Here is a 55,193-nt window from a genome sequence, read left to right as displayed (position 1 = left end):
TGCAGGGCGCTGCCGACGACGACGCCGGCGGCCTTGGTAATGACACGGCCCGAGGCGTCAACTTCGACCTGGGCACCGGCCGCGATAGCGCCGCCGGCTTCGACCACGGCCGTGCCGAGGACGTCGACGGCAATCTGGTCGCCGATCGCCGCGTCGGTACGTGTGACACCGAGGCAGCGGGCGGCCGCAGCCGGCACGGCGCCGGCATGGGTGATGAAGCGGTTCTTAACGAGAACGGCGGTGGCCGCGATGCTCAACACCAAAACGGAAAGGGCTTGTTTGCTCATCGATCAGATCCTTGTGTACGTCGCCTTAGTCGGGCGCGGGTGGGCGGGTGTGTTGCTGGTCGCGGTCGCCGACCCATCTCGCAATGGATCGAAGACCGCGACCCTCCCCACACGAACGGTTAGGCGACGACGCGGAGCGCCGCCTCGTAACTGACGTTCGGGTTCTTGGCCATGTGCGCGCGCACCTTGTTGTGGAGGGCGATGCGCTCGGGATCCATGGTGGTACCGGGCTGGGTCGGAATGCCGACAGCAATCTTGTCTTTGCCTTCGCCGGCGGCGGCGAGTGTTGCCTGCACGGTGCCGGGGTCGACCACGACGGGCGCGCTCTCGGCCCATTTGTTGAATGCCGCCAGGTCGCGCTTGGCTTCGGCAGTCCAGTAGTCTTTCTGCGCCGGCGTCACCTTGCCGGCGCGCATCTGGGTTTCGACGGCAGCGATCGCATCGGCTTCCTTGACCTTCGTCTGGAGCGAAGCGAGATCGGTAACGACCTTGTCGTGGTCCGCTTTCGGCACGAAGGCGGCGGTGTCGAGGCGCGCAAGGGCACCGACCGCTGCGGTCGCGATCTCGACGCTGGTCTTGCCCGAGAGGTCGAGGGTCTTGCCGAGGGTGTCGAGCTGGACGCGGAGATTCTGCGCGGCGGTGACGATCGCGCTGGCGTCGCTGTCCGTGGCAATGGCGAGCGCAGCGCAAAGCGCCGCCGACTGAGAGGCGTTCATGGTGGCTTCCTTTTCTTTGGCGGGAGGATCGGTCGGCAGGCCGCCGGATTGAGACGCCAGGGCCTGCATGACGAAGTTCGGTTTGTTGACCAGGCCGGCGCCGGTGAGCCGGAGGATCTCGCCGGAATCCTTCAAGACGGCGAAAGCCGGGGAGATGAACCGGTATTCCTTGTCGGCAATCGACGCCGATGCGCGGCTGGTCCACTCGACCTCGCCCCACAATCCGTCAGCGTCCGATTCCAGCTTGGTGATCCAGCCGGCGGCCGGCTTCTCGACGCCGGCGCCCTGCGGCAGATCCGAGAGGTGGTCGTAGTCAATGCTGAGCGGGAGCTGGCTGGCGGCGATCATCTTCGCGATGTCGCCGACGCTATACGGGCCTCGGCCGTCCTGCCCGCGCCAGGCGGCGCCGGTGACGGCTTCCTTGGGCAGCAACTGGATGCGGGCCGGAGCTTTGCCGGCCAGGTCCTGGGCTGCGACGATGACGTTCGTGGGGGTCTTCATACCCCCGGAAGCTAGTCGTCGGGAGCACCGCCTCGGCACCCCGAACATGCTCGGCGGGGCCGGGGCAAGGGGGTCACGCGGTCAGGACCGCGAATTCGGGGTGAGTATGGGGATTTGGCACCGGGCTGGCAATTGCCCCTGTCGAAAATTGCCGGATGGCCTCCGGGTGCCCGCCAGGGCCTTCAAAATGCCCTTCAAATGGGAATAGGGTATGGTCGGGGCTGCGACGGGGCCGGTGCATGTCTGCGAGCCGCTTTCGGTAGAGTTAGAATCCAAGGGGCAATCGTCATGGAGAGCGACCGAAAAGTTGAGCAGTTCTTTGCTTCTATCTCGGGGGGCGAGTCGGCATATAGCGACGGGCTCTTTACATATCTTGCTGTCAGGCAGGAAGCGGCACTGTTGCTGGTCTCCGGAAGCTTAACCTACCAATTTCGGCCAGCGCCGACCGTGATGCCTGTCTTCAATTCGCCCTCGATCCAGGTTGGGCAAGTCCGATTCAGCGACCTAAAAATGACTGGAAGACAAATTGTCGCGGCGTTGGAGGCCGGAGAAATCGAGATTCCAGGGGGTAGATTACTTTTCAGCTCCCCGCCCCACGGGCTGCGCGAATCTGGTTTTACCCCTTTCAGTCCAGGAGGAATTACAACGCAGCGACGCATCGCTTCATTGTTGTTGGCCGGCCAAGCTACCGATGGCTGGTTGTACGAGCCCCATATCGATTGGGAACTACGAGCAAGTAATCCCCCCTATCACAGCCTGCGAGATCTTCAGCATGCCTATGGCCTAAATGCTGGCATTCCGCCGCATGCTTACATTGAATTCACGGCCATCACTATTGCCGAGATCGATGCGGGGGAGTCCACGGTCGACGGTACGAAAGCAAGAGTTGGAATCTTTTTTTCACCTCACCTGCCCACCGACAAAGTGTCGCTCGGATTGATCGTCCAAGGAATCGACCAAGTCCATGAGCGGCGGTATTTTTCTAGCAATGACCTCACATGGACCACCCGTGAGCTTAGTCAATACGGCCTTTTGGAGGTGACCGTGCCCGAAGGCGCTATCGTGAATTGTATTGTCTCCTATGACGGCCTAGCACAACACTACTTCTGGATCGGCGACCCCAAGGTTACTAGAAATCCTCGTCGCGCCGCTCTGGAGGCCGCCGACGGTGAACTGAAGCACATGGTCGAATTCCTGAGCGCCAAAAAGAAGCAGCCTCAAGACGATTTCGAGCTGGCCGTGGCTTGGCTTTTTTGGCTGCTAGGATTTAGCGCCGCACATTTGGGAACAGTCAGCACAAAGCTGATGGACTGGTCCGACATGATCGTTGCAACACCTCGCGGAAACCTCGCCATCGTTGAGTGCACGGTGGGCAATCTAAAAGCCGATACGAAATTGCAGAAATTAGTCACGAGGGTGGCCGAGGTTCGGAAGCGCCTAGATGCTGGCAACAACAAAAATATCCAGCTTCTGCCAGTAATGGTATCCGCAAAGGATCAAGCGGAACTTGATGCGGAGATCGAAGAGGCGCAACGCTATGGCGTGTATGTGATGACGCGGGAGTCGATTGATAGTGCATTGGCCCGGACGGCATTCATCAATAACGCAGACCGCACATTTGACGAAGCACTGGCAGAGACGGAAGAGGCCAGACTCCGGCTAAACAAGGCTAAAACGGATGTTGAAACCTTGGCCTAGCCGGCCTATCTTTGGGTACGAAGGAGCTGCGGTGGGGATGCTGCCCCCGATACCCAGGTCCCGGTGCCGGCGGCGCGCATGCCGCTAGGCTCCATCCTCTCACCGCCCAAAGAGCAGTTTTCCCCGGCGCTGGCTTTGCAGATAGCCGAGCTGCGACGAGGGAAAGAAGGTCCAGGCCTCCAGCCGACCGCGCACCACTTGAGCGGCCATGACCAGGCCGCGCTTTCGCGTGCCATCGTCCAGCACCTTGATCAAGCGCTTCCGCAATTCGACCTTGCCCGTGCCCTGGTGGCGCTCGAAAGACAGCCAGATCTCGAAGGGATCGGTGAGCAGCTCGGGCAGGAACGGCACGAAGGGCGCCCGCTCGATCGGCATATGTGTCGCCAGGCTCTCCGCATTGACCGCGACGACACTGCCGTCTGGTAGATCGAAGGTACGTTCACGGCCACCGATCGCATGGCTGATCGCCGACGCCATATTGTCGACGGACGATGCCTTGGCGCCCACAGTGGCGACCGCTTTGTCGATCGGCACGGCGGCCGGGCGGCCAAGATCCCGCCAATCGCCCGGCGTCAACGTCTCCCAGCTCTCGCTGCCGGCGCGGCGCCAGGCGTCCATCACATCGTCGGAGAGCTTGCGGCCATGGGCAGCGAGGCCAGGGCTATAGCCGAAGCCCGGATCGATGCCCTGCGGCACCTTCATCAGCACCTGGCCACCCGGCATGTTGACCGGCCGGTCGATGAGGTCGATCGGCGGTGCCGCATCGCTCACCTTCAGGCCGAAGCGTTTGAGGTCGATTTCCGAGATTGACTGGATCGTGCAGCGGCAATTCCATCCATTGGGCGGGCAATGCGTATCCCAGAATGGATCATCGACGGCCAAGATGGTGCCATGCCAGGCGCGATGCTCCGGCCGGGTCTTCGTGTCGAGGATGGCGACGTAGCGAAGATAGGGCCGCAATGCCTTCACGCGCTGAGCCTGAGCCCATTTGCCGGTCGAGTAGGCCATGCGGAGGTTGGTGTTGTAGATTATGGCCGAGCGCCAGCCCCGGCCGCCGTTGTAGCTCCAGCCATGCGTTGCGACGATGCGGTCGAAGTCGGCGCGGAACTCGGCAAGTGTGGTGCCCTGGTCTAAGGCCTTTTGAATGGCCCCCTGGAAGTCCTTCAACAGCGCATCCTTGGTTGCGCCGGCGACGACGAAGGCGCGCGCATGCATGCCCTGCCACAGATCCGTCCAGGTCGCGGTCGGCAGGCGCACCTTGTCGCGAAAGAAGTCGGCCGCCTCGGTGAATGGGACCGCGCCCGGAGCCGGGTTAGGCGCCATCAGGCCGCTCCGATCTCGTCAGCGCCCTTGACATGCGCGAGCAACATCGCATCGGCGAGCAGATCGCCTAGCTTGGTGAGGTCGAGCGAGGGATAGAGATCGAGCAGCCGATCGGCAAGCTGCTGCAGGCTGGTAATCGTCGGATCTTGCACGAGAGTACGGATCTGATCGACGGCGCCTTGCATCACCGCCTGCGTCTGCTGATCGAGGGCGTCCTCCAGATCGTCGACATAATCGCGCGGGCCACTGATGCCAGGGTGGCGCGACGCCACATGCTTGTCGGTTGGTTTCGTCTCATCGTCCGCCACGTCATCCTTGGCCGGCAGCGTCTGGCTTTCCCGAGACGGGCCGAGCAGCTCCTCATCGTCGGCCGGGTCGGGAATACCGAGCTTGTCGCGGATGCTGGACATGCCGACCTTCAAGCCCCGGTCGATCAACGCCGGCAGCGTCTTGCCTAGCATCTCGTGATCCATCGCCTCACGATTGCCGATGCGCAGCGTCGGATAGGCCTTCTGCGGCCCATAGTTCAGATCAACCATCGGCCGCACGAGCATGCGGTTGATGGCAGCGGCGAGCTGCTTGGCGTCCGACCGCTTGATGTCTTCGCGGACCTCATTGTGGACCTTGCCGACCGCATAGCCGCCGGCGATCGCGTCCGTGGTGCCGGTCTGCCCGACCACCACCTTGGAGACCTGCTGGTCGAGATAATTGGCAAGGCTGCTGAAGAGCTCGACCGATTTGGGCGCGTCGACCTGGAGCTGCTCGATCACCATCGAGGTCGGGATAATGGCGGCAAAGTCTGTCGAAATGTTCATCACGGCATCGAGCAGCGTTGCCTTGTCCTCGGGCGAGGCGCCGGGACCATACTTGCCGACGCGCACCGGGTGGCCATAGGCCTCGGCAAAGATCACCCAATCCTTGAGGGTGAAGTTCTTGAAGAGCCAGCACCAGGCGACAGCACGCGCCAGGCCACCTTTCACGGTGAGGCCTGACTTGGCTGCAATACGGGTGGTGATAAACTTGTAGGCGGTGAGCGGCCTGTAGTTTTGCCCGTCGATTAGAAGGAGGTTCTGCCCCATCTCGTCAAAGCGGAACCATTTCTGATCGCACCACTCCAGGCGCGCCGGCATGTATTGCTTCTCCGATACCTCCCACACGATCTCGGTGACACTGTAGCCTTTGCCGGCAGCATCCATCATGTGGAAGAGTTCGTCCTCCAGCTCGGTGCGGCTGACGAAGCCACGGATGAAATCGGCGATCTCGACGTCGCGCGGAGCATCGGTCGCTGAGTCCACTGTGATTTCAAGCTGGGCCACGGCGCGCTTCCGGGTGCCGAGGACGCCGAGATAATGGAGGTCCTTTTCCTCCATGTCCTCGGCCAGCTCCAGATAGGCCGTGGGATCTATCGTCTCCGCCATGCGCAGGATGGCGCCGAGGCGCAACGGGTCGAGTCCAATGGAGGGATGCAGGCTGGTGATGTTCCGGCGTGCCAGCACATTTGGCGTCGCCTGCTGTTGGGTCAGCATCTGGCGATTGATCGGCAGGCCATCGGGGCCGAGAAGCCGTGGGGTGGACATGTTGATGATTCCTTCTACCAGGCCCTGGGGCCGCGGCTGAGACCTGTGCGGGTGAAGCCGGCCGGGTGGCGCGCGGCCTGATAGCCGATGTCGTCACCAATGGTGCGGCTGGCGTAATGGCAGAGCGCGCCAGCGATGCCTGAATCGCCGTGACGCTTAACGCCACCCTGCGACTGCGTCCGCACCGGCCGGAGCTGGGCGATGCCCTTGTCGAGAATGAATTGCTCGTGATCGGTCAGGATTGCGGCGTCTTTCGGCAGAATGATCGCCGCCTCTTCAAAGGCCGCCTTGTACGGGGGCATGTTGACCCGGTACCAGTCTTGACTGAGCTTGATCTCCTCGATCCGCTCCTCGCCGAATTCGCGCCGTGCGGCCTCGGCCAGGGCAGCACCGTTCCCGGTCGCGTCGAAGGCGCCCTTCTGGAATCGGCGCAAGGCCCGGAGCACGAAGAAGCAAATCCTCTCCTGTTCGGCGAAGGGTACATTGGATAGCTCGATCACCAGGTCGGTGCGTCGCACGAGGGTGCCGAGCAGTGACATGACCCACATGACGGAGAGATCGCTCGACCTGGCGAAGTCCTGGCCGAAGTAATTGAACAGCTCGGGCGGGATTGCCTGGAGTGCTGGCGCGATCTCCCGGTCGATGAACTCCTGGATCTGTTGCGCACGCCAGGCGTCGCTCTTTTGCGGCGACAGGAAATCATCTTCCAGGCGGAGGCGCGCGATCGGGATGCCGGCTTCCATGCGGGCTTCGATCAGCGGGCGCGGCAACCATTGGCCACCGGAAGCACGCGGGACGCAGAACAGCTCCTCGTCGGCGGCGTCGCCGTAATAGTCGACCACGTCCTGGCGCCATTTGGCTTCCGCCTCGGCCGTCCAGGCTTCGCCCTTGCGCTGACAGATCCGCTTGAAGAGACCGTCCGCGAGCGCGTCGTCGAGTGTCACGCGGATCGCGGCACCCTTGCGTCGCTTTGACCGGATATCTTCCAGCAGCCGGTTAAACGGATTTGAAGCGCCGTTATGAGTGGAGATGACGACGACGCGGCCGCCCCACATCAGGAGCGCCAGGGCGGCTTTCAGCAGCTCATCAAGATCGTCATGGAAGGCTGCCTCGTCGATGATGACCAGGCCCTGGCGGCCGCGCAGGCCACGCGGGCTCGATGACAGGGCAACGATCTCGAAGCCGGACGCGAAGATGATGCGGAAGGCGAGAATACCGTCGTCATCCTTGCCGTCTTTCCACAAGGTCTCTTCGACGTCGGAGGCCGCCATGTTGAAGTGCTTGGCCCAGGTGGCGCAGGTGTCGATGAACTCCCGCGTCATTTCCTTTTCGTAGGCGATATAGAAGACGTCCATGCCGCCGGCGGCGCGTTGCGCGGCCGCCACGGTGACCGAATGCGCCGCCATGCCCCAGGTGTAACCGATGCGGCGGGATTTCTCCGCGACGGTCAGCGCCTCGACCGAGACGGTTTCCAGCAGCAGTCGTTGATAACGGAGAAGGATCTCGGATGGTCCGAGATCCTTGAGGGCCGCCAGCTCGTCTTCCTGGGAGGCGGCCGCTGCGGCCATTGGATCGAGTTTCACGTTGCCAGCCCCAAAATCTCCGCCCGGATATCCTCGACGGTCTTCTTGGAGATGCCACCGGCCTTGGCGACTTTCTCGACGGCCTTGCTGGCGGCGATCGCCATCTCCTTCTTGATCCGCGCCACCATGTCGGCGTCGATCTTGTTGGCCGACGATAGGTGCTGCAGCGCCTTCGCCAGGAACATGATCTCGCCCGGATCGAGGGCCGAGGCATCGCCGCTGGTGACGGTCTTCAACACGATCGAATGCATCAGCTCGATGTTGAGCCGGGACGTCCGGGTGTCGGTCTCATCGCCGAAGCGGGAAACGAGTGCCTCGGCCACGGTGCGGGACTCCCGGATCTTCGCCGAGATCTCCTCGATCTTCTGGACATGCTCGCCAAGGCCGGTGCGCGACACGTCGAGGTCCGGCTTCAGCTCGCGGAGCTTCGCCAGGATCTCGTCGATCGTGGCGCCATCCTTACGCAGGGTGCCGATTAGCTCTTTCAGCTCGGATGGCAGGCGGTCAATCTTTGAGGGACGGCCCATAGGTCACCGCGCGACCGGTCGGGGCGGGGCGATACCGTCGATGCGGCCGCCCCGGCCTTCGGCAGAGTCGAGGCCGCGCTCGGTCAGCTTGCCCACCATCACCGGCCCGTACATCTCCGCCTTGGCAAGGTCATGTTCGTGGAGGAACCGCAGATCTTCACGGACATTGTCCCGCGTGGTCAGCGGAAAGCCGAGATTGACGGCGCCGGTGTGCAAGACGCTGTCGTTGCACTCCCCGCCATTCTCCCTCAGCAAATGCAGTAAGGTGAGGCGGCGCTTTTCGGTGACGTGTTGCTGGAAACTCATCCTTTGACCTTCGCGTTCAAGAGGTGCTCAGAGATCAACTGGACGCTGCCCTTCACGCCGTCCATCGAATCCTTCATGCCTTCCATTGTCGCGCTCAGGGCTTTGTGATCGCCATGGATCTCCGCGAGCTGCACCTGCAGCTTCGCGATGTCGCCGCCGCTCGGGACGCCTTCAAGCTGCTTCGCCAGCAGCTCCTGCTTGGTGCGCAAGGTGGCGACTTCCTCTTTCGACGCAAACGCTTTGCGCAGAGACCAGAGGAACCAGGCGATCGGGAGGTTCAGCAAGCCGACGACAATGGCGGCGATCTGCAAATATTGTTCCACTCACTTCCCCTGTTCAAAGTCGTCCTGGCACGATCGGCAGCGCCTGGCGTTAGGTTGCGCCCGTCGACGCGCGGCCGGAATCGTCTCTCCACAATCCCGGCAGTCCTTCCGGCCGGGCTCGGCAGCATCAACTCTGACGCGCCGTTGCTGGGCCTCCAAAGCTCGGTCGCGGTGAAACTCATTCAACCGCTGCACCTGGTCCATCTCGTCAGCCATGGGCGGTCTTGCGCGCCTTGGCTTGGTCAATCAGCAATAGAATGCCGTCCGCCCCGGCGTCGCGGCCCTTTACACACTTCTTGCAGAGGTCCAGCTCACCGCACTGCCAACCGTGGAGGCCCAGGAGCCGGCGGGCTTCGGCGTCGTCGAGCGCCGGCACCTCCAGCTCCGTACCGCAGGCGTCGCAACCTGCCGTGAAGCCTCTGGCCCGGAGAGACATCTACTTCACGCCCTTGAGAAGATGTGGGCACCAATCCGACGCGTGACGGTGGCGCCTTTGATCCAGGCAGGCTTGATGGCGTGATGGTGATAGTGGGTGGCACCGATGGTCGGATCGGCGACGGCATTGCGCAGCACGTCGTCTGCGACCAGTAGGCATTGACGGAAGACCGGATGGTCAATTGTCACCGCCTGGATGATGCGCGCGTTCCGATCGGATTTAAGCCAGCATGAAAACTGGCCGGGCTTCTTGCAAACGCCCTGGATGCCTTCGCCCCACCAATCCGGCTTGCCATCATTGCCGAGATCCATCTCGACCCGATTCCGGATAACCCAGGCGACGGCAGTCTGGCCCTCGCGCTTTTCGCCGCGTGCCTCACCGAAGACGGTGCGCGCCAGGGTGTCGGCATCTGCCGCTGTGTGCTTCATTTGCCGCTCTCCAACTTAAGACCATTCTTGGGCTGGTAGGCGTTGACGAAATAATGGCTTCCGCCGAACGCGTTGACCGCCGTGTAAACCTCGGCCGTGTCGGCGAAGTCGGCGCCACCAGAACGCATGAGAGACGCGAGTAGCGCGTCGGCGTGCGATCGTCCGCCCTTGCTGTCGTCGGTATCGAAGCAGCGAGTCCAGTAGGCGTAGTCGTGGCAGATCGACGCCTCGAACAGCGCTCCCCAGAATGGCACGATGCCGTGGAGCGCCGGCGGAACCGAAGGCGCCGCCTTGAAGCCGGCGGGCACGGTCAACGACCATCGGCTATTCCTCCAGTCGAACGAAACGCGGTAAGGCGCCAGCAGGATCGCCTCGACCCGCGCGCCATCACGGCGCACCGCCTCGATCGCCCGCTCGATGCGGAGCGGCGTTTCGAAGGCGACGTTTCTAAAGGCGGAAGATGGAAGGAACATCAGGGTGAGCCGACGCCAATCATGGCCTGAACGCGATCCTGGTTGAGATCCAGCCTGGCGCGGCAGGCGTACATCGACTCCCTCGGATTGGCGGTGTTGTTGTTCAGAGCGATGACGCGCTCCTTGATGTCCTGGATACCGGCGGCGAGCAGCGTACCCTGGCCGGCGGCGATCGCCGCCCGGTCGAGCAGGCCGAGGACGTTGACGCCGCCCGCGAAATTCGAGAGCAGCTTCGGAATGCGGTCCTTGGCGGATTCGACCATGATCGACGTCATGGTAAGCGTGATCTGGGCAATCTCGGTGTTGAGCCACATACTGTCGGCATGCTCGAATCGATCGACGACAGCCTCCAGGGCGGCAATCTGGCCGTATCCCATCATGGCCTGCTCGGGTTCTTTCGTCATCCGATACTGGACCAGTTCGCTAGCGACGGCAGCGATCATACACATGCGGACCGCACGATGATCCATGCCGGACACCTCGCCCAGCAGGCTGTCGGCCATCCGCTTTGCCAGTGTGCCATCTTCGGCGGCGGCATCCTGCACGGCGTCGAGGGCGCGGTTGGTGGTGCAGCCGCCGAGGCTCAGCACCACGAGGGCAACGATCAGGAAGGCGGTGAACGGCGTGAACCACCGGCCGAGGATTTCCCAAACCCTGCGCATGGTCAGCTTCCCCGTGCTGCGTTCAAGCGAGACATGCCGAGGCTGAAGAGACCGACCGCCACCATGGCGATTCCAGTCCAACCCGTCGTGATCACGCTGGCGGCGGCATCGGCGACGGCCGGTGGCAAGGTGTCGAGGTGAAAGCGATACATGGTTAGCGCCGTGAGGTTCGGCGCCAGAGACAAGTAGGCGGTCCCACCGGCAACCACCGTGCTTTGCGCGGTCGGTGACAACATCTGCAGCATGGTGCTCTCCCAACAAGCAGTGATGCCCGACGCGGGCTGAAACTGTGTTGCGAGATTAGCGGCGTGACCTTGGGGAGGGGGCCGCCGAATACTTTCGGTGGGGCGGCGGGGAAGCGATGATTGGGAGGCTACAGGGGGATTAGATCAGCTTCAACTGCGCAGTGTCGGCTTCGTTGCGCAGCTTGGCGCGGGCATTCTCGACGGTGCGAATATGGCAGCGGGCGAGTTTTGCCACCTTGCCGTTGCTGAGGCCGTCCATCAAGAGGGTACGGATAAGTGCGCGTTGCGCCTGGAAGCTGCCGGTTGGCCCCATGGGCACCGTGATCTCGGTGCGGCCGCCATACCGATCGACCAGGAAGGCCAACAGCTCGACGCCGAACTTCTGCGCAATGCCGTGGACGGCCGTCGCTTGCTCGGGAATGTAGAGTCGCTGCCCGCCATAGGCATCGGCAAAATCGATCGCGAGCTGCCAGTCGAAGCGCTCACGGATCTCCGTCAGCACCGCCGGCAGAAATGGGCGTTGCACCTTGTCGGTCATTTCGCCGGAGCCGCTTTCACCCGGATCACCGTGCCGAGGCGCGCGATCAAGCGGTCAAGGTCGGTATCGTCGGCGAGCGTCAGGATCATAGGGAAGCCATGCGCGGCGCACCACGCCTCGATCGACGCGTGCGTGACCAGATCGCGCTTCACGCAGATCTGATATTGCGCGCGGATGACGGCGGCGCGGGGATTGTCCTTCCATTCAACGTCGGCCTCCCGCGCCAGTATCGCCTTCAATGCCTCGATCGCCTTGCTGGCATCGGCCGCCGTCAGCCACTGGAGCGCGTCGACGCCACGGTCGCGGCCGCCGGTCACCCGCTTCACGAATGCCGCCAAGGCGCCTTCAGCCGGTTCCCGGATGACGCCAAGATGATAGCCGGAGAGCCAGAGGGCGCGGAGCTTCAAGGCCAGGTCACCATCGGCCAGTGGCCGCTTGCCGGCGCGGCGCGGTCCGACGCGCACGGGTTTCCAGCCCATGCGTTCGAATTCACGGCGGAGTTCCTCGAGCTGGCCGAATGAGCATTCCTTGCTGCTGGCTTTGCCGGTGACGCGCTCCAGAACGGCGCGATAGGTGGCATCGTCCAGGCCGAGCTGGCTCTTCGCCACGTGGATCTTGCCAATGAGCCCTTTGCGGGCGCCATCGGAATAGCGGTCGTACTTTGGCGCGGCCGTCATGGGTTCACCGCCTCGTTGCCCCAGAAGGTCCAGCCCTCGGGCGCTTCGCCCCGTCCAAACAATTCGATCTTCGGCAGGCCGGGGAAATACCGGCCGATGATCTCGCGAAAGATTGCAGGCTTGACGGAATGGCCGGCGGTGTCGGCGTCGATGACGCTTTCAACGGCCTCGCCCAGTGGAGGCGGCGGCATCTCGCCTTTAATGCAGATCAGCAGCAGCTCGTGGCGATCGCGGAGCCAGCGGCCAAGGCCGAGGGTGTTCTTGCGCCAGGCCGCATTTGAAACGACCTTGAAACCCCAATGCCGGGCGAGGTCGACCGCATCGGCCAGATGTTCCTTCGTCGCCCACACCCCGAGAAAGGCGTCGTCATAGGCGATCGAGGGCACGTCGAGCGCCATGATATCCTCGATCGACATGACCGGATAATGTGCCTCGGCCGCCTTCTCTTTGCCGGCGTCGCCCCAGATCTCGTGCGCCCAAGGCGGGTCCGCGTAGAAGACTGCGAAGCGCCCGCGTGGCCACTCGAAACCGGTCTGCGCGCATCTGGCATTGATGACGGCCAGTCGCTCCTTGTGCCTGATCTTCGACCTCGCGGTGCGGATCACGCGGGCACGCTTCAGAATTTCGTCATCGTTCATCGAACCGGCTCCTCGGCATATAAGGCCATCTCGACGGCGGCGAAGGTCCGGCCTGGGTTCTGCCTTGCGCGGTTGCTGGCCTCTTCGCGGGCCGCGTCTTCCATGCGCATTGCCTCGAACTCGCCGGCCATAACTTCCCCGAAGCGAATGTCGCGAGCGCCGTTGGGGCGACGGCCGAAGGCGACTTCGATGACGATCCAATGTCCTGTGCCGATCGGCATGTCAGGCGCTCCTGATCGCTTTGCGGCGGACCCAAGCCAGGGAAGGAAGGAAGGTGACGATCGCCCAAAGCGCGATGCTGAAGACCGCGTAGACGGTTAGGCCGGGCCGCAATGGGATGGCGAAGGCGACAGCGAAGCCGGCAAGGTCAGCCGCCCACTCAAATTCACCGGCGACCAGGCGGCGCTCCAGCGCGATCTGCTCACCCTCATTCATCGCGACGCCGTGGCGTTCCCAGAGGCGACGACGGGCATGCAGCCTGGCGCAGGTGAGATGGTCACGGCCCTGCCACTTCGTCATGGCGTTCATGGCCCGGCCTCAATGCGTCGATGGTTGAATGGCCGTCCGCAGCCCGGCGCTGTCGTTGAACCAGGTCACGATGTCGGCATTCGTGAGACCGGTCTCCACGATGGCCTTGCAGAGGGCTTCAAACGCCATGCGGGCGGTCTCCTCGTCGATCGTGTCGACCTTCGGCAAATCGTGGCCATTGAGCGCCGCTAGGGCGCGCAGGCCATAAAGCCGGAGATCCTCGCGTTCGTTCGGCGAGAGAAGCGGCCGGCGGCACTGCAGGCGCTGCATCAAGCAGGCAAGATCGAGTGCTGCCGTCGTCTGAGAGCGGTTAGGCATCGTTCACCTCCACAAAGACACCCTCGGTGTCGTCGAGCGGCCGGAAATGATCGTTAAGTTCACGGGCAAGGGCGGCCACGCGGACGTCACTGTCCTGGATCGCCGCCTCGGCGATCTGCTCATTGGTTTGGCCGGTGACGCGGAGGCGCAGCTCGTAGCAGACGTTGATGCCGGTGCGGTCGGAGATGTACCGGCAGGCGACGTTGACGTAGCGGGTCAACATTTGCCACCCGCCTCGGCGATCGCCGCGTTGACCGCCCCCCGGTACTGGATCAGCGCTGGCCGCCGATCGTCGCCCCTCGCGTGCTGAAAGGCGTCCCAGGTGGACCAGACGGAGCGCTGGGCCTTGCGGGTGACGCGGCGCCAATGTGTGAGGCACGGGAGCCTCCCGTGCTTGCGGAGTTCCTTGCAGCCAATCACTGGGCAGGGAGAGGATTTTCCAGCCATGCATCACGCTGCCGCCAGGTCGATCGGCACGGCCTGCCAGGGCGCATCCTGAGCCGGCCGGATGTAGAAGCGGCAATAGGCCTTAGACCCGATCACCCGAATGCTGTCGCGGATGGCGGTCTGGCCGGCCTTCCAGCGCGGATCCTCATACGACAACCGCAGCAGGCGGAAGACGGCGTCGCGACTGATGTTGCCCTCCTTGTCGCCTTCGAAGGCCTCGTCGACCAAGCTGCGCAGCTCGGCGCGGGCGCCGGCGCTCCAATCTTCAATGCATTCGGAGAAGATGGCGCGCGCGGCCTGCAGCTCCGGGCCGAAAGCGAGATGGTCAGCGACCTGGATCTGCATGCGCATCAAGCCGTCGATGGTCATGAAGGTGAGGTTGCCCTTGCCGCGCGCGCCGCGCTTCTTGACGCCATACTCCTGCGCCAGCAACGCCTGGAAGTTCTCGGAGTCCGCAAAGACGTGGTTTCGGAAGCGGCGAAGCTGGTTGGCGAGATCGCAGGCGAAGGCCATCACCTTGCGCACCATCTCGTCTTCGATCAGCTCTTGCGGCTTGATCGCTGCCACGTGCACCATGCGGCCCTTACCGTCCATGCGATAGCCCTCCGGTACCGCCACCGGTGGCACGGGCAACTGATAGAGATTGAGGTCGGTCGCGTTCATTGAAGGCTCCTAGAAAATGGCCCGAAGCAATCGGGCGATGAAGGCGCGGAAGCCGCGCCGGCGGCGTGGCCGGTACGACATGACCGAGCCACTGAGGAAGATGCGGGTGTGGGGGAATTGCCGGGTCATTGGCGGCACTCCTGGTTGGCCAGGCGGAGATTTTCGGCATCGACCGTGATGATGCGGAACTCGCCTAGCTTGACGTTGCAGATCTGGCGCCCTTCGCGCAGGCGGAAGGTCGCCACGACGCCTGGCCTGATGCCGTCCGGGGTCGGGGCAAGCACTTCGTCGCCCGCAGCGAAGGGCCAGGTGGTCATCCGGCGGCGACCTGGTCGTTGGCCGGCGCTTCTGCCGGCATGCGCCAATCGGGAAACCGGATCTCGAACGGCGCCAGGCCCTCGGCCTCCTTGGCGAGGTGGTAGGTCGCCATTGCACTCGTGCGCAGCTTGTGCCGAGCGTCAGCATCAAGAGAGATGCCGTCCGCTTCGTGGGCCGCGTGGAAGAAATCAGCGAGGCCCTGAATGCAGAAGGCGATTGGTTTGCATTTATCGCCCACGGTCTCTTCGACCGTTTCCGCCCATTTGATCAGGTGGTCGAGAAAGCCGGCGGTACCTTCGCACTGCTCGCCGGTCAGCTCGAACGCTTCATTGGGTTCGATCGAGGCGGCCAGGAAGAGCAGCTCGGCGGAAAGCGTGGTACCCTTCAGGCTGATTTCAGTCATGGCTTCACCTCTTCGATAACGCGCGTGATGGCCGTGCCCATGACGGCTGGGGCGAGGGAGAGTGCGCGCGCCTCCAGCGGGATCACGCGGGCATTGGGCAGCACGGTGATTGCCTCCAGGCTCTCGACCCCGAGGGCGAGGATGCGGAGCTTCTTGGCGACGGCGGCGGTGTCGACCGGCCGGCCGGACTTCAGCCGTTCGGCGTCTTCCATCTGGCGGGCGAGGTTGTTGAGTTCGGACGAAAGCATGTGGGGTTAGCTCCCCTTTCCGGCGTTGCGAGGGCAGAGAGCGCAGGCGTCGCGCATCTTGCGGTGATGGCCGCTGAGTGGTTTGAAGTCGGCGCAGCGGCGGCGCCATTCGATGCAGGAGGCGAGTGACATTTCGCCGACCTCCGGGCAGATCACGGTGCTGGCCATCAAGGTGGCGCGCACCCGTTCTTCAACGGCGGCCATGTCGCCGTCATAGCGGCGGCGAATGACGTAGCTGATGGTGGCGGCCGAATAACCGACCAGGACGCGGCAACGTGAGAGGCTGGTCTCGTCAACCTTGGCGGCGAGCGCCTTCACCCAATCGGGCAAGGCATCGCCCCACGCGTCGGCAGCATTGGCGACGTGGCTCATGAGCGGCCGCCTTTCTGGGAGGCGACCGCCTCCGGCCCCATCACCAAGCGCTTGTTCGGATCCCATACCCAATCGGTCTGCTGGATCTGCGGGGCGAGAGGCCCCGTGTTCATGGCGGGGAGCAAGCGATAGGTGGCAAGCGTGCCGGTGCCGGGGCGATGGCCGGGCTTGCCTTCCGTCACCATGATCAGATAGCCGGCCCGGTACAGGCGCGCGATGTAGCTCTTCGCGGTGAGCTGCTTCACCGGCACGTCCTCGGTGCTGGCGTAGAGGGCGAGGTCGCGGGCATCGAAGCGCGCCAGCATCTTCATGGCGCGCCACATTTGATCCTGGCAGAGGCCGAGTTCGCGGGCGGCCGTGCCATCGCGGCGCAGGTATGGTGCGTCGGGCTGATCCTTGACCAGGCGGAAGGCCGCGGATTTGCCGAAAGCGCCGTCTCGGACGATGTAACCGCCCTTTAAGAGCCGTTGAACGAAGTCATTGACAGTGCCCAGGGCCACGTTGCTGTGGCCGTCTACATCCAGCACCGTCCAGCGCTTCTTTTTGCGGTGCAGATCCCGGATGATCTCCCAGAAGCCCTGGTTGCCCCGTGGCACCCGAGCGGTGATCTGCACCATGACGTCGGCGGCATGGCGGGCCATTAGACAGCCCTCCGCACCGGGGCCAAGCCTGTGAATAGCGGTCGATCACCCCAGGTCTTCAAGTCGACCGAGGCCCAGCCGTTGAGCGCCGCCTGCTCGCGCACGCGATCGATGTTCACCGAAATGCGGCGGGCGCGCTTCTCGGATTTGGTGAGGATGAAGCCGGCCAAGTCCGGGGCGATCGTGATACCGGGCGCATAGATGCCGGCCAGCTCGGCGACGTCGCCGATGTCGCAGGTCTGCGCCGGCACCCAATCGAGGACACGGTTATGGAAGCGCTCGAAGACCTTCAGCTTGTCCGGCAGATACTCTTCGCCGATGAGGATGATGGGTGCGCCGCTCTTGTCGTGGATCTCGCGGACGATCTCCACGAAGCCCCGGCGCACCACGTGGTCGAACTCGTCAATGATCAGCGGCCGGTTTGTCTCGGCCAGCATAGTGATGATGGTCTCGACCATTTCGGCGATGGTGCCGCGCGCGGCCACACCCAGCTCCGTCAGCAGCGATTTGCAAAACTTCGCCTGCGACCAGCTCGACCCGACCTCGATGTAGTAGGCACGGAAACGCTGCGCGCCGTAAGTAGCAGAAACGGTCTTGCCGAGGCCGGACCAGCCATACCAGGCGCCCATGCCGGGCAGGTTCCGGTGGCGCGCGGTGACGCGCTCCAGGAGTTCGGTGAAGAGTGCGACGTTTGAGAGCGGCGCGATTGTGCCGGAGGCGTGGGTCTTGACGTTGTTTTTTGAAGCGTTCATCTTTTTCCTCGTTTGCTGAATGCCGGCGGCGCCGCCCCTGCCAGGGGTGGGCCGCCACTTTCTCGACCAGGCTTGGCGCTACGCGATCACCTGCTCGAAATCCCCTCTCATCTTTTGCTTGGCCTGGTATTCGGCGGTGGTGCGATAGCCTTCCAGCCATTTCACCTCGCCGTCGCCGACGTCGCCGTTGGTGGCGATCGCCAGCTCGATGCGCATGGCGCGCTCGTAGCGTTCGGCCTTCTCGTCGCGCGGCGCCTCGGGTGCATCGGGTCGTCGGAACTCCGCAATTAGGGCTTCGCGCCGACGCTCCTGATCGGGCGTGACCTCTTGGCTCGGCGTCCGTTTGAGATCGTGGACCGGGCGCGGCAACTGCACGACGGTCGCTGCCGGCGTGTCCAATGGGCCATGATTGAGCGGGACCAGGTCGGCGACGGCCGCCGGCGACATGCGCCGCTCGGCGTCCAGCATGTCGCGCTGCGCTCGGAGGAACCGCTTGCGCTGCCGGCCATGCTCGCGGGCAGCGTCGGCATTGTCGAAGCCGGCCGCCTCGATCACCGTCGCGTGGCCGAGATAGGCGCCATCGAGCCGGTAGACATGGAGTCCGTCATGTAGAAAGTCCGGATCGAAGCGCGCCGCGATCTTCTCGCCGCGATAGAGGTGGAGGAAGTCGGCCCAATACCGGTTGCCCATCAGGCGGAGCGTGCCGTCGCGCTCGGAGACAGAGATACCCTCGGCCGCTAGCAGCCAGAGCCGGCGCTGTTCCTCGGTCGCCTTCCTGATCGGCGATTCGATGTAGGAGCGGGTGAAGGCGGCGTCGAAGGAGACACCATTGCAGACGCGAGTCTGCCTGCCGGTGCGGGCGTTATGTTCGTTGATCTCCGATTTGACGATCCTCAGGAAGTCGTCGAGCTTGATGGCGCGGGAGCGATAATTCTCCGGCTTGTCCATTGGGCTGTTGCCGGTCCAGGCGCCGGCGAAGGCCGGATGGCGAGAGATGACCTGGGCGAAATCGCGCCAGGCGCGTTCAATGGGCTTTGACTGGCCGCTGTAAGGCAGGGCCCAGCGGATCTCGACCCCGAGCTGTGTCAGAATGCCGGCCGGCTCATCATCGCGCACCGTGAAGCGATAGCGGTTCGGCGTGCCGCCGGTCAGCCACTTGCTGGCAAAGTTGCGGCCATTATCGAACCAGCACAGCTCCGGGATACCAAAATCTTCGACCAGGTCGCCGAAGGCAAGGCGCACACACCACGAATTTTCCGTCTTATCGACGCGCCAGGAGAGGATCTTGCCGGAATAGAGATCCTGAAAACCGACCATGCAGGGGCGGGCGACTTCGCCGTCCGGCCACTCCACCCAAATGTCCCATCGATGGCCGTCCGCATTGACCGCCTGCAGGGCGTGAAAGACCGACCGGTCGCGCTCCTGAGCCGGATACATGCGCTTGACGGCGTCGGTGCCCTCGCGGGCCAACACGATGACGGCCGGCGCCACGCTGGCCTGTAGGCGGCGCAGGAGGGTGCGCTCTGACGGCACCGCCCAGCCTTGCGCCTTTGCGGCGCGGCTCACGCGGCCGTAGACGTCGCTGAAATTCGGCGCCTCATTGCGGAGGTAATCGGATTTCAGCATGTCCCAGGCGTCGGGATGGCATTCGATCGTCGCGGTGCGGCCCGTATGGCGTGGGCAAAGGGCGGGGAGCCAGTCGGCGCGCTCCCGGCCGGCGACAAGGGTCAGCCAGCTATAGATGGTTGACGCGCCGATGCCGCGATGACGGCCGACCTCGACCACGGCAATGTCCTTCTGGATGCCGGTCTGGTAGAGCGCCATCACCGCGTCCAGGATTTCGAGCCGTTCGCGGGCCTTGGCCTTCTTCGTCTCCGGCTGCGCTTCGAACCAGCGCCACAGCTCATCGCGCTCCAGCTCGCTGCGCGCGTCAGTCGCCGGAGCGGACGCCGGCGGCGAGAGCTTCAGCATCAGCGCGACATGTGCTGCCGTGGGCAACGTCGAGACATGGTAGACCTGCCCGCCGCCTCTGCCGTCGCGCTCCCGCGTCGCCCAGCCCTCGGCCGCAGCCTTCTTGCGAACGCCACGTTCGGATGCCGGCACACCAGGCAGACGAAGTTCTGCCAATTGAGCGGCCGAAAACCATTCCTGATTTTGGACCATAAGTTCCCCCGATACCGACCCCATGCTCTTAGCCCCGTGGCCCTTTCCAGCGGCCGCGCGACAATTGCTTGCGCTGCTGCAGCTCTTCGATTTTTTCGGTGAGGATCGCTTCCTCGATCGCAGCCACGAACCTGGTCGGGATAACCGCCAAGTCGAAGTGATCGGCGAGCGCCTGCAGCAAGCGCTGGGCGTCGCCGGTGGCATGGCAAATGCCGAGGAAGCGAATGGACGTGATCTTCACGGCCTTCGCTGGCAAACGTGTTCAGCATGTGCTCGGAGACGCTTTCGCCGAGCCATTCCGACATCAAGGTGGCCGTCTCGTTGCGCGAGCGGCCGCATTCCTTCAACGCTGCCGACGTCGCCTTTGAAATTCCGGCGCGGAGCGAGGATGCCCTGATCTTCTCCGGCTCGAACGCACGCGTCGGCACCGGCGGCTCCCAGGCCAGCAGGTCGAGGGTCTTGCCGTCTTTGCGGTGGCGGGTCATGCCGCCTCCTTCTTGCCCGTCGACAGCTCGCCCTCTTTGGTGAGCCAGGCGCGGAACTGACGGCGCTCGGCGGCTGTCGCGTGCCGATAAACGGTGACCAGCCGGGCGAAGCCATCGACCGGCTTTGCCGTCCGGCCGGCGACGCTGTCGGCGGCCTGTCGCACTGACCGAAACTTGGCGTTATCGGCAAGGAGGAGCCGAACGACTTTCTGCTGTTGGGGAGCGGTGAGTTTGGCGAGGGCGATCAGCTCGGCCTGCTTCAAGGCGAAGGACGTTCCGGCGATCGCCTTGCGGGTCTCCACCGTCAGGCCGTTGGCGATCGAGACGGCGCGCTGCACGGCGCGCTCCGACAGGCCGACGCGGGCGGCCGTTTCCTTTGAAAACGACACGATGTCGCTTTCATTCCGCTGCCCGCCGCGTCCGCCTTGGGCTCCCTTCTTCACCTCGGGGTGAAGGCGCTCATAAATCTTCTTCCGCTCGGCCAGGAACATGGCTCGATCGAGCGGATTTAGCTCGTGCCGGACGATGTTTTCATCGATCTCGGCCATCCGGGCTTCGTCGTCGTTCGCCTCGTAGACAAAGGCGCTGATCTTCGACCACTCAATCTGGGTCACGGCGGCCAGGCGGTGGGCGCCTGCGATCAACCGATAACGGCCGCTTTTGCCGACCCGGACGTCGATCGGCTGACGGAGGCGCTTTTGCTGGCCGATGTTGGCGGCCAGGACGGCCACATAGGCCTCGTTTACGGGGCGGAGGCGGGGGCCGACGTCAATCAAGGCGACGTCGATCTCCTGAAGGCCGAGGGCCTTCATGCCGGCACCCGGAGCGACAGGGTGGAGGGGGTCAAATTTGCTGAAGCCATGGTCTAAGCCGCCTTTGCTTTTTGACTGGTGCCGAGGCGGTGCCGATCCCTATAGTTCTGCATAGGTTGCGGACTGAGCCGGGCACCGGTTCGGGGATCAAAGCGAGACGGCCAGATCTCTCTGGGATCGAGGCCAAGGGCGTCGGCGATTGCCTGTTCGGCCGCCGCGCAGGGGCGCCGGCAAGTCAGGCACGCAATGCCTGCCCGGAAACCCTGGGCGCGGTCGATAAGGGCAAAAGTGAGGCCCTTCTGGTTGAGCATGAAGCGTACCCAGTGGGGCGCCCGGTCCTTCGTTTTCAGTGCCATCTCGGTTCCAATTTTGCCGGCCCTGCCAGGCCGGCTTTTTGCGGGTGGTTTGTTGTAGGAACCTACAAACAGTATCGAATATCTGCGAGTCGTGTAAACAGATATTCGAGTTCCGAGTTATATGGATCGCGATTTTTTGCGATATTCAATATTACTGGTGAGTATCAATGGTTTATAAGAAGTCGGAACTAAATGAAGTAGGCGATGGAGCAGTTCCGAGTTCGGATGTGGAACTCGGAACTCGCATAAATGCGGTCATCGATCTGTACGGCCGAAAGAAGGATGCAGCCGACGCCGCTGGGGTGAGCGCAGAGCAGTTGAAGCGATATGTACGAGGGTTGAGCGCCGCCCCATTCGACGTGCTGTCACGGCTGGCGGCTCCAAAGCGTATTAATTTGAATTGGTTAGCGACGGGGCAGGGCGAGATGCGGTTAGCACCGCTCCCGTCTACCTATGTCGATATCGACCTTTTCGGGAAGATCACGGACGGCGTCGCCACCGTGTACCGGGAGGAAAACGCCCGCATGGGCGCAAACGACCACGGCAAGACATCAGCCCGTATTTTCAACAAGTTGATCGACGCTTACACGGACCCCGGCGAGCGAATTGTGGGGTTGAAGCTGGCGCTCGAGGAGCTTCGGCGCGATCTGCGGTCAACGCCCGCTGCCGACGCCCCATCTAGTAAACGCTCGGCCTAAAGCTGGTCGTGGCCACTCGGATACCACCATTTGGTGTGGAATCCGTCAATCCGTTGCACGTCCCGCGAGTGCGAACGCTCGTGCTGGTTTCTCCAGGATCAAGTGGCGATAGCGCCGGCACGAGCGCTGACTCCAGAATCAAAAAGCCTCCCCCGTGGCGCTCGCCAGGAAGAGGCGGAGTAGCTCAATTTGCCCGGTTTTCCCGCGTTTTATCCGGCGCCGTCCGGGGAAATCCGGGTTGATCCGGCCTTTCTCGGTTCACTCCAGATACAAGTGCCCCTCAACACACGGAATATTGCCTTTTCCGTGAGGCAAAGCCGTGACACATTCGAAGTCAGAGATGATGTATACTCGCGTTAGTGCAATAGGATCGATATCGCGGCCAATCTGGCAGCAGTTCCTGGCACCGGCCGGGCTCATTGATCTTCATTTCATCTGGTCACAAAATGCCGCTCATTCGCATTTCTGCCACGAAGGAAAATGCCGCAGTCGTTTCGGACTCTTTTTTGCATTCCTTGCGCAAGACCTTCGCTGCCATTCATCAGGTGGCGGAAGACGCCTATCAGGTTCTGCTCACGACACCGCAGGCAGTGCTCTTGCCGCGCACCATGCCAATGAAGACTTGCTTCATCGTTGAAATAACCTTGCTGCCAGGGCGCAGCCATACCGTCAAGCGCGAGACTTACGAAGGGCTGTGCGCGCTCTGCGTCGATGCAGGGATCCCGCGCAATGACGTCTCTGTCGTCTTCCTTGAGACCGGTACAGACAATTGGTTCAGCGCGCGCATCGACAGCTGATTTTCATTGGAAGCTGAATGAACGCCAAGAGGGCAGGCGAGGGCGGTTGAGCTCTCAGCTTTGGTTCAGGGCCCTTTGTAGCCGCTCACCCAGGATCGTAACCTCGCCGGCAAATCCGTTGAGGGCCAGTCGGATGACGTCGAGGTCGACATCCCGGTCATGGATATCGTCATAGATATTGTCGACGTCGGAAACGCCCGGATATTTGCCCGCCGGATGATCATAGAGGTCGATCCCGGCAATGACAATGCGGCGAGGTGCCAAGGCAACAGCAGCAGCGATCATCAGGGCACCGTTGGTCGGTCGCGCCGGCCAGGTTCGTGCCGCGACGGGTGACGGCAGTTCGGGAAAGACGAAATACCGCCGCGGCGTGTGCTGGCCGGCGGCATCATGGCCGCGCAGAATCAGATTGGCATCCTCGCGCGTCGGGAAAGCAAGAATCGCACGCGATCCAGCCGGTGGCGCTTCTGGGTCTGCGGTGAAGACAATGGCCGGGTCGGTCAGGAAACCGCGGCTCAGCCATTGATAATTGACGCGGAACAGAGCGTCGAAGGGTTGCCCTTCGAGGTTGGCATCCTCGCTGGACGGGCCATTGCCGAGACAACAGATGACCTTAGGCTTGCCGAGCAGCTTGCCGACATCCTCCCATCTGCTCAGGCATGTGGCGCCATGATGGGCGGATACCGCCTTTCCCAGAGTCTTTTTCCAGGCACTTTCCGGCGGCGGCCAGACCGGTGGCATCAGAGCGTGGCGCTCAATTGCCAGGGGGCGAATTCATCTTCACCATAGCCCATGATTTCGCTTTTGCTGCGTTTGCCGGACGCTGTGTCGAGAATCAGCTGGAAGATGCGTTCGCCCATTTCTTCCACGGTACTGGCCCCGTCCATGATCTCACCGCAATTGATATCCATATCGTCGGCCATGCGGTGATACATGGGCGAATTCGTGGCCAGCTTCAGGCTGGGCGCCGGCTTGCAGCCAAAACACGACCCGCGGCCGGTGGTGAAACAGATCATGTTCGCCCCACCGGCCACTTGGCCAGTGACAGCGACCGGATCGTAGCCCGGTGTATCCATGAAAACCAAGCCTGACTTGGTGACGGGTTCAGCATATTTGTAGACGTCCACCAGATCGCTGCGCCCACCCTTGGCGGCAGCTCCGAGGGACTTCTCGAGAATGGTGGTAAGCCCGCCAGCTTTGTTGCCGGGAGAGGGTTGTTGTCGAGTGACTCGTCGTTCCGAGCCGCATATTTCTCCCACCAGCGCAGCAGGTCGAGGAGTTTGCGCCCGACCTCGTCGCTGATCGCGCGACCCAACAGCATATGTTCCGCGCCGTAGATCTCCGGTGTCTCGCTGAGGATCGAGGTGCCGCCATGCTGCACCAGGATGTCGGCCGCGACTCCCAACGCCGGGTTGGCGGTGATGGCCGAGAACCCATCGGACCCACCGCATTGCAGGCCGAGGATCAGATGCTTTGCCGGCACCGTCTCGCGTTTGACGGCATTCACGACCGGCAGCATCTCCCGGATCCTGGCAATCGCGGCATCGACAGTCTTGCGGGTGCCGCCGAAATCCTGAATGATCAGGGTGTGGATGCGCTGCCCGGCCTGCAGTCCTTCTTCGGTCACCAGGCGCGGCAGCTGGTTGGCTTCGCAGCCGAGGCCGATGATCAGTACGGCGCCGAAATTGGCGTGTTTGGCGTAGCCGGCCACCGTGCGGCGCAGTGCGTAATAGCCTTCCGTCTCGTCGCCGCCTTCGCAGCCGCTCTTGTGGGTGAGGGCCACGATGCCGTCGATGTTGGGATAGGGTTTGAGGTCGTCCGACAGGCGGAAATGATCTGAGATCATGCGCGCGACCTGGGCCGAGCAATTCACCGTGGTGAGGATGCCGATATAGTTGCGCGTTGCGACGGAGCCATCGGCGCGCCTGATCCCTTCAAACGTCGCGGCTTCGCTCTCTGGCAGAATCGGCAGATTGCTGCGATGGGCGCCGATCCCATGATCGGCGGCACTCGGACGGAATTCGACATTGTGGGTGTGAATATGACGGCCAGTTGCGATGTCCTGGGTCGCCAGGCCGATGATCTGGCCGAGCTTGCGCACGGGCGCGCCTTTCTCGATCGGCTTGATCGCCAGTTTGTGTCCGCGACCGATCGGCTCCAGCGGCCTCAACTCCCCCAGCCCGATCTCCTCGCCAGCTGCGAGGTCACGGGTGGCCACGACCAGCGGGTCGGCCGGGTTGAGCAACAGGATGGGCGGTTGGTTGCTACGTTCGGTCATCTCTCTCACGTCAGGCATAGTTCACATAGATTGTCTTCTTCTGGAAATAGGCGTCAAAACCGTATTTGCCGTCTTCGCCGCCGATGCCGCTGTGGCGCAAGCCCGCATGATGGGCATGGACCGCGTCGCCGCCGGGCCGGTTGACGTAGATCTCGCCGAATTTCAGCTCTCGAATGAGGCGCATCAGCCGCCGCAGATCCTTGGTGAAAACATAGGCAGACAGACCATAGCGGGATTCGTTGGCAAGGCGCAGTCCCTCGTCGAAGTCCGTGACCTTCATCAAGGGGATAACCGGGCCGAAGACTTCGTCCTGCATGATCGCCATGCGATTATCGGTGGCGGTGAGGACCGTGGGCTCAAACCAGTGCCCCTGCGCAAATTCACCCTGGGTCAAGCGATTGCCGCCGGTCAGGATTCTGGCGCCGGCAGCGACCGCCGCCTTCACCATGCGCTCGACCTTGTCGAGTTCGGGGCCGCTGAATTTGGGGCCGATATCGACCAGATCGAGCGGATTGCCTATTTTCAATGCCTTGACCGCCTTCACAAATTTCTCGGTGAACTCGTCGGCGATCCGCTCATGGATATACATGCGCTCATTGCAGATGCAGATCTGGCCGCAATTCTCGAAGCGCGAGGCTACCGCCGCCTTCACGGCGGCACCGATATCGGCATCCTCGGCTACGATGAAGGGCGCCTTGCCGCCCAGCTCGAGGCGCAGGATCTTGAGATCGTCGGCGGCATTCTTGAAGATCTCCTTGCCTGCCCGGACACTGCCGGTGAGCGTTATGAGGCGCGGGATCGGATGCCTGACCAAGGCCGCGCCGAGTCCGTCGCCGGTGCCGCTCACCACATTGATGACGCCCGGCGGGAAATCGAGTTGAGTCGAAAGCTGCGCGATCTCTAAGGCCGAGAGTGGTGTACCCTCGTGAGATTTGATGACGACGGTGTTGCCAGCCATCAAGGCCGGCCCCATCTTGCGGGTGGTGAGCGCCGCGGGATAGTTCCAGGCGGTCAATCCCACCACGACGCCATGGGCGACCCGTTCGATCCAGACCTGCTCGTCGGCATTGTCGGACGGAATGATGTCGCCGGTGATGCGCCGCGCTTCCTCGGCGGCATAGGTGAGATAGAGCGCTGTTCCTTCGATCTCGCCGCGCGCTTCCTGCAGCGGCTTGCCCTGCTCGGCCACCACCAGACGTGCCAGCCGGTCGCGGTTTTCGAGGATGAGCCGGGCAAGCCCGATCAGCAGCCTTGCCCGCTCGATGGGCGGTTTCGCCTCCCAACCGGGCTGCGCCGCCTGTGCGGCCACCAATGCGCGGTCAGCATCGTCGGCAGTGCCCTTGGGGACCGTTGCGATGACTTGGCCGGTTGCTGGATTCTCGACCTCGATCCATTCCTTGGCGGTGGAGTCTGTCCAGCCGCCATTGATGAAGTGCCGGTAGCGGCTTACTCCATTCACGATATCCTTCATCGTCGGCATTTCCGTCTCCTAACGCCTAAATTTTCACGGCACCGCATGGATCGGCTGGTAGCCCATCTGGACGGGTAGCCACAGGGTGATTTCCGGCACATAAACCAGCACAAATAACAGGCCGATCAAGGCAATGAGGAACCCCCACAGTTCCTTGCTGATCGCCGCCACCGGCACACCGGACACGCCCGAAATCAGGAACACCAGCTCGCCCATCGGCGGTGTCACCAGGCCGATCATCATGTTGATCACCGAGGTGACGCCGAAATGTACCGGGTCGATGCCGAGATTGACCACGGTGGGCATCAAGATCGGCACGACGATCAACAGCATCAGCATGGTGTCGAGGAAGGCGCCCAGAAAAAGGAAAAGGATGTTGACCGCCAGGAGGAACATGACGGGCGACATGTCGAGCGAGATCATCCAGGCGCCCATGGCCTCGGGGATCTGTTCGGCGGCAACAATCCAGTTCATCACCAGGGCGCCGGCGATGGTGATGGCAACGATCGCCGTCGAGCGCGAGGAATCGATGAGGACATTGACGAACTTGCCGAAATTGAGCGTCTGGTACCAGAACACGGCCAACAGCAAGGCATAGGCGGCGGCGACGGCGGCGGCTTCAGTTGGCGTCACCGCGCCGCTGTAGATCCCACCCAGCATGATGACCGGCAAGAGCAAGGCCGGCAGCGCGGTCTTGAGCGTCCGCACAGCCTCGGGGCGTGTTGGCTTGGCTTCGACCGGAAAGTTGCGCTTCCTGGCAATGATTGCGACGATGCCCATCTGGGTGAACCCCAGCAGCAAGCCCGGAATGACCCCGGCTATGAACAGGAAGCCGATCGAGGTGTTGGAGACGACGCCGTAGATGACCATGGGGATCGAGGGCGGAATGATCGGACCGATGATGGCCGAGGTGGCGCTCAACGCGGCCGAGAAGCCCGGCGAGTAGCCCGCCTTGATCATCATATCGACTTCAAGCTTGCCGGGGCCTGCCGCGTCGGCGAGCGCGCTGCCGCTCATGCCGGAGAAGATCATGCTGGCCACGACGTTGACATGGGCCAGGCCACCACGCATGCGGCCGACCAGCAGATTGGCGAATTCGAACAGGCGGTCGGTGATCTTGCTGGCGTTCATGATGTCGGCCGACAGGATGAACAGCGGAACGGACATCAGGACGAAGCTGTTGAAGAGGCCGGAGAGGCTCTGCGAGGCCACGATCGCCAGATCCTGCCCGGTCCAGATGAGATAGACGAAGGCGGCGGCCATCATGGCATGGCCGATCGGCATGCCGAGAAACGACCACAGAAAGAACAGCCCAAACATCACCCAGGCGGCGACGCTCATAGAATAATTCCGTCAGAGATGTTGTTGCCAGGAAGCGCCGAACAGCTTGCGCAGTCGCAAGGCGGCGCCGACGATGACGGCGATCATGAAAACGCCGAAGCAGGCGTAAACGATGTTGAGCGGCACATAGAGAATCATGGTCCTGCGGGTCTGGGTGAAGATGTAATCAAGCGTCACCCACAGCCCGGCCAGGAACACCATGCCCAGCGAGGCGGTATTGAAGATGCCGACCAGCCGCCGCCAGTTCGGTGGAAACTTCAGATAGAGCACGTCAAAGATGATGTGCTGTCGTTCGCTGACCAGGAGATCGCAGGTCCAGAAAACGATCCAGATATAGGCAATCGAGCAGATTTCCAGCGACCATGAGACCGGCATGTTGAAGACATACCGGCTCACGATCTGGATCATGAACGCGCCGAACATGGCGGCAAAGGCGGCGGCCGCGACCAGCTCGGCAAAGCGCTTCAGGCCGATGTGAAGCCCACTGGTCATGGCCGCCGTTTCCACCTTGTCTGGTGCCGTTGCGAGCGTTACGCGCCGGCTTTGATGCGGTCGAGCATGCCTTCCGGCCAGCTCTTGGCGAAGTCGGATTCCGCAAACTTGGTCAGGACCTGTTCGCGGAAGGCGGAGACATCCGGCGTCGTGACAGCGACGCCCTTGCCTTCGAAGAAGGCGGCGGCATCCTTCTCGGTCGCAACGACATTGTCATCGTTGAACTTCTTGGCGTCCGCCTCGGCGGCCTCGATCGCCTTCTTCTCGTCATCGGAGAGGCCGCTCCAGAAACCGCCGGCCACGGCGAAGAAGGTGTTGGAGACCATATGCGCGGTCTGCACAATCTGCTTGGAGACTTCATAGAATTTCGAGGCCATGGCATCGGGCAGAGGGTTTTCGAGCCCGTCGATCGTGCCCGTCTGCATGGCGAGGTAGACTTCCTCGAAGGCGAGCGGCGTGGCGTTGGCGCCGAGCGCATTGCCGAGGAACTGCCAGGCATCGGAGCCGGGCATGCGCAGCTCTGGCCGGCCATGTCGGCCGGCGTCTTGATGTCCTTGGGCGCGCGGAGGATGACGTGGCGGGTTCCCAGATACTGGCTGCGCACGATGTGGACCTGCACATCCTTTTCGACCCGGGCCGCATATTCCGTGCCGATTTCGCCGTCATAGACAGCGTCGAGATGAGCTGGATCGCGCATCAAGTAGCCGGTGGTGAACACGGAATATTCGGGAATGATCGCGGCGATATCCTGCGGTGAGATCATGCCGACTTCGAGATTGCCGCGCTGCATGGCCTCAATCTCGGTGCCCTGCGCGAAGAGCGTGCCATTGTAGTGAATCTGAACGTCGAACTGGCCGGCGGCGTTCTTGTTGAGCGATTCCTTGAATGCTTCCAGGGCTTTCGACTGCCATTCCTCGGCAGTGCCCGGCGTCGAGATACGAAACTGCTTGGCGGCAGCCAATCCAGAACGTGCGATGAATGGCGTGGCGAGCACGGCAGCGCCGCCGGCAAGTAACGCGCGGCGGCCGAAAGCCTTACCGAATAGAGTCACTCCTTCGTGCTTCATAATCCCCTCCCTGGGTTGCAATTGTTCGAACCATTTTGGTCTCGATTTTACTTAGACTTCTTGGCGGCACCGTTCGGCGCCGCGGTGTTGATTTCATGCTGCGCCATATCGCCGGCGGCCTTGTCGACTTCGGGGGCGTTGTGTTCGAGCCCCAGGCGGGCCGCCGTTTCGACATCCCCGCCCACGATGGCCGCCACGAGCGGCTGATGCGCCGGCACCATCTGGTGCAGATCGACGATCATGGCATTCGACCAGATGATGTAATGACGGATCTGCTGTTCCAGCAGCTGGTACTGCTCAAGCAGACGCCGATGACCGGCGGCAACAATGATGGTCTTGTGGAGCGCGGCATCGGCCTCCGCGACGGCACTGTGGCTTTCCGCCGCCACGGCCTTCACCAGCCGGTCGAACGCCGCGCGGACCGAGTTGATGGCGTCAGGACGCTGGCGTTCGGTCACCAGTCGGGCGGCCAGTCCCTCAAGGCTACCGCGCAGGGTGTAAAGTTCCCAGGCATCAGCGTGGGAGCGTTCAGGCACTATCCATTTGGTATAGGCGACTTGGTCGATCAGCCCTTCATAAGACAGGGTGCGCAGCGCCGAGCGCAACGTGCCGCGGCTGACTTCCAACTGTTCGGCGAGCGAGGTTTCGACCAGGCGATGGCCATGGGGCAACTCGCCGCTCAGGATCTGTTCGCGCAGGAGGTCGGCTGCCCGCCAATCGAGAGAGCGTCGGTCGAGCTTGGCTGAATTGGCAGGTTTCACGTTACCTCAATCTGTCAGCCCGGTGGCTGACCCGTTGCCGGCGCAGACAATGCCGCGCGGTGGTTTTTCATGAAGGGATGCTCGCATCGCGCCAGTCGAGCGTCAAGGACATTGTTGACAATCACCAATCAACCATCATTATTGGCGCTCGCCCCCAGCGACAGCGCGGTGTGGTTCGCGCGCGCTGCATCATTTGAGGACGCGTTCAATCGTGGCAGGACTTCCGAACACCGATTGCCTCATCGTCGCGGTCACGACGCCCGTCACGGCGGAGTTCCGGCCGGACGTCGAGCTGTTGCTGGCGCGTTGCCAAGCGCTGATGGCAGATGGTTGCGATGGCGTTACCTTGTTCGGTACCACCGGTGAAGGTGCGGAATTTGCGGTCGCCGATCGGCAGGCGGCCCTGGAACGGGTCACGGCAGGCGGGCTCGACCCCAGCCGGATCATCGTTTCAGTGGGTGCCCTGTCGATTCGGGATGTTGTCGCCTTGTCGACCCATGCGCTGGACCAGCGCGTCGCGGGGCTGCTGTTGATGCCGCCTTGCGTCTATCGCAACGGCATCACCGAAGACGGTACGTTCCGCTTCTATTCAGCCGTGATCGACCGCATCGCCCGGCCCGATCTGAAGCTCTTTCTTTATCATTTCCCGGATATCAGCGGCGTGCCGATCACGCCCAATGTCGTGCGGCGGCTGGACGAGCGCTATCCGGGACAGATTGCCGGGATCAAGGACAGCAGCGGCGATTTCGACTGTACGGAGGCCTTGCTGCGGCGCTTTTCCCACCTGACCATCTATACCGGCAGTGAGATCCATGTGCCGCAGGCCCTGGCAAGTGGTGCCGCCGGTACTATCTGCGGTCTTGCCAACGTCATGCCGCGGTTGATGCGGGCGATGTTTGCAGCACCCACTACCTTCGAGCAGAAGTGCTTCGTGCCGCACATCCTGGCCGGCGACAATATCCTGTCGCGACGGCCTTTCATCGCGTCCATCAAGGGTGTCATTGCCGACGCGACCGGACATGATGATTGGCGCCGCGTGCTGCCGCCGATGGCCGAGATTCCGGTCATCGACGAAGCGCGCATGATTGCCGACTTCCGCCGCTGGGAGGCTGGCCTGCCGCCGGCCTGGCGCACCCTCTACCGCGAGGGTGAATCGGTTGATCCGAAAATTGTCGCGTTGCGGCGAGGTTGAATGAGCGAGCGCGATCATAGGCAGGAAGCCCGCCAGGTCCGCATCAGCGTCGATATCGGCGGCACTTTCACCGATCTTGTCCTGCTCGACGCGGTCGGAACGACCTTCTCGCGCAAGGTACCTTCGACACCAACGCATCCGGCCGAGGCGGTGATTGCCGGCATCGCACTGATTCTGGCTGATGCGAAGCTGTCCCCTGGCGAAGTTTCCGAAGTGCTGCATGGCACCACGGTGGGCTCGAACACGCTGCTGCAAAAAGCCGGTGCTAGGACCGGCCTGCTGACGACGCGCGGTTTTCGCGATGTGCTGGAGATCGGCCGCATCCGCACGCCGGACATGTTCGACCTGACCTGGGACAAGCCGCAACCCCTGGTGCGCCGGCAATGGCGGCGGGAGATCGACGAGCGGATCGACGCGCGGGGCCAGGTCCTGACGATGCTCGATCCCGCGCAAGTGATGCGGATCGGTGGCGAACTGGTGGCGGGCGGGGTCGAGTCGATCGCCATCTGCTTCATCAATAGCTATCGCAATCCGGCCCATGAAATTGCCGCTGAGAGAATCCTGCGGCAAGCCTTCCCGCATATCCCGGTCACGACCTCGGTATCTGTACTGCCGGAACAGCGCGAATATGAACGTACCAGCACGGCGACCGTGAATGCCTATGTGCTGCCGGTGATGCAGACATATCTGAAGCAGCTGCGCCTGGGCCTGCAGAAGATCGGTATCACCGCGCCCTTGCTGGTCGGCAATTCCAACGGCGGATTGTCATCGGCGGAGACGGCGGAAGCAAAGCCGGTCTTTTTCATTTCCTCGGGCCGGTCGGCAGGCGTCATGGGGGCGGCCCGACTGGGGGACAGCCTGGGGAAGCCTGACCTCATTGTCTTCGACATGGGTGGTACCACGGCCTCGGCATCCCTGGTCCAGGGTGGCGAGATCGCGCGCGCGACCGAATATGAGTTTCGCGACGGCATCAGCACGCCCAGCCGGTTCATCAAGGCTGGCGGCTACATGATGACCGTCCCCACCATCGATGTGGCGGAGGTGGGCAGCGGCGCGGGCTCGATCGCCACCCTGGATGCGGGTGGCCTGCTGCGCGTGGGGCCGATTTCCGCCGGCGCCGAACCCGGTCCGGCCTGTTACGGACGTGGCGGCATGCAGGCGACCGTGACCGACGCCAATGTCGCCCTGGGCCTCCTGCCGGAGACCCTGGCCGGTGGTGCCTTGACCCTGGACCGAACTGCGGCACTTGCCGCCATCGAGCGTACGATCGCCAAGCCGCTCGGTGTCAGCGTCGATCTTGCGGCCAGTGGCATCCGCGACATGGTGAACGCCAACATGACGCGTGCAATCCGCGCCGTGACGGTCGAACGCGGTGTCGACCCGCGCGACTTCACCCTGCTGGCTTTCGGTGGCAGCGGACCGCTCCATGCCTGCGATCTCGCTCTGACACTCGACATTCCGCATGTGCTGTTTCCACGCATGCCGGGTGTCTTTACCGCTATGGGTATGCTGACCGGCGATGTGGAGCACTATTTTATTCGCCCAAATCCCGGCCCGCTGAGTCATTTTGATGCAGTTCAAGTCGGCAGCCGCGTCGCCGAGCTGCGCACCGAGGCCCGCGCCCGCATGGCGCTGGACGGATTTGGCGAAGGGGACATCAATCTCGCTTTCACCATCGATCTGCGGTTCATCGGCCAGGACGCGGCCATTCCGGTTCCGCTTCCCATCCGGTTCGATACGGACACGCGTAGCGGCCTGCGTCGGGATTTTATCCAACGCTACGAGCAGCTTTATCACTATGCTTCGGCTGACGAGATCGAAATGACCAACATCCGCCTGGTGGCTCGCGGCATCCGGCACAACAAGCTCGATTTCAACAGGTTGCGACTGCCCGACCCGGGGCGGGTCGCCGTGATATCGGAGCGACCGGTCTATTTCGGCAGCAAGCATGGCTGGTTGCTGACGCCGATCCTGGCGCGGGACACCTTTTCCGGAAGAATCGACGGCCCCGCCATCATCGAAAGCAGCGACAGCACGGTCGTGATACCGCCGGCTGTCAGCGTCGCCGCGGACAAGCAGGGCAATCTGCTGGCCGAACTGCTGCAGCAAACACAGCGTACAAAGCGGCGGCAGGAATTCTTGCATGTCTGAAACTGACAAAAATCGCCTGGCGCCGGATCCCTTCACGTTTGCCATCGTGAAGAGTGCGCTGGACACCATTGTCGACGACATGGCTTACACGGTCATGCGCACGGCGCGTTCATCGATTGTGCGTGACGTGCTCGATTACTCCTGCACGCTTTGCGACGCGGAGGGCCGCATCCTGGCACAGGCAAAGACCGTTGCCCTGCATCTCGGCGCCGTGCCTGATGCGGTCGAGGCGCTGCAGGCAAAGTTCGGAACCAGTCTGGTGCCGGGGGACGTGGTCATCTTCAATGACCCTTACAATGGCGGCATGCATCTGCCCGACATTTTCATGTTCAAGCCGATCTTCCTCGATGGGCGGCTGCAGGGCTACGCGGTGGTCATCGCCCATCATTGCGATGTTGGCGGGCGGGTGCCGGGCTCCAATGCCGCGGACTCGACCGAGATCTACCAGGAAGGCCTCCGGATCCCGCCCCTGAAGCTCTACAGCGCCGGCACGCCCAACGAGACGCTGTTCGCCCTCATCCGGCAGAATGTGCGCCTGCCTGACCTGGTGCTCGGGGATCTCGATGCGCAGCTTGCGACCTGCAGTATCGGCGAGCGGGAATTCTGCCGCCTCATCGAACGCTATGGCGAATCCGAGACGCGCAGCTACTTCGATCGGCTGATCGAATATGGCGAGGCTTTGACGCGCAAGGCAATCTCGGCCTGGCCGGACGGCAGCTACAGTTTCACCGACTATATCGATGGCGACGGCATTGACGACCGGCGCATTCCCATCGTTTGCAAGATCATTGTACGGGGCGATCACCTGACGGTCGACTTCACCGGCAGCTCGCCGCAGGTAAAGGGTGCCATCAACAGCACGCTATCCTTTGTAAAGTCGGCGGCCTATCTGACCATCCGCTGCGCGCTTGACCAGGATGTCCCAAACAATGCCGGCATCTATCGCTGCATCACAGTGACGGCGCCCAAGGGCAGCATCCTCAATCCCGAGCTGCCGGCCGCCGTGGCCGCACGGGCGCTCACAGGTTACCGCGTGGTCGATGTGGTGATGGGTGCCTTGGCCCAGATAGTCCCGGATCGCGTGGTGGCCGCTGGCGAAGGCGGCAATACGGTGATCTCCATCGGCGGCAATGATGCCAAGACGCGCGCACCATTCATCCTGGTGGATATGATCAACGGTGCCTGGGGCGCGCGGGCCGACAAGGACGGTATCGAGGGTGTCACGAACCCCTCACAGAACATGTCGAACATGCCGGTGGAAACGCTGGAAGACCGTTTTCCGATACTTGTCGAGGAGTATGGTTTCCGGCCCGATTCCTGCGGACCAGGTCGGTTCCGCGGCGGCTTGGGATTGGTGCGGCAGTATCGACTGCTGGCAGCGGAGGCGATGATGCAGATCCGCGCCGACCGACATGTCCATGCGCCCTATGGCCTGTTCGGGGGTGCGTCGGCAGCCACGTCGCACAACCAACTGAATGCGCAGCCGCTGCCGAGCAAGACGACGCGGACGATCCGTCATGGTGACGTGGTCCGGCATGAGCAAGCGGGCGGCGGGGGCTATGGCGATCCGCTGACGCGCGATGTTGCGGCGGTGGCGATGGATATCGCCGACGGAAAAATCTCGGAGAGTTTTGCACGAACTCGGTTCGGCGTCGTGCTCGCCGACGATCTGGCGCCGGATATTGAGAAGACGGCAAAGCTGCGGTCCGACATGGCGGGACAGGTATCATGAACAGCGAGCGTGTGGCTGTCATCACGGGTGCCGGCAGCGGCATTGGCGAGGCGACAGCAAAGTGCTTTGCTGCCGCCGGCTACCGTGTTGCGGTGCTGGATATCGATGTCGCAAAGGGGCAGGCCGTCGCGGCATCGCTCGGCGCCCCGCATGTCTTCATGGCTGTCGATGTTGCCGATGCGACCTCGGTTTCGTCAGTGGCGGCGGCGCTCTCTGCGCAATTTGGCCGCATAGATGTGCTGGTCAATTCCGGCGGAATCCTGCAGAACGCCACCCGTGTCCTCGATATGGACCTGGGCGAAGCCGAGCGCATTCTTCGGATCAATTACCTCGGCACGGTTGCCTGCTGCCAGGCCTTTGGGCGCCTGATGAAAGCGGCCGGGCAGGGCAGTATCGTCACCCTCGCCTCCGTCAACAGCTACCGGCCATCGGCGCAGCCGGCTTACGGCGCCACCAAGACCGCCATCGTCTCGCTGACCGAGACTTTGGCCGCGGAACTGGGACCTTCTGGCGTTCGCGTCAATGCCGTGGCGCCCGGCTATACGCTGACGCCAGCGATGCAGGCGCGCATTGACTCCGGCCAACGTGACCCCCAGGCCATCATCGGCGCGACCGCACTCGGCTGCTTCGTCCAGCCGGCGGATGTTGCCGAGGCCATCCTCTTCCTCTGCTCGGACAAGGCTTCGGTCATCACCGGCATCACCCTGCCGATCGACGCCGGGTGGCTGGCCATGACCGCCTACAAATCCTGGGCCGCGCAGCCGAACTGACGGAATCGATGCACGGCGTCGAATTCGAGCAGACCGCGCAAAGTCGTTTTAGGTGGTACTGGTCTCCCGCAACCAATCAGAAGGAGACGCCTTTCCCAGAAATGGGTGAGCGCACTGTTTTTAAGTCATCGCCACAAGACTAGGCTCTCTGACTTCTAGCGCACGGTCGGCTGGAATCGCACGCTGGCACTTATCTCCGCGCCCGGTGCCAGCACGTTGAGGCCGTGATCGACCATCGGCAGATTGGCGGCGTCGGTGATATTGCTGACGGGCTCGGCGCAGAAATAGGGCGCGATGCCGGCCGCCGCTTCCTCCGCCGCAACCGCCGCATCGGGCACAGAGCGTCAGAAAGCGCAGCGGCCTTTCCGCCGTCATGATGAGGCGCGAATCAAATTCCGGCCAATCAATCACCGCCTGCCCACCGAAGCCGGTGAAGCAATTGTCGATCACCACATTGTTCATGGCCAGGCCGCGCCGTAGATCAAACGCCTCCGGTACCGCGACATGGCGCGTCGGCAAGACCTCGGTATCCGTTTCCCAGAACCCCTCAACAATCGCCTGCAGGCGACAGAGTGGTGTCCGGAGAAAATAGGGATGCAGGCCGAATCCGATCGGCATGGGCCGCGCGCCGGTATTGCGGGCACGCAGCGTCACGGTAAGGCCGTCCTTGTCCAAGGCAACATCCTGCTCAGCCGCATAGGCGAACGGCCAGGTCGCATCCTGCTCCGGATCATGGGTGAAACCGATCGTAGCGTGAAGGTCCGTCACCTTCTGCAGCGACCAGGGCCGCTGCCAGCCATGGCCATGCTCGACATGCTGGCCACTGGTGTTGCGCGGCAATGAGATCGAGCGGCCCTCGAAGGTGAGCCGTCCATGCCGGATACGATTGGAGAACGGTATCAAGGGAAAGCAGGCAGCACTCTCGCTATTGGCGGCGCCGGCGGACATCGTGCGCAGCAGCGGCACCTGACGGCCATCCGGATGCTGCCAGAGAAAGCTGCCCAGGCAGCCGCCAATCGCTGGATGCAGGGTGACCGTGAGGGCGCCCGCGTGCAGTGTGATATGTTCTTCAGGCAACACGGCGCAGCGCCCAGGCATCGATCCCATCCAGGCCGCCGAGATGGCGCGAGAGCTGGTTGGCATGGCGCACCAATGCCTCCGCCAGCTGATCCTGATGCAGCTCGGTTGATTGTTGCTTCAGGCGCGTGATGCTGATGGCGCCGATTGCGTTACCGGTCCGATCGAACACGCAGGTGCCGATGCACACGACGCCTTCGGTATCTTCCTCATCGTCGATGGCATAGCCGCGGGCGATGGTGCGATCGAGATCTCCATTGACCGCGGCGATCGTGGTGAGTGTATGCGGTGTCCGCTGCGGCAGGCCGATCTTCTGGAGGATGGCATCGCTCTGCGCGCGTGGCATGGCGGCCAGCATGGATTTGCCCACCGCGGAACTGTGCGGCAGCTCGCGCCGGCCAAGTGCTGCATCGAACCGAATGGCGCCCGGTGCATCGGCACGGCCGATCACCACAGCATAGCCTTCGTCGAGAACGGCAACCCGGCTCGTCAGGCCGACCTCCCGCGTGAGGGCGCGCAGCACCGGCATGGCGATGTCAGCGAGCGCGATGTTGGAGATGGCCTGGTCACCGAGGCGTGCCAGTGACATGCCGAGCCGGTAGCGTTTGGTCGGACCTTCGCCGATGGCGGAGATGAAGCTGCGCGAGAGGAACGTCTGCAGGATGGCATAAGTCGCTGCCTTCGAAAGCCCGAGCCCGAAAGCGAGGTCGGTCAAGCGGCCGCCATCTCGGCCGGACTTCGCCAGCAGTTCCAGGAGATCAAGCGCGCGGCCGAGACTTTGCACCCGGTAGCGTTCATCCGACATCACAGCACTTTCTGTTCATTGACTTGAGGCGTCGCTCGGCCCTACAGTAACGGCAATGCAAAACACTGTTTCGTAATACCAAACAAGAAAATGGATCGCAAGCCCTGATCAAGGCTGGTTTTGGTCAGGGAGGGGATCTGCAAGACACTGGAGACGGGGATGGCCACTTGGCCGCGGAAATTACGTTCTGCCGAATGGTTCGGCGGGCAGGGCAAGAATGCCTTCATGCATCGCAGCTGGATGAAGAATGAAGGACTCCCCGCCGATGTGTTCGATGGCCGGCCGGTCATCGGCATCTGCAATACCTTTTCCGAACTCACGCCCTGCAACGCGCATCTCCGTACGCTCGCCGAGCATGTGAAGCGCGGCGTCTAAGAAGCCGGCGGCCTGCCGCTCGAATTCCCGGTGATGTCGCTGGGCGAATCCAATATGCGCCCGACCGCCATGATGTTCCGCAACCTCGCTTCCATGGATGTCGAGGAATCGATCCGCGGCAATCCGATGGACGGCGTCATCCTACTGGTCGGCTGCGACAAGACCACGCCGGCCTTGCTGATGGGTGCTGCCAGCTGCGATCTGCCGACCATCGCTGTTTCCGGCGGGCCGATGCTGAACGGTAATTTCCGCGGCGCTCCCGTCGGCTCCGGCACCCACGTCTGGAAAGTGTTCGAGGATGTGAAGGCCGGCCGCATCTCGATCGAGGATTTCCTTGCGGCGGAGCAGGGCCAAAGCCGCTCGGCCGGTTCCTGCATGACCATGGGGACGGCCTCGACCATGGCCAGCATGGTGGAAGCACTCGGCATCGGTCTCCCCGACAATGCCGCCATTCCGGCTGTCGACGCGCGGCGCCATGTGCTGGCGCACCTTGCCGGTCGCCGGATCGTCGATCTGGTGAAGGAGGATGTGCCGATGTCGCAGATCCTCACCCGCCAGGCGTTCGAAAATGCCATTCGGGTCAACGGTGCCATCGGCGGTTCGACCAATGCCGTCATCCATCTCATCGCCGTGGCCGGCCGCCTCGGCGTCGATCTGGGGCTCGATGATTGGGATAGGTTCGGCCGCGGCGTGCCCACCATCGTCGACCTGATGCCTTCCGGTCGGTTCCTCATGGAGGAATTCTATTATGCCGGCGGCCTGAAGGCCGTCATGCGCGCCTTGGGCGATGCCGGCATGCTGCATCTCGCAGCACGCAGCGTGGCCGGCGGTACGATCGGCGAGGTGATCAAGGACGCGCCAAATTACAACAAGGAAGTCATTCGCGATCTCGGCAATCCGCTGACGCCGGAAGGCGGCATCGCGGTCCTCCGTGGCAACCTCGCACCCAATGGCGCGGTCATTAAGCCATCGGCGGCGACGCCGGCCCTGATGCAGCATAAGGGGCGCGCCGTGGTGTTCGAGACGATCGAGGATTACCACGCCCGTGTCGATGATCCGGCGCTCGATATCGATGAAAACTGCGTCATGGTGCTGAAGAATTGTGGGCCCCGCGGCTATCCCGGTATGGCTGAGGTCGGCAACATGCCGCTCCCGGCGAAGCTGCTTAAAAAGGGCATCGCCGACATGGTGCGTATTTCGGATGCGCGCATGAGCGGCACCGCCTATGGCACGGTCATTCTCCACACGGCACCCGAAGCGGCGCTGGGCGGTCCGCTCGCCCTGGTACGCGATGGGGACATGATCGAGCTGGATGTCGCCGGACGCCGCCTCCATCTCGACGTATCGGATGCCGAACTTGCCCGGCGCAGGACCGGATGGACGGCACCCGTGCCCACGGGCACTGCCACCGCTGGCGGCTACGCCAAGCTCTTTGTCGATCACGTGCTGCAGGCCGACCGCGGCTGCGACTTCGACTTTCTCGTCGGCCAGCGCGGTGCTGCCGTGCCCCGTCAATCTCACTGAGGTTTCTCTATGAACGGCTTGATCGATCAACCCGCCATCTTTCCCAGCCTCAAGGGCCGCGTGGTCTTCGTCACCGGCGGCGGCAGCGGCATCGGCGAAAGCATCGTGACGCATCTTTGCCAGCAGGGCGCCAAAGTCACTTTCGTCGACCTGGCCGAAGCTTCGTCCAAGGCTCTGTGTGAGCGCATTGCCAAGGACGGCCACGCACGACCCGACTTCATCCAATGCGATCTGCGGAATATCGACGGCTTGCGGGCCGCCATCGCCGCCACGGCCGCGAAGCATGGCCCGATCCGCGCTCTCGTCAACAATGCCGGCAATGACGACCGCCATCGCAGCGAAGATGTAACGCCCGACTATTGGGACGACCGCATGGCGGTCAATGTCCGCCACCAGTTCTTTGCCGCACAGGCCGTGCGGCCGATGATGCGCGATGCCGGCGGCGGGTCGATCGTCAATTTCGGTTCCATTACCTGGCTGGTGGGCGATGGCGACTGCCCGGGCTATGTCACCTCAAAAGCCGCCATCACCGGGATGACCCGAGCGTTGGCGCGTGAATTCGGGCCTGAGCGCATCCGCGTCAATTGCGTCCTGCCCGGCTGGGTGATGACCGAGCGGCAGATGAAGTTGTGGCTCGACGAGGCCGGCGAGCGGCAAATCGACGAGCGCCAATGCCTCAAGGACAGACTTTTCCCGGCTGACATTGCGCGCATGGTGCTGTTCCTCGCTGCCGATGACAGCCGCATGTGCTCATCCCAGAATTTCATTGTCGATGGCGGCTGGGTCTGATGGCCCGGCTAGAAACGAGGTAAATCATCATGCGTCTTATTCAGTATTTCCAGGATGGCCACCGTCACGTGGGCGTCGTGCAACCCGATGGCAATCACGCGCGCGAGATCGGCAAGATTTCCAGTGTGTTCGAGATTGCCAACCTCGCCATCGCCCGCAAGGTCGGCATCGAAGCCCTGGTGAACGAGTTCGTCACCGACCGTGTGGTCAACTATGACGATCTCCTGGCCAAGCATCAGGTCATGGCGCCGATCGAACATCCGGAGCCGGCGCGCTTTTTCATAACCGGCACCGGCCTAACCCATATCGGATCTGCGTCGGCGCGCAACAAGATGCATGTCGCCACCCATGGTGACGGCGCGCCGGAATCCGATTCCATGAAGATATTTCGCATGGGGCTCGATGGCGGTAAGCCGGGCAAGGGCAAGATCGGCATTCAGCCGGAATGGTTCTACAAGGGTGTAGGTACCTGCGTACTGGCACCGGGCGAGCCCATCCCGCTGCCGGCCTATGCACTGGCCGGGGCCGAGGAGGCGGAGATCGTCGGTCTCTATCTGGTTGGCCCGGACGGCCAGCCCTATCGCATCGGCTATGCCTTGGGCAACGAGTTCTCGGACCACATCACAGAGGCGCAGAACTATCTCTATACTCAGCATTCAAAGCTGCGTGCCTGCTCGATCGGGCCGGAGATCCTGATTGGTGAACTGCCGCAGGACGTGCGCGGCAAGTCCCGCATCCGCCGCGGCGACCAGATTCTGTGGGAGGAGGATTTTCTCTCGGGAGAAAAGAACATGTCGCACTCCATTGCCAATCTCGAACATTACCATTTCCGGTATCCGATGTTCCGTCGGCCGGGCGACCTGCATGCCTACTTCTTCGGGGCGGCGGTCATGAGCTATGCTTCGGGCATCAAGACCCAGCCGGGGGACGTATTTGAGATCGAGGCGGAGGTCTTCGGCAAAACACTCCGCAATCAGATGGTTGCTGTGCCGGACGAGGGCCTGGTGACGGTAAAGGTGCTGTAACGACATCACGATTGAATGATGCGGTCGAACTATAAACAAGGAGGTTGAACATGTTTGGGAAACTGGTGAAGCGAGGGTTGCCGGTCATGGCCGGGATCTGCGTGTTGATGGGTGCCGGGCTGATTGCCACGCAGGCGGCCGATGCCAAGGAATTGCGTGTTCTCGCCTGGCAAGGCTATGCCGACGAAGACTGGGTCAAGGAATTCGAGGAAAAATCCGGCGCCGACGTCAATGTAGTGTTTATCGGCACCGATGACGAGATCTGGGCCAAGATCAAGGGTTCCGAAGGCAAGGATTTCGATCTCTTCGCTGTCAACACGGCGCAGCTCCAGCGCTATATTGATGCCGGCCTGACCACGCCGATCGATCTCGACAATGTGCCAAACCAGAAGTCGCAACTGCCGATCTTCAATGACCTCGCCAAGGTCAAGGGCGTCATGCGCGATGGCAAGGTGCATGCCATTCCGTTCTGCTTCGACTCCATCGGCCTCATCTATGATACCGACAAGGTGAAGCCGGCGCCGACCTCGATGGACGTGCTGTGGGATCCTAAATACAAGGGCAAGGTGCTTGCATATGACAATGGCGAGCACAACTTCTCCTTCACGGCTCTGACGCTCGGCTTTGCCGATCCTTTCCATCTCAGCGCCGAGCAGATGGACCAGATCAAGAAGAAACTGGTCGATTTGAAGAGCAATGTGCTGAGCTTCTACAGCACCGCCGACGAAGCGCTCCAGATCTACCAGAGCAATGACGTGGCGCTCATCTGGGCCAATTACGGCCAGCAGCAGGTGAAGGCCATGCAGGATGCAGGCGCACATATCGCCTATATCAACCCGAAGGAAGGTGCGCTGGCCTGGCTCGATACCTGGGCGCTGACCAGTGGCGTTGAGGACAAGGAACTGGCCGAGGCATGGATCGACTTCCTCCTGCAGAAGCAGATCGGTGAGCAGTTGACGAAGCGTACCGGCTTCGGCAATACCGTGGCGCCGTCGGCCAATGCCGGCGCCGACGACAAGCTGATCTACCTTGAATCGGTCGAGGATCCGACCAAGCGGGCCGATCTCTGGAACGAGATCAAGGCCGCGCAGTAAGCGGGACCAAACCGTTTGGCCGGCGAAGCGCATGGGCGTTTCGCCGGCCGCATTCTTGCCAGCGACCACACCAAATTGGATGACGATGAGTACCGAGCGCTTACTGCTGGAACTGAAGGCGGTTTCAAAGAACTTCGGCCCGACGACGGTTCTGGAGCGGATCGACCTCGCCGTCCGCGACGGTGAGTTCATCACCATCCTGGGTCCCTCTGGTTCCGGGAAGACCACGATCCTGCGCATGATCGGCGGTTTTGAAAGCCCCAGCAGCGGCCAGATCCTGCTGGACGGCGGCGATATCAGCGGCTTGCCCATCAACAAGCGTCCCTTCAACACGGTCTTCCAGGATTATGCGCTGTTTCCGCATATGACGGTCGCTGCCAATATCGGCTATGGGCTCAAGGTCCGCGGCGTCAGGAACACGGAAATCGACGGGCGGGTTGGGGAGGTGCTGGAACTGGTGCAGCTGCGGGACCTCGCACACCGCTTTCCGGCACAGCTTTCCGGCGGCCAGCGGCAGCGCGTGGCGTTGGCGCGCGCCATCATCTGCCGCCCGCGCCTCATCCTGCTCGACGAACCGCTGGCAGCGCTTGATGTCGAATTGCGGCGCCAGATGCAACTATTCCTCAAGGATATCCAGCGCGAGATCAAGACGACCTTCCTCTTCGTCACCCATGACCAGGAAGAAGCGATCGCCATGGCTGACCGCATCTGCGTAATGAATGGTGGCCGCATCCAGCAACTGGGCAGCGCCCATGAAGTCTATTACCGGCCGGCCAGTGAATTTGTCGCGCGCTTCTTCGGCGACAACAATTTGATCGATGGCCGGCTGGGCGAAGCGATCGGCGACCGGCGTTGGATCGAAACCTCGCTGGGTCGTCTTGCCTGCGCCATCGATGGTCAGCCGGAACTGGCCGCCGCGCCCGCCGGCGCCCGCGCGCTTGCTGTCTTCCGACCCGAGGCGTTGGCACTCGGTCCCGTCGGGACTGGGTATGACAACAGCGCCCTGGGGGTCGTTTCCAGCCTCAACTTTGCCGGCGCGCATACGCTGGCAAACTTTCGCGCTGGCGAGACCGAGCCCCTGAGCCTGCGCCTGCGCCTGCCCAGCAAGGTCGAGGGTGTGGCACTGAGTGTCGGCGAAACCGCCAATCTGCATTGGCGGGCGGCCGATTGCCGCCTGGTGCTGGTCTAGGATGTCCATCGCGGCGACATCGGCTGAACGACCGACGCGTCATGTGCCGGCGCTGATAGGCGTCTTCGTCTATCCTGTCGCCTTCATCCTCTTCCCCCTGGCGGCTTTTCTCGCCTACAGCTTCTTCTGGACCGAACATGGGGTGATGTCCTACGGCATTACCTTGCGCAACTATCAGCGTTTCTTCACCGACCCGATCTTCGTCCCGGTGCTGTGGCAGACCTGCATCCTCTGCCTGGAGGTGTCGTTCCTCACCGTGCTCACAGGGTACCCGGTGGCCTATTTCCTGGCCGGCCTGCGCGGGCGCAAGCGTTATATCCTGCTCATGCTCATGCTGGTGCCGCTGCTCATGAGCTACGTCATCAAGAGTTATGCGATCCGCAGCATTCTCGGCGGCAATGGCGTAGTCAACCGCAGCCTGCTCTGGCTGGGGCTGATCGACCAGCCGCTGACTTTCTTCGTCTTCAACCTCAATGCCGTCCTGCTGACTCTGACGGTCCTCCTTATTCCCTTCGCCGTGCTGCCGATCTTCCTGTCGCTCGAACGCATTCCCCGCTCGCTGATCGATGCCTCGGCCGATCTTGGCGCGAGTTCGACGCAGACCTTTCTGCGCGTCATCTTGCCCTTGAGCTTGCCCGGCGCGGTCACGGCGCTGACTTTTGTCTTTGTGCTGGCGATCGGTGACTTCCTGACGCCACAGATGGTGGGGGGACAGAGCGGCTTCACCTTCGGCCGCATCATCTACAGTCAATTCGGTTCGGCTTTCAACTGGCCCTTCGGCGCGGCCCTCTCTGTCATCCTGGCCGTTGTCGTCATTGGCGCCATCGCTATCGGCACTATCTTCGGCCGCGACCGGAGTGTCGTGAAATGACGCGGGATTCACGTGTGCAAGGCTGGCTTGCCGCCATCACGGGTCTGGTCTTTATCCTGCTCTACGGACCGATCCTGGTGCCCATTGTTTCGTCCTTCTTTGCCCTAAAACAGGGGGCCGTCGATTGGCAGCAGCCGACCTTCAACGCCTATGTGACCCTGGTCTCAAACGAGGGCATCCTGGTCGCGCTGCGCAACACGATGGTCGTGGGTATTTCCGCCGTCATCTGTTCGCTTATTCTGGGCGTTGCCAGTGCGCTCTATTTCAACAGCGGCAAGTCAAAGGATCGCACGCTGCTGCAGTTCATCATCTTCCTGCCATTCCTGATGCCGCCCATCATCACCGGGCTGGCGCTCCTCATCTATTTCCGTGAGATCAATTTCGATCGTTCGCTGGTGACCGTGATCATCGGCCACACCGTCTTCGTGCTGGCGCTCGTCTATCGTACGCTGCTGGTACGCTTGCAGTCGTTGAGCCGCAGCCTGATAGAGGCGTCCTACGATCTGGGTGCCAGCGGCTTCCAGACGTTCCGCTATGTGCTGCTGCCGAATTTGACCAGCGCCATGATTGGCGCCGGCATCCTGGCCTTTGCGCTCTCCTTCGACGAAACGATGATCACGCTGCTGGTGACGGGTACGGACAACACCTTGCCGATCCGGCTATGGGCCATGATGCGCCTCGGCTTCACGCCGGATATCAACGCATTGGTAGCGTTGATACCTGGTCTCACCACGCTCATGTGCCTGCTCGCCGCCCGCTATCTGATGCCGCGCGAGAACCACTAGCTGGGCCTGGCGACCATCCGTGCGCCATAGCAGCGCCAATTAGAAATATTTCTGGGGGAGGTCCACGCCGTGTCCGATCCATGCAGCAATCTTCTTATCTGGTGACCGTGGTCCCGTCGGCCTCAAGAAAAAAAGGTCTTCACCGATGGGCCTCGGTATCCTCGCCCTGCAATGCTGCCCTCGCTAGAAAAGGCCGCGACGATCCCGCGCCGCGGCCTTGATGCAGATCCAAAAGTGTCGACGTCAATTGGTCTTGATCTTGGTCCATTGCCGGTCGTAATTGCGCAGATCCTCACCGAGGTCCTCGAAGATCTGCAGCTTGGCGCGCACATCCGCCGGCGGGTTAATGTTCACATTGTCTCGCAGTTCCGGGGGCAGCAGTTCCTTGGCCTTCACATTCACCGTGCCGTTCTTCTGCTGTGTGGCATTCAGGGCGGCAATCTCGGGCCGCATGAAGAACTCCAGGAATTTCTTGGCATTCTCCTTGTTGGGTCCGCTCTTGAGGACGCAGATATCCTCCTGGTACATGGTGGCGCCTTCTTCCGGAATGACATAGGCGAGATTGTCCGGATCCTCGAGCACATACATCATGGCACCGACAAAATAGTGCGCGGCGGCCATGTCGGCCGATTGGATGAGCGGCACCACCTCATAACTGAAGGCGCCGATATTCGGCTTCTCCTTCAGGATCGTCTGGGTCGCCAGTTCGAGATCCTGTGGGTCGCGGCTGTTGACCGACTTCCCGTTCATGATGAGACCCACGCCCAGCACCTCTCGCATGTCGTCGAGCATGATCACCGTGCCTGGATTGGCCGCGGCGAAGGCGAAGTAGTCCTTCCAGGATTTGATCTCCGGCACCCGATTCTTGTTGTAGATGATGCCGACAGTGCCCCAGGCATAGGGCAGGCAATAGGCGCCGGTCGGATCGGTCTTCGACTTCAAATGCTCCTTGTCGATATTTTCCCAGCCCGGCATCTGGTTGACGTCGGTCTTCTCCAGGAGATCGAGCTTCGCCATGATGTCGTGCATGTGCACCGATGGGAACACCAGATCATAGCCGGTGGCGCCGGCCTGGATCTTGGCCAGCATCTCCTCGTTGCTGCCATAGGTGTCGAGCGACACCTTGACGTCGAACTCCTTGGAGAACCGGTCGAGCACCTCGGGGTTGATGTAGTCACCCCAATTATAGACGGCCAGACTGCCTTCTGCCGCCGCTGTGGCCGCATGGCCCAGGGCGAAAAGGGCTGCCAGGCCCATCGCCTTTACACCACATCTCATCATCGTCAGTCCTCTCCTGCTTAGTTTGCTTTTGTGAGCCGGTTGTATTGCCTCATCACCTCGACCAGGCGCGCGTGATCGATGGCCGCCACCTGTACCCCGGCGGGCTTCAGGGCGACCATCGGTTCCGCCGCCACCAGGGCGTTGACGATTGCCTCTTCGATCGCCTGGACGGCCGCGAGATAGATTGCGTCGAGTTGCTCGTCATTGACGGCTTCCATTTGCCAGATGGCAGCAGCTGATTGCGGCAGGGCCATCGCATTACCGGTGCTGAAGGAGAGGAAAATGTCGCCCGAATTGTTGCCGCCCGGCGTCCCGCCCCGCCCGATGCCGAGGGCCGCGCGCTTGGCGAGGCGCTTCAGCTGATGCGGCAGCAAGGGAAGATCGGTACCGATCACGACGATGATCGAGCCCTGTTCCTGTTCATAGAGCTTGTGCTCAGTAAGATGCTGGCCGACCGGCACGCCGAGGATGGTCAGCCAGTCGCGGATGCCGTGATTGGCCTGCACCAGCACGCCCACATGGCCGGCGCGCCAGCCCCGCCTGTGCCGATCTCGACCCGCCGCGACGCCGTGCCCGTGCCGCCCTTGAATTCGTAGCAGATCATGCCGGTGCCGCCGCCGACATTGCCCTCGGCGAGGGGACCGCCGCGGGCGCCGTCGAGGGCGGACAACGCGTGCTCGGCCTTGATGTGCTGGCCATTTATGTCGTTGAGGACGCCGTCATAGGTTTCAGCCACCACCGGCATTGCCCAGAGGTGATCGTTTTCGAACTGCGCCGCATAGCGCCGGATCATCCACTGTGTCGCCGCATGATGCACAATGCCCACGCTATGGGTGTTGGTGAGGCAGATCGGTCCGCAGAAATAGCCCGCATCCTGGATCCAATGCGTGCCGGTCATTTCGCCATTGCCGTTAAGGGCATAGAATCCCGCCCAGACCGGCCGCAGCTCGGTATCCATCGCGCGCGGCAGAATGGCGGTGACGCCACTCCGCACCCGGCCCAGCGGCTCGATCAGCGTTGTGAGGCCCACCGCCACACCCGGCACATCGGTGATGGCGTTGAGCGGCCCGGTGTTACCGGGAAAGGGCAGGCCCAGATCGCGGGCGCGAGGCTTTGGCATGGTGGCTCCGATGGCATTCATGAGCGGCGTGACTTGAGATACAGGCCGGCGGCGGCGATGCAGAACGAGACCAGCAGCAGCATGACGGCGATAGCGTTGATCTGCGGTTTGATGCCCCGCCGGAGCATTCCGAAGATGAAGAGCGGCAGGGTCGTGGATTCGACCCCGGCGATGAAATAGGTGATGACCAGGTCGTCGAGCGAGATGATGAAGGCCAGCAGCGCGCCGCCGAGGACGCCCGGCATGATCAGCGGCAGGGTCACGCGGCGGAAGGTGACCCAGGGATCGGCGCCGAGATCGGCCGAGGCCTCCTCGATCACCTGGTCCATGCCGGCAAGGCGCGCGCTCACGATGATGAAGACATAGCTCGACAGAAACACGCAGTGCCCGATCACGATCGTGGTGAGGCCGAGCTGGAATCCCGCGCCGACGAAGAAAATGAGGAGGGCGATGCCGAGCACGATATCCGGCATGATCATCGGCATGAAGATCAGCATCTGGTAGAGGCGCTTGCCGCGGAAATCGTGGCGCTGCAGGGCCAGTGCCGTGATGGTGCCGATGACGGTCGAGATGAGAGATGTGATGAGCGCGACGATAACGCTGTTCTTAATGGCGGCCAGGAGCTGGTCGGTGGTGTCGACATAGTTCGATGACGCCGCCAGCTGCGTCTCGAAGCCGAACAGCGAGCGGTACCAGTCGAGGGTGAAGCCGCTCCAGCTCATCATGTTGACGACATTGGCGTTGAACGAGAACACGACAATGAGAGCGATTGGTGCATAGAGGAACAGCAGGAACAGGATCCCGTAGCCGCCGAGGATGCGGCTGGCGAGGCGTTGGGTGACGCGGTACAAAGGGGTCATGGCTGGCCTCATCCTGCCGCGATGGCGCGCTCGTCGCCGCGCCCAATCTTGAAGACATAGAAGAACAGCAGCAGGAGAACCGCCGCCATCACCAGCATCGCCAGCGCCGCCCCGAAGGGCCAGTTGCGGGCCTGCAGGAACTGCTGGCTGATGATGTTGCCGAGCATCGATACCTTGGCGCCGCCGAGCAGCGATGCCACCACGAAATTGCCCAGCGCCGGGATGAAGACGATGATGGCGCCGCCGGCGATGCCGGGCAGGGTGAGCGGCAGCACGATGCGGCGGAAGGTCTGCAAGGGTGTTGCACCGAGATCGGCCGAGGCCTGCAGCAGCCCATGGTCGAGGCGCTCGACGCTTGCATAGACCGGCAGGAACATGAAGGGCAGCAGCATAAACGAGGCCGATGGTCACGGCGCCCTCACTGAAGATCATCATCATCGGCTTGTCGATGATGCCGAGCTGGAGCAGCACGGCATTGACGACGCCTGAGGGCGCAGGATCAGCATCCAGGCATAGATCCGCACCAGCACGTTGGCAAAGAAGGGGAGTGTGATGAGAAACATCACCAGCGTCTTGCGCTGTCTGGCAGCCGGCTCACCCAGAAGGCCGCCGGATAGGCGATGATGAGGGTGAGCACGACGGTGAGCAGCGCCATCCGCAATGACCGCAGCAGGATTTCGAGATAGACCGGGTCGAAGATCTCGCCCTGGCCGAGTGGTGCCCCCAGCACGCGGCCATAGCTGTAGGGATAGAAGGTCCATTCGACGCCGCCATAGAGGCCTGGGCTGAGGAAGCTGTAGATCGCCATGATGCCGAGGGGAAAGAGGAAGAAGATCGCCAGCAGCAGACTGATCGGCGTCAGCATCGCCACCAACGTGTGGTTGCGGCGCCGCTGAAGGCGGAGCGCGCCCCGGGTACCGCCCGCGCTCAAGGTCTGGGCCTCGCTCATCCTCAGGCTCCTGCCGGCATGACATGGGCGGCGGTGGCCGGGTAGCCGAAGCGCACACGGTGCCCGGCGGCAAGATCCGTGACATCGGCCAGTTTCGAGCGGCGATGAAGGGCGCGGATCGGCTCCCCTTCAATGGTTCGACCCAGGACATGAAGGTCGGAGCCGACAAAGACCAATTGCTCGATCACCAGGTCAATGAGGCCGCCGCCGGTAAAGGCGCCTTCGTTCGCACCGGCCGGGGTCAGATGTTCGGGCCGCAGCACGAGGTCGACCTTGCTGCCGACGGGCAGATCAGTCTGTGCGATGAGGGTGACGCCGTGATCGGTTAAGATGCGCGCGACAGATCCCTCGCGGGCCGCGATCTGCCCCGCGTAGAGGTTGCTGAGGCCGATGAATCCGGCGACGAAGCGGTTGGCCGGCTGGTCATAGACTTCCGTGGGTGTGCCCAATTGCTGGATGGTGCCGCGGTTCATCACGGCGATCCTGTCCGACATGGTGAGCGCTTCTTCCTGGTCGTGGGTGACGAACACGAAGGTGATGCCGAGATTGTGCTGCAGGTTCTTGAGCTCGATCTGCATTGACTGGCGGAGCTGCCGATCGAGCGCCGAGAGCGGCTCGTCGAGTAGCAGCACCTTGGGCTGGTTGATGGTGGCGCGGGCCAGCGCTACGCGCTGCTGCTGGCCACCGGACAATTGCCGCGGCATCCGCCGCTCCATGCCGGCAAGGCCGACCAGGTCGAGTGCTGCCTTGACGCGGGCATGGCGCTCCGTCTTGCCGGTCCCGGCCACATCCAGCGCATAGCCGACAGTGTCGCCGACCGAAAGATGCGGAAAGAGTGCGTAGTTCTGGAACACCGTATTGATCGGCCGCTTGTGCGGCGGCAATCCGCCGATCGGCTCGCCGTCCAGCAGCAACGCCCCACGGTCGAATTCCTCGAAGCCGCCGATGGCGCGCAGCAAGGTGGTCTTGCCGCAGCCGGACGGACCGAGCAGGGTCAGGAATTCATTGTTGCGGATCGCCAGCGACACGCCGTCCAGCGCCCGCACATCGCCGCCTTCCGGCGTGCGAAAGCTCTTATGCGCCTGCTCGATGCGAATGATATGACGCTCTCCGGCACCGGCCGGCGCGGCGTATCCCATGTTCCGTCTCCCTGTCCTGTCCTACCGGCAAGCTTTTTGATCGGGCTCGCTCGGTGCCGCTATGTTTACTGGTCGCTGAAATCCTCGAATTCGTCCTGCAGAGCCGTGAGATGCTCAATGCGCGCGGCCACCCTCGGTCCCAATTGTTCGATGACGCCTTCCAGCAGCAGCTCCAGCAGCGCCACCGTGCTGACGGCGCTGTCCCAGAACACCTCGCCTTCGCCAGGATCGGTAAAGGCGAAATCCGCCGTTTCGACCCAGGGGCAATAGATATCGGTGATGGCGATGACCTTGATGCCGGCGGCCTTCGCGCGGGCGGCGAGCAGGCCGGATTTCCGTGCATAGCGCCGTGAATCGATGATCACCAGGCAGGTCTTGCCACGTTCGCTGTCGAAGAGGTCGACGAAGGTGCCGTCCTGCCCGTCAAGGAAGCGCACACGGGCGCGGGCATAATCGAGCTGGGCCGCGAAATAGAGGCCGATGCCACGCAGATTCTGGAAGGCCGCCACATGGACCTGCGGCGTCTCGGCCAGCAGCTTCACCGCCTTGCGCCATTCGGGCGATACAGGGTGCGCGAAGACGCGCGCAAGGTTGTCGCCATGCGCCTTCAACTGCTTGGCCTGGATCGAGCTGCCATTGGGCTTGGCCGCGTTCTTCATCTGCCAGGCCGAGCTTGGCGCGTGCCCGCGCAGCTCCTGGGTAAGGTCCGACAGCTTCTGGTAACCGAGACTGCGCAAAAAGCGGCCGACCGTGACCGCGCTGACGCCGACGCGCTTGGCAATCGACGCCGCGGTTTCGAACGGCAGATCGGCGAGATGCGCCTCCAGATAGCGCGCCAGCAAGGCTTCCGACGGCGTCCGGGCGTCCCGGTTCGCCCTCAGCTTCTCAATGACGGTGCCTTGGTTCATGGATCTCGCGAGTAGATGTTACTGGAGTAACAAAATATCATATATGTTATTCAGATAACATTACCGGAGTCAATTCCGGATTGCGGGGCGGATTTCGGGCTCCCGGACCGGTCGGTTCCGGCTCTGCTTGATGATTATCAGTCGGTTCCTTGACCAATGCCGTGTCCAGCGATCGCTCGACCATTGCGGCATAACCATCGTCGTCTTGGGGTGATTGGTGACCTTTCCCAATGCCGCGCGCTGGATTGATTCACATCAAGCGATCGCCGGCAGCGAAGGTCGATGGTTGCTGGACGAATTTCTCCCAAAGCACTGTTGAGGAGCGGGCTGTGGCCAGCGGTTTGCATCAGAATCAGCTTCATATGGAACCAGAGACGGCAGCATCGCCGCGGTTCGCCTTGTTCGGCTACGGGTTTCGCCCCTTCTTCCTGTTCGCGGCCTTCTATGCGGCCATTGCCGTGCCGGTCTGGGTCGGTATCTGGCGCGGTGATCTCGGCTGGATGCCCGCCATGCCGGCCAATCTGTGGCATGGCCATGAAATGATCTTCGGCTTCGCGGTCGCGGCGCTCGCCGGCTTCATGCTGACGGCCGTGCCCAACTGGACCGGTGCCGCAGCCATCAAGGGACCGCCGTTGATGTTGCTGGTCGGCGTCTGGGTGGCTGGGCGCATCGCCGCCTTCCTGCCATGGCCGTCCTTGTTTGCGGTAGTCGATCTCGCTTTCCTGCCGCTCCTCGCGGTCATCCTCGGGCCGGGCATTCTCATCCGGAATGGCCGGCGTAACAGCATCCTGGTCGGCATCCTGCTCCTGTTGGCCGCCGTCAACGGCGTCATTCATTTCGACGGCTATTTCGACGGTTGGGGTATGGCAGATCTCTCCGGCGGTTGGGGCCTCAATGTCGCCATCGCCATCTTCGCCCTGCTGATCGGCATCATCGGGGGCCGCATCGTTCCGGCCTTCACCCAGGGCGGCATGAAGATGGCGGGCGTGCCCTTCGTCATCACGGCGCACCGCGTCGTCGATCCGGCGGCCGTCCTGTCGCTCGTCCTCAATCTACTGGTCAATCTGCTCCAGGCGCCGGAACCGGTGCTGGGCGGTGCGGCTCTTCTGGCAGCCGCCTGCAATCTGCTGCGCTTCCTGCGCTGGCAGGGCTGGAAAACCTGGCCGGTGCCGCTGGTGTGGATCCTGCATATCGGCTACGCGTGGTTGATTATCGGCCTTGTTCTGACCTCCGTCACGGACCTCACCGGAACCTTGTCACCCACAATGGGACGTCACGCGCTCACCGCCGGTGCCTTCAGCACCATGATCCTCGCTGTGATGAGCCGCGCGGCATTGGGCCACACCGGCCGCCAGCTAGTCGCCAGCCGCAAGACGGTGGGGGCCTATATGTTTCTGACCGCCGCCGTGTTCTTCCGTGTCATCGCACCACTCTGCGGCGACATGGAAACAACTGTCGTGGAGGCCGCAGCTTTGCTGTGGTCGGCCGCGTTCCTCATCTTCGGCATTCTCTATCTGCCGATTCTGGTTCTGGCGCGCCCGGATGGTCGACCTGGTTGAACCGGCGCAGCACCTGATCCGCGGTCAGAACCCGGCGCGGCCCACGCGAATGCGGGCGGAGAAATCCGATCCTGGTCGGCGGCGCGCGCGCGTCATTAATATGGGCCTGCGCCTTCAGGGCTTCGAACGGCAGATCGCCGGCCAGGCGGCCATACTGATAGGCGAACTCATCGCTCTTGCCGTTGAACAGCAGGCGCCAATCCCAGGCGGGCAGGGGACCCTTGCTGGCGGCTGCTGTGTGGATGCGGATGTTGGTGGTGCAGTTGCTGGTGATCGCATTGTAGAAGGCAGGCGCCTGATGCAGCCCGTTCAGCGTCTGCAAGTAATTGAGAAAGACGCCGCGCGCCTCATCGGCTGACGCGGTGGAGCGATAGAGATAGACCTCTTCGCCCTTGCGGTAGTTTGTGCGCAGGCGGATGACATCCCGCTCATCGGCGACGATATAGATCAGCTCGTATTGCCGGAAGAAGCCATTCAGCGTGGAATATTCCTCCTCCAGCTCCTTGCGCGTCTCGACCGAGATCGCGATGCGCTGCCCGTCCGAAAACTGGAAGCTCAGGATCGGATGGGCGATCCAGGGCGAACCCCAGAAGGTGAGGAACAGGTCGACCGCCTCCAAATTGTTGAGATCGACCGTGCGTAACTCCAGTTCGGCGTGTAATCCGTCTCGGTCCGATAGTCGAAATTGCGCAGGTTGTGGATCGTGACGATATTGTCGGTGACGTCAGCCCAGGCCGTGCGCGCCACATCCGTCTGCCAGGAACGGTCTTCGGATGGCGCGATGTTCAGCCACCAGGCCAGAACCACGGCGACGCATCCGGTGAGGTACAGGGCCTGGTACCGCCAGCGTGGCATGATCGCGATGCCGACCAGCATCACCACGGTGCAGACGCTGGCCGCGACCAGCTGCCAGCGGCGCGGCAGATCGATATAGAGGGCCGCGACGGCCCAGAAGGCGAGCGCGATCACCAGGACCGAGACGAAGATGACGACAATCCATTGCAGCGGTGTCCGCGCTGTCGAGTGACGATGCCCTCGTTTCATATCCGGTCCACACCAATGCGATGAATGATCAGGTCAGAACGTGGCAGCAATGCTACCGTGCGCCCGGGTATAGCGTCGAGTTTCATCTTCGGGTGGCCGGGTTTCATGCCTGGAACCGGTCGATGACCGTGATGCCGGCGCCGCGATAACCGTCCATGGCAGCCAAGGCTGCGCCCGCTTCCGCGAGCGGGATGCGATGTGTCACCAGGCGCGATGGATCCGAGCCTGCCGGCGGCGATCATGCCGGAACAGGGCCGGGAAGCGGCTGGCGGCAATGCCGCGCGTCCCCATGATGTTGATCTGCCGCGAATAGACAGTCTCGAGCAGCGGGATCGTCGGGGCCGCATGCTCCTCGAGCGGCATGCCGATCTGCACATGCCGTCCCAGCTTGCGCAAGGAGCGGATCGAATTGTGGAAAGTCGCCGTGATGCCCAGCGCATCGATCGAGACGTGGGCACCACCCCCGGTCAGCGCGCGCACCTCCTCAGCGACATCCGGCGAGGTGCCGGCATTAAGCGTCCGAGTGGCGCCGAGCGCGCGCGCCAAGGCCAGCGCGTCCTCGTTCACGTCGATGGCCAGGACCTGCGCGCCGATGGCCGCGGCGAT

Annotated in this window: 60 protein-coding genes and 5 pseudogenes (2 of these 65 running past the window's edge); 15 read left to right on the top strand and 50 right to left on the bottom strand. The window is 62.6% G+C overall.

From position 1 onward, the window contains the following. Both IPK59_04045 and IPK59_04040 read right to left on the bottom strand, forming a co-directional pair. Positions 1-287, bottom strand: the 5' portion of a protein-coding gene (locus IPK59_04045; protein ID MBK8157981.1) for a DUF2190 family protein. The gene continues 52 nt to the left of window position 1, outside the view; the window shows 287 of its 339 coding nt (coding positions 1-287); its start codon is at positions 285-287; its stop codon lies beyond the left edge, outside the window. Between the two features lie 119 nt (positions 288-406). Continuing rightward, entirely contained in the window at positions 407-1,504 is a 1,098-nt protein-coding gene (locus IPK59_04040; protein ID MBK8157980.1) for a hypothetical protein, read from the bottom strand. A 288-nt stretch (positions 1,505-1,792) separates the two neighbouring features. Here IPK59_04040 and IPK59_04035 point away from each other — a divergent pair, with 288 nt between their 5' ends. Further along, entirely contained in the window at positions 1,793-3,202 is a 1,410-nt protein-coding gene (locus IPK59_04035; protein MBK8157979.1) for a hypothetical protein, read from the top strand. Between the two features lie 99 nt (positions 3,203-3,301). Here IPK59_04035 and IPK59_04030 read toward each other — a convergent pair whose 3' ends face one another. The 30 genes from IPK59_04030 to IPK59_03885 form a co-directional block, all read right to left on the bottom strand. Further along, entirely contained in the window at positions 3,302-4,525 is a 1,224-nt protein-coding gene (locus IPK59_04030) for a minor capsid protein (protein ID MBK8157978.1), read from the bottom strand. Beyond that, positions 4,525-6,102 (bottom strand): DUF935 domain-containing protein, encoded by a 1,578-nt coding sequence (locus IPK59_04025; GenBank protein MBK8157977.1) that lies wholly within the window; start codon positions 6,100-6,102, stop codon positions 4,525-4,527. Before IPK59_04025 ends, IPK59_04030 begins: the two co-directional genes overlap by 1 nt. 14 nt (positions 6,103-6,116) lie before the next feature. Next, on the bottom strand, positions 6,117-7,685 hold the full coding sequence (locus tag IPK59_04020; protein MBK8157976.1) for a hypothetical protein: 1,569 nt from the start codon (positions 7,683-7,685) through the stop codon (positions 6,117-6,119). After that, positions 7,682-8,212 carry a DUF3486 family protein gene (locus IPK59_04015; protein ID MBK8157975.1) on the bottom strand — a complete coding sequence of 177 codons (531 nt, stop codon included), beginning with the start codon at positions 8,210-8,212 and terminating at the stop codon, positions 7,682-7,684. Before IPK59_04015 ends, IPK59_04020 begins: the two co-directional genes overlap by 4 nt. A 3-nt stretch (positions 8,213-8,215) precedes the next feature. Further along, complete coding sequence (locus tag IPK59_04010) at positions 8,216-8,518, bottom strand: hypothetical protein (protein ID MBK8157974.1); 303 nt, start codon at positions 8,516-8,518, stop codon at positions 8,216-8,218. Beyond that, positions 8,515-8,841, bottom strand: coding sequence for a DUF2730 family protein (locus IPK59_04005; GenBank protein ID MBK8157973.1), 327 nt, complete (start codon positions 8,839-8,841; stop codon positions 8,515-8,517). Before IPK59_04005 ends, IPK59_04010 begins: the two co-directional genes overlap by 4 nt. Further along, a complete protein-coding gene (locus tag IPK59_04000; protein ID MBK8157972.1) occupies positions 8,842-9,057 on the bottom strand; it encodes a TraR/DksA C4-type zinc finger protein in 216 nt (71 codons plus the stop codon). After that, positions 9,050-9,217 (bottom strand): hypothetical protein, encoded by a 168-nt coding sequence (locus IPK59_03995; GenBank protein MBK8157971.1) that lies wholly within the window; start codon positions 9,215-9,217, stop codon positions 9,050-9,052. Before IPK59_03995 ends, IPK59_04000 begins: the two co-directional genes overlap by 8 nt. Before the next feature lie 65 nt (positions 9,218-9,282). Continuing rightward, positions 9,283-9,705, bottom strand: a complete 423-nt coding sequence (locus IPK59_03990; protein MBK8157970.1) for a cell wall hydrolase — start codon at positions 9,703-9,705, stop codon at positions 9,283-9,285. Next, on the bottom strand, positions 9,702-10,178 hold the full coding sequence (locus tag IPK59_03985; protein ID MBK8157969.1) for a DUF1353 domain-containing protein: 477 nt from the start codon (positions 10,176-10,178) through the stop codon (positions 9,702-9,704). The genes IPK59_03990 and IPK59_03985 overlap by 4 nt, the downstream gene beginning before the upstream one ends. Further along, the gene (locus IPK59_03980) at positions 10,178-10,840 is read right to left on the bottom strand and encodes a hypothetical protein (protein ID MBK8157968.1); all 663 of its coding nucleotides are present in this window, start codon (positions 10,838-10,840) and stop codon (positions 10,178-10,180) included. The genes IPK59_03985 and IPK59_03980 overlap by 1 nt, the downstream gene beginning before the upstream one ends. A 2-nt stretch (positions 10,841-10,842) precedes the next feature. Further along, complete coding sequence (locus IPK59_03975; GenBank protein ID MBK8157967.1) at positions 10,843-11,085, bottom strand: hypothetical protein; 243 nt, start codon at positions 11,083-11,085, stop codon at positions 10,843-10,845. Positions 11,086-11,224: 139 nt separating this feature from the next. Continuing rightward, positions 11,225-11,623, bottom strand: coding sequence for a hypothetical protein (locus IPK59_03970; protein MBK8157966.1), 399 nt, complete (start codon positions 11,621-11,623; stop codon positions 11,225-11,227). Further along, positions 11,620-12,300, bottom strand: coding sequence for a regulatory protein GemA (locus IPK59_03965; GenBank protein ID MBK8157965.1), 681 nt, complete (start codon positions 12,298-12,300; stop codon positions 11,620-11,622). Before IPK59_03965 ends, IPK59_03970 begins: the two co-directional genes overlap by 4 nt. After that, positions 12,297-12,938: a hypothetical protein gene (locus IPK59_03960; protein MBK8157964.1), complete on the bottom strand. Its 642-nt coding sequence runs from the start codon at positions 12,936-12,938 to the stop codon at positions 12,297-12,299. The genes IPK59_03965 and IPK59_03960 overlap by 4 nt, the downstream gene beginning before the upstream one ends. Beyond that, a complete protein-coding gene (locus IPK59_03955) occupies positions 12,935-13,159 on the bottom strand; it encodes a hypothetical protein (GenBank protein MBK8157963.1) in 225 nt (74 codons plus the stop codon). The genes IPK59_03960 and IPK59_03955 overlap by 4 nt, the downstream gene beginning before the upstream one ends. Before the next feature lies 1 nt (position 13,160). Beyond that, on the bottom strand, positions 13,161-13,466 hold the full coding sequence (locus IPK59_03950) for a hypothetical protein (protein ID MBK8157962.1): 306 nt from the start codon (positions 13,464-13,466) through the stop codon (positions 13,161-13,163). Between the two features lie 9 nt (positions 13,467-13,475). After that, the gene (locus IPK59_03945) at positions 13,476-13,784 is read right to left on the bottom strand and encodes a hypothetical protein (GenBank protein MBK8157961.1); all 309 of its coding nucleotides are present in this window, start codon (positions 13,782-13,784) and stop codon (positions 13,476-13,478) included. Beyond that, positions 13,777-14,007, bottom strand: coding sequence for a hypothetical protein (locus IPK59_03940; GenBank protein MBK8157960.1), 231 nt, complete (start codon positions 14,005-14,007; stop codon positions 13,777-13,779). The genes IPK59_03945 and IPK59_03940 overlap by 8 nt, the downstream gene beginning before the upstream one ends. A gap of 227 nt (positions 14,008-14,234) precedes the next feature. Next, positions 14,235-14,894, bottom strand: a complete 660-nt coding sequence (locus IPK59_03935; protein MBK8157959.1) for a DUF3164 family protein — start codon at positions 14,892-14,894, stop codon at positions 14,235-14,237. 125 nt (positions 14,895-15,019) lie between these two features. Beyond that, positions 15,020-15,211 (bottom strand): hypothetical protein, encoded by a 192-nt coding sequence (locus tag IPK59_03930; GenBank protein MBK8157958.1) that lies wholly within the window; start codon positions 15,209-15,211, stop codon positions 15,020-15,022. Next, a complete protein-coding gene (locus tag IPK59_03925; protein MBK8157957.1) occupies positions 15,208-15,615 on the bottom strand; it encodes a hypothetical protein in 408 nt (135 codons plus the stop codon). The genes IPK59_03930 and IPK59_03925 overlap by 4 nt, the downstream gene beginning before the upstream one ends. Then, on the bottom strand, positions 15,612-15,863 hold the full coding sequence (locus IPK59_03920) for a hypothetical protein (protein ID MBK8157956.1): 252 nt from the start codon (positions 15,861-15,863) through the stop codon (positions 15,612-15,614). The genes IPK59_03925 and IPK59_03920 overlap by 4 nt, the downstream gene beginning before the upstream one ends. Positions 15,864-15,869: 6 nt before the next feature. Then, entirely contained in the window at positions 15,870-16,235 is a 366-nt protein-coding gene (locus IPK59_03915) for a transcriptional regulator (protein MBK8157955.1), read from the bottom strand. Then, positions 16,232-16,876, bottom strand: a complete 645-nt coding sequence (locus IPK59_03910; GenBank protein ID MBK8157954.1) for a hypothetical protein — start codon at positions 16,874-16,876, stop codon at positions 16,232-16,234. The genes IPK59_03915 and IPK59_03910 overlap by 4 nt, the downstream gene beginning before the upstream one ends. After that, the gene (locus tag IPK59_03905; GenBank protein ID MBK8157953.1) at positions 16,876-17,628 is read right to left on the bottom strand and encodes an ATP-binding protein; all 753 of its coding nucleotides are present in this window, start codon (positions 17,626-17,628) and stop codon (positions 16,876-16,878) included. The genes IPK59_03910 and IPK59_03905 overlap by 1 nt, the downstream gene beginning before the upstream one ends. 78 nt (positions 17,629-17,706) lie before the next feature. Next, a complete protein-coding gene (locus IPK59_03900) occupies positions 17,707-19,755 on the bottom strand; it encodes a Mu transposase C-terminal domain-containing protein (GenBank protein ID MBK8157952.1) in 2,049 nt (682 codons plus the stop codon). A 64-nt stretch (positions 19,756-19,819) separates the two neighbouring features. Beyond that, positions 19,820-20,032, bottom strand: a complete 213-nt coding sequence (locus IPK59_03895; protein MBK8157951.1) for a hypothetical protein — start codon at positions 20,030-20,032, stop codon at positions 19,820-19,822. Between the two features lie 240 nt (positions 20,033-20,272). Then, positions 20,273-21,088 (bottom strand): ParB N-terminal domain-containing protein, encoded by an 816-nt coding sequence (locus IPK59_03890; GenBank protein ID MBK8157950.1) that lies wholly within the window; start codon positions 21,086-21,088, stop codon positions 20,273-20,275. Positions 21,089-21,141: 53 nt separating this feature from the next. Continuing rightward, entirely contained in the window at positions 21,142-21,444 is a 303-nt protein-coding gene (locus IPK59_03885; GenBank protein MBK8157949.1) for a helix-turn-helix domain-containing protein, read from the bottom strand. Positions 21,445-21,611: 167 nt separating this feature from the next. Here IPK59_03885 and IPK59_03880 point away from each other — a divergent pair, with 167 nt between their 5' ends. Further along, positions 21,612-22,142 (top strand): helix-turn-helix domain-containing protein, encoded by a 531-nt coding sequence (locus tag IPK59_03880; GenBank protein MBK8157948.1) that lies wholly within the window; start codon positions 21,612-21,614, stop codon positions 22,140-22,142. A 446-nt stretch (positions 22,143-22,588) separates the two neighbouring features. Then, on the top strand, positions 22,589-22,939 hold the full coding sequence (locus IPK59_03875) for a tautomerase family protein (protein MBK8157947.1): 351 nt from the start codon (positions 22,589-22,591) through the stop codon (positions 22,937-22,939). A gap of 54 nt (positions 22,940-22,993) precedes the next feature. Here the strand turns inward: IPK59_03875 and IPK59_03870 are convergent, their stop codons facing one another. The 7 genes and pseudogenes from IPK59_03870 to IPK59_03840 all read right to left on the bottom strand — a co-directional run bounded on the left by IPK59_03870 (position 22,994) and on the right by IPK59_03840 (position 30,348). Next, positions 22,994-23,680 (bottom strand): hypothetical protein, encoded by a 687-nt coding sequence (locus IPK59_03870; protein MBK8157946.1) that lies wholly within the window; start codon positions 23,678-23,680, stop codon positions 22,994-22,996. After that, positions 23,680-25,217 (bottom strand): annotated as a pseudogene (locus IPK59_03865) (altronate dehydratase). Before IPK59_03865 ends, IPK59_03870 begins: the two are co-directional and overlap by 1 nt. Before the next feature lie 10 nt (positions 25,218-25,227). Further along, complete coding sequence (aldA, locus tag IPK59_03860; GenBank protein ID MBK8157945.1) at positions 25,228-26,688, bottom strand: aldehyde dehydrogenase; 1,461 nt, start codon at positions 26,686-26,688, stop codon at positions 25,228-25,230. 33 nt (positions 26,689-26,721) lie between these two features. Then, positions 26,722-28,029 carry a TRAP transporter large permease gene (locus IPK59_03855; GenBank protein ID MBK8157944.1) on the bottom strand — a complete coding sequence of 436 codons (1,308 nt, stop codon included), beginning with the start codon at positions 28,027-28,029 and terminating at the stop codon, positions 26,722-26,724. 12 nt (positions 28,030-28,041) lie between these two features. Next, positions 28,042-28,521: a TRAP transporter small permease gene (locus IPK59_03850; GenBank protein ID MBK8157943.1), complete on the bottom strand. Its 480-nt coding sequence runs from the start codon at positions 28,519-28,521 to the stop codon at positions 28,042-28,044. Between the two features lie 112 nt (positions 28,522-28,633). Beyond that, positions 28,634-29,587: a TRAP transporter substrate-binding protein DctP gene (gene dctP / locus IPK59_03845; GenBank protein MBK8157942.1), complete on the bottom strand. Its 954-nt coding sequence runs from the start codon at positions 29,585-29,587 to the stop codon at positions 28,634-28,636. A 47-nt stretch (positions 29,588-29,634) separates the two neighbouring features. Then, positions 29,635-30,348: a GntR family transcriptional regulator gene (locus tag IPK59_03840; GenBank protein ID MBK8157941.1), complete on the bottom strand. Its 714-nt coding sequence runs from the start codon at positions 30,346-30,348 to the stop codon at positions 29,635-29,637. 211 nt (positions 30,349-30,559) lie between these two features. Between IPK59_03840 and IPK59_03835 the strand changes: the two genes are divergently transcribed. From IPK59_03835 to IPK59_03820, 4 genes are read left to right on the top strand one after another with little or no spacing between them, the layout of a single operon-like run. Then, positions 30,560-31,540 (top strand): dihydrodipicolinate synthase family protein, encoded by a 981-nt coding sequence (locus tag IPK59_03835; GenBank protein ID MBK8157940.1) that lies wholly within the window; start codon positions 30,560-30,562, stop codon positions 31,538-31,540. Next, complete coding sequence (locus IPK59_03830; GenBank protein ID MBK8157939.1) at positions 31,541-33,691, top strand: hydantoinase/oxoprolinase family protein; 2,151 nt, start codon at positions 31,541-31,543, stop codon at positions 33,689-33,691. Beyond that, positions 33,684-35,423, top strand: coding sequence for a hydantoinase B/oxoprolinase family protein (locus IPK59_03825; GenBank protein MBK8157938.1), 1,740 nt, complete (start codon positions 33,684-33,686; stop codon positions 35,421-35,423). Before IPK59_03830 ends, IPK59_03825 begins: the two co-directional genes overlap by 8 nt. Next, positions 35,420-36,193 carry an SDR family oxidoreductase gene (locus IPK59_03820; protein MBK8157937.1) on the top strand — a complete coding sequence of 258 codons (774 nt, stop codon included), beginning with the start codon at positions 35,420-35,422 and terminating at the stop codon, positions 36,191-36,193. The genes IPK59_03825 and IPK59_03820 overlap by 4 nt, the downstream gene beginning before the upstream one ends. 120 nt (positions 36,194-36,313) lie before the next feature. Here the strand turns inward: IPK59_03820 and IPK59_03815 are convergent, their stop codons facing one another. Then, positions 36,314-37,336 (bottom strand): aldose 1-epimerase, encoded by a 1,023-nt coding sequence (locus IPK59_03815; protein MBK8157936.1) that lies wholly within the window; start codon positions 37,334-37,336, stop codon positions 36,314-36,316. Further along, positions 37,263-38,075, bottom strand: coding sequence for an IclR family transcriptional regulator (locus IPK59_03810; GenBank protein ID MBK8157935.1), 813 nt, complete (start codon positions 38,073-38,075; stop codon positions 37,263-37,265). The genes IPK59_03815 and IPK59_03810 overlap by 74 nt, the downstream gene beginning before the upstream one ends. A 159-nt stretch (positions 38,076-38,234) precedes the next feature. Here IPK59_03810 and IPK59_03805 point away from each other — a divergent pair. From IPK59_03805 to IPK59_03775, 7 genes and pseudogenes are all read left to right on the top strand, one after another. Continuing rightward, a pseudogene (locus IPK59_03805) lies at positions 38,235-39,974 on the top strand (dihydroxy-acid dehydratase). A gap of 9 nt (positions 39,975-39,983) precedes the next feature. Further along, complete coding sequence (locus tag IPK59_03800) at positions 39,984-40,763, top strand: SDR family oxidoreductase (GenBank protein ID MBK8157934.1); 780 nt, start codon at positions 39,984-39,986, stop codon at positions 40,761-40,763. A 29-nt stretch (positions 40,764-40,792) separates the two neighbouring features. Continuing rightward, positions 40,793-41,788: an FAH family protein gene (locus tag IPK59_03795; GenBank protein MBK8157933.1), complete on the top strand. Its 996-nt coding sequence runs from the start codon at positions 40,793-40,795 to the stop codon at positions 41,786-41,788. 86 nt (positions 41,789-41,874) lie between these two features. After that, positions 41,875-42,882: an ABC transporter substrate-binding protein gene (locus IPK59_03790; GenBank protein ID MBK8157932.1), complete on the top strand. Its 1,008-nt coding sequence runs from the start codon at positions 41,875-41,877 to the stop codon at positions 42,880-42,882. Between the two features lie 79 nt (positions 42,883-42,961). Then, positions 42,962-44,071, top strand: coding sequence for an ABC transporter ATP-binding protein (locus IPK59_03785; GenBank protein MBK8157931.1), 1,110 nt, complete (start codon positions 42,962-42,964; stop codon positions 44,069-44,071). A gap of 1 nt (position 44,072) precedes the next feature. After that, entirely contained in the window at positions 44,073-44,942 is an 870-nt protein-coding gene (locus IPK59_03780; protein ID MBK8157930.1) for an ABC transporter permease, read from the top strand. Then, positions 44,939-45,727, top strand: a complete 789-nt coding sequence (locus tag IPK59_03775; protein MBK8157929.1) for an ABC transporter permease — start codon at positions 44,939-44,941, stop codon at positions 45,725-45,727. Before IPK59_03780 ends, IPK59_03775 begins: the two co-directional genes overlap by 4 nt. A 243-nt stretch (positions 45,728-45,970) precedes the next feature. On the opposite strand, the gene IPK59_03770 is transcribed toward IPK59_03775, so the two are convergent. The 6 genes and pseudogenes from IPK59_03770 to IPK59_03745 form a co-directional block, all read right to left on the bottom strand. Further along, positions 45,971-47,005 (bottom strand): spermidine/putrescine ABC transporter substrate-binding protein, encoded by a 1,035-nt coding sequence (locus tag IPK59_03770; GenBank protein MBK8157928.1) that lies wholly within the window; start codon positions 47,003-47,005, stop codon positions 45,971-45,973. A gap of 20 nt (positions 47,006-47,025) precedes the next feature. Next, a pseudogene (locus IPK59_03765) lies at positions 47,026-48,128 on the bottom strand (P1 family peptidase). A 17-nt stretch (positions 48,129-48,145) separates the two neighbouring features. After that, on the bottom strand, positions 48,146-48,988 hold the full coding sequence (locus tag IPK59_03760) for an ABC transporter permease (GenBank protein MBK8157927.1): 843 nt from the start codon (positions 48,986-48,988) through the stop codon (positions 48,146-48,148). Positions 48,989-48,996: 8 nt separating this feature from the next. Next, positions 48,997-49,937, bottom strand: a pseudogene (locus IPK59_03755) (ABC transporter permease). 2 nt (positions 49,938-49,939) lie between these two features. Next, positions 49,940-51,076 (bottom strand): ABC transporter ATP-binding protein, encoded by a 1,137-nt coding sequence (locus IPK59_03750; GenBank protein MBK8157926.1) that lies wholly within the window; start codon positions 51,074-51,076, stop codon positions 49,940-49,942. Between the two features lie 65 nt (positions 51,077-51,141). After that, the gene (locus IPK59_03745) at positions 51,142-51,984 is read right to left on the bottom strand and encodes a MurR/RpiR family transcriptional regulator (protein MBK8157925.1); all 843 of its coding nucleotides are present in this window, start codon (positions 51,982-51,984) and stop codon (positions 51,142-51,144) included. A gap of 329 nt (positions 51,985-52,313) precedes the next feature. Here IPK59_03745 and IPK59_03740 point away from each other — a divergent pair, with 329 nt between their 5' ends. Beyond that, entirely contained in the window at positions 52,314-53,543 is a 1,230-nt protein-coding gene (locus IPK59_03740) for an NnrS family protein (protein MBK8157924.1), read from the top strand. Here the strand turns inward: IPK59_03740 and IPK59_03735 are convergent. The 3 genes and pseudogenes from IPK59_03735 to IPK59_03725 form a co-directional block, all read right to left on the bottom strand. Then, positions 53,479-54,162: a DUF4105 domain-containing protein gene (locus IPK59_03735; protein ID MBK8157923.1), complete on the bottom strand. Its 684-nt coding sequence runs from the start codon at positions 54,160-54,162 to the stop codon at positions 53,479-53,481. The two genes, IPK59_03740 and IPK59_03735, sit on opposite strands and share 65 nt — an antisense overlap. Continuing rightward, positions 54,099-54,587 (bottom strand): hypothetical protein, encoded by a 489-nt coding sequence (locus IPK59_03730; GenBank protein MBK8157922.1) that lies wholly within the window; start codon positions 54,585-54,587, stop codon positions 54,099-54,101. Before IPK59_03730 ends, IPK59_03735 begins: the two co-directional genes overlap by 64 nt. 103 nt (positions 54,588-54,690) lie before the next feature. After that, positions 54,691-55,193: pseudogene (locus tag IPK59_03725) on the bottom strand (alcohol dehydrogenase catalytic domain-containing protein) (it continues 549 nt past the right edge of the window).

Source organism: Rhodospirillaceae bacterium (assembly GCA_016712715.1).
In the GTDB taxonomy this organism is placed as follows: Bacteria; Pseudomonadota; Alphaproteobacteria; order Dongiales; family Dongiaceae; genus Dongia.
The sequence above is the reverse complement of the archived record's forward strand: the minus strand, read 5'-3'. Positions and strand labels throughout refer to the sequence as shown.

Excerpts from the sequence above, each read along its gene's own strand:
- IPK59_03820 (MBK8157937.1), top strand. The coding sequence starts at position 35,420 with ATGAACAGCGAGCGTGTGGCTGTCATCACGGGTGCCGGCAGCGGCATT.
- IPK59_03960 (MBK8157964.1), bottom strand. The coding sequence starts at position 12,938 with ATGAACGATGACGAAATTCTGAAGCGTGCCCGCGTGATCCGCACCGCG.
- IPK59_04015 (MBK8157975.1), bottom strand. The coding sequence starts at position 8,212 with ATGGGCCGTCCCTCAAAGATTGACCGCCTGCCATCCGAGCTGAAAGAG.
- aldA (MBK8157945.1), bottom strand. The coding sequence starts at position 26,688 with ATGAAGGATATCGTGAATGGAGTAAGCCGCTACCGGCACTTCATCAAT.
- IPK59_03795 (MBK8157933.1), top strand. The coding sequence starts at position 40,793 with ATGCGTCTTATTCAGTATTTCCAGGATGGCCACCGTCACGTGGGCGTC.
- IPK59_04030 (MBK8157978.1), bottom strand. The coding sequence starts at position 4,525 with ATGGCGCCTAACCCGGCTCCGGGCGCGGTCCCATTCACCGAGGCGGCC.
- IPK59_03975 (MBK8157967.1), bottom strand. The coding sequence starts at position 11,085 with ATGCTGCAGATGTTGTCACCGACCGCGCAAAGCACGGTGGTTGCCGGT.
- IPK59_03770 (MBK8157928.1), bottom strand. The coding sequence starts at position 47,005 with ATGAGATGTGGTGTAAAGGCGATGGGCCTGGCAGCCCTTTTCGCCCTG.
- IPK59_03750 (MBK8157926.1), bottom strand. The coding sequence starts at position 51,076 with ATGGGATACGCCGCGCCGGCCGGTGCCGGAGAGCGTCATATCATTCGC.
- IPK59_03920 (MBK8157956.1), bottom strand. The coding sequence starts at position 15,863 with ATGCTTTCGTCCGAACTCAACAACCTCGCCCGCCAGATGGAAGACGCC.
- IPK59_03790 (MBK8157932.1), top strand. The coding sequence starts at position 41,875 with ATGGCCGGGATCTGCGTGTTGATGGGTGCCGGGCTGATTGCCACGCAG.
- IPK59_03855 (MBK8157944.1), bottom strand. The coding sequence starts at position 28,029 with ATGAGCGTCGCCGCCTGGGTGATGTTTGGGCTGTTCTTTCTGTGGTCG.
- IPK59_03945 (MBK8157961.1), bottom strand. The coding sequence starts at position 13,784 with ATGCCTAACCGCTCTCAGACGACGGCAGCACTCGATCTTGCCTGCTTG.
- IPK59_03880 (MBK8157948.1), top strand. The coding sequence starts at position 21,612 with ATGGTTTATAAGAAGTCGGAACTAAATGAAGTAGGCGATGGAGCAGTT.
- IPK59_03815 (MBK8157936.1), bottom strand. The coding sequence starts at position 37,336 with ATGCCAACCAGCTCTCGCGCCATCTCGGCGGCCTGGATGGGATCGATG.
- IPK59_03915 (MBK8157955.1), bottom strand. The coding sequence starts at position 16,235 with ATGAGCCACGTCGCCAATGCTGCCGACGCGTGGGGCGATGCCTTGCCC.
- IPK59_03930 (MBK8157958.1), bottom strand. The coding sequence starts at position 15,211 with ATGACCACCTGGCCCTTCGCTGCGGGCGACGAAGTGCTTGCCCCGACC.
- IPK59_03885 (MBK8157949.1), bottom strand. The coding sequence starts at position 21,444 with ATGGCACTGAAAACGAAGGACCGGGCGCCCCACTGGGTACGCTTCATG.
- IPK59_04035 (MBK8157979.1), top strand. The coding sequence starts at position 1,793 with ATGGAGAGCGACCGAAAAGTTGAGCAGTTCTTTGCTTCTATCTCGGGG.
- IPK59_03785 (MBK8157931.1), top strand. The coding sequence starts at position 42,962 with ATGACGATGAGTACCGAGCGCTTACTGCTGGAACTGAAGGCGGTTTCA.
- IPK59_03940 (MBK8157960.1), bottom strand. The coding sequence starts at position 14,007 with ATGTTGACCCGCTACGTCAACGTCGCCTGCCGGTACATCTCCGACCGC.
- IPK59_03760 (MBK8157927.1), bottom strand. The coding sequence starts at position 48,988 with ATGACCCCTTTGTACCGCGTCACCCAACGCCTCGCCAGCCGCATCCTC.
- IPK59_03800 (MBK8157934.1), top strand. The coding sequence starts at position 39,984 with ATGAACGGCTTGATCGATCAACCCGCCATCTTTCCCAGCCTCAAGGGC.
- IPK59_03980 (MBK8157968.1), bottom strand. The coding sequence starts at position 10,840 with ATGCGCAGGGTTTGGGAAATCCTCGGCCGGTGGTTCACGCCGTTCACC.
- IPK59_03970 (MBK8157966.1), bottom strand. The coding sequence starts at position 11,623 with ATGACCGACAAGGTGCAACGCCCATTTCTGCCGGCGGTGCTGACGGAG.
- IPK59_03905 (MBK8157953.1), bottom strand. The coding sequence starts at position 17,628 with ATGAACGCTTCAAAAAACAACGTCAAGACCCACGCCTCCGGCACAATC.
- IPK59_03965 (MBK8157965.1), bottom strand. The coding sequence starts at position 12,300 with ATGACGGCCGCGCCAAAGTACGACCGCTATTCCGATGGCGCCCGCAAA.
- IPK59_03745 (MBK8157925.1), bottom strand. The coding sequence starts at position 51,984 with ATGAACCAAGGCACCGTCATTGAGAAGCTGAGGGCGAACCGGGACGCC.
- IPK59_03850 (MBK8157943.1), bottom strand. The coding sequence starts at position 28,521 with ATGACCAGTGGGCTTCACATCGGCCTGAAGCGCTTTGCCGAGCTGGTC.
- IPK59_03950 (MBK8157962.1), bottom strand. The coding sequence starts at position 13,466 with ATGAACGCCATGACGAAGTGGCAGGGCCGTGACCATCTCACCTGCGCC.
- IPK59_04025 (MBK8157977.1), bottom strand. The coding sequence starts at position 6,102 with ATGTCCACCCCACGGCTTCTCGGCCCCGATGGCCTGCCGATCAATCGC.
- IPK59_03985 (MBK8157969.1), bottom strand. The coding sequence starts at position 10,178 with ATGTTCCTTCCATCTTCCGCCTTTAGAAACGTCGCCTTCGAAACGCCG.
- IPK59_04000 (MBK8157972.1), bottom strand. The coding sequence starts at position 9,057 with ATGGCTGACGAGATGGACCAGGTGCAGCGGTTGAATGAGTTTCACCGC.
- IPK59_03730 (MBK8157922.1), bottom strand. The coding sequence starts at position 54,587 with ATGAAACGAGGGCATCGTCACTCGACAGCGCGGACACCGCTGCAATGG.
- IPK59_04010 (MBK8157974.1), bottom strand. The coding sequence starts at position 8,518 with ATGAGTTTCCAGCAACACGTCACCGAAAAGCGCCGCCTCACCTTACTG.
- dctP (MBK8157942.1), bottom strand. The coding sequence starts at position 29,587 with ATGAAGCACGAAGGAGTGACTCTATTCGGTAAGGCTTTCGGCCGCCGC.
- IPK59_03890 (MBK8157950.1), bottom strand. The coding sequence starts at position 21,088 with ATGAAGGCCCTCGGCCTTCAGGAGATCGACGTCGCCTTGATTGACGTC.
- IPK59_03875 (MBK8157947.1), top strand. The coding sequence starts at position 22,589 with ATGCCGCTCATTCGCATTTCTGCCACGAAGGAAAATGCCGCAGTCGTT.
- IPK59_03870 (MBK8157946.1), bottom strand. The coding sequence starts at position 23,680 with ATGCCACCGGTCTGGCCGCCGCCGGAAAGTGCCTGGAAAAAGACTCTG.
- IPK59_03955 (MBK8157963.1), bottom strand. The coding sequence starts at position 13,159 with ATGCCGATCGGCACAGGACATTGGATCGTCATCGAAGTCGCCTTCGGC.
- IPK59_03830 (MBK8157939.1), top strand. The coding sequence starts at position 31,541 with ATGAGCGAGCGCGATCATAGGCAGGAAGCCCGCCAGGTCCGCATCAGC.
- IPK59_03780 (MBK8157930.1), top strand. The coding sequence starts at position 44,073 with ATGTCCATCGCGGCGACATCGGCTGAACGACCGACGCGTCATGTGCCG.
- IPK59_03925 (MBK8157957.1), bottom strand. The coding sequence starts at position 15,615 with ATGACTGAAATCAGCCTGAAGGGTACCACGCTTTCCGCCGAGCTGCTC.
- IPK59_04040 (MBK8157980.1), bottom strand. The coding sequence starts at position 1,504 with ATGAAGACCCCCACGAACGTCATCGTCGCAGCCCAGGACCTGGCCGGC.
- IPK59_03910 (MBK8157954.1), bottom strand. The coding sequence starts at position 16,876 with ATGGCCCGCCATGCCGCCGACGTCATGGTGCAGATCACCGCTCGGGTG.
- IPK59_03935 (MBK8157959.1), bottom strand. The coding sequence starts at position 14,894 with ATGAACGCGACCGACCTCAATCTCTATCAGTTGCCCGTGCCACCGGTG.
- IPK59_03775 (MBK8157929.1), top strand. The coding sequence starts at position 44,939 with ATGACGCGGGATTCACGTGTGCAAGGCTGGCTTGCCGCCATCACGGGT.
- IPK59_03990 (MBK8157970.1), bottom strand. The coding sequence starts at position 9,705 with ATGAAGCACACAGCGGCAGATGCCGACACCCTGGCGCGCACCGTCTTC.
- IPK59_03825 (MBK8157938.1), top strand. The coding sequence starts at position 33,684 with ATGTCTGAAACTGACAAAAATCGCCTGGCGCCGGATCCCTTCACGTTT.
- IPK59_03810 (MBK8157935.1), bottom strand. The coding sequence starts at position 38,075 with ATGTCGGATGAACGCTACCGGGTGCAAAGTCTCGGCCGCGCGCTTGAT.